Genomic DNA, 54,443 nt, shown 5'->3' on the forward strand with positions numbered 1-54,443 from the left:
GTGCGGACGAACCGCATGAACTTGGGTCGGGTGTCGTTATCGGTATTCATGCGGCTTTCACCAGACAGGAAGTTTGGGCGTGGCGCCCGGTCGAGGATCGCTCGTCCTTGAGCTCACCGTTGACGGTGATGCGGCACCCGATGGCGTCGCTGTTGCCTTGTGCGACCAAGCTGGCCATCACGGCGGGCACGGTTGTCGTGACGGTGAAGGTCCACGGCAGCGTGCTGAAGTCCACCTGTTCCGGCTGCGCGTTCTTGTCGAGGTAGCTCAGGCTTCCCGTTGTGCCGCTGGGTCCGTAGACCTCGTAGGTCACCCGCTTGATGTGCGAGGGTTCGAGTGGTTCGGCGCTGCTGCCCGTCGCGGTAAAGATGGCGTCGGAGCCGAAAACGCCGCGCAGCCGCTCGACGCCGATACCGCCCAGCACGACCGCCACGACGGCGACAAGCGGCACCCAAGCCCGTTTGAGGAACGTGGACACTGACGTTTCCTTTCCGCGTGACCTGGTCTTTCTAGTACGGAGTTTCAGTCGGGCGCGCCACGGCTGATAGGGCCGTTTGACCCGCACCTGAAGGCCGGTGGACACATATCTGACGACGTCGGGCGAACAGGTAGCCGCGGGCCGTGGCTTGAACCGCAACTCAACTAATACCATACCCCCAGGGGTATCACCAGTCCGTCCACACATACCCCGCGGGGTATGGTATGAAGGAGTCATGGTAAACGAAGTTCGCGCGGATGCACCGCTTGAGGCCGATGTCGCCGGGCACGACGCCCGCGCCATGGATGCCGTCCTGGCCCGGTTGCGCCGGGCGCACGGGCAGCTCGGGGGGGTCATCGCGATGATCGAGCAGGGACGCAGCTGCAAAGACGTCGTCACCCAGTTGGCTGCGGTGTCGAAGGCGCTGGATCGTGCCGGTTTCAAAATCATCGCGTCGGGCCTCCGCGAATGCATCGCACGGTCCGACGATCAGCCGGCGCTGTCGATCGATGAACTGGAGAAACTGTTCTTGAGCCTGGCCTGATGGCACGGTGGATGCGGAAGGGGAAGGGGAAATGTCCTCTGACACTGATCAGATCGAACCGAAGGTGACGCTGTGGCTAGACCCGGTGTGCCCCTTCTCGTGGAACACCGCACGTTGGTTGCGTACCGTCGCGGAGAAGACCGGACTGAGCGTCGAATGGCGGCTGATGAATCTGGCGGTTCTCAACGAGGGGCGGGAACTGCCGCCCGCCCAACAGGCCAGGATGCATGACTCACAACAGATCGGTCGGCTGATGGCCGCCATAGCCCGCGAACGAGGCGCCGCGGGATGGGTGGCCGCGTATTTCGCCTTCGGCGAGCGGTACTTCGACCGGTCGGAACCCGTTGACGCCCACCTCGTCGCGCAGGTCTTGATGACGATCGGTGCTCGCGGCGCCATCGCCGCAGCGGTCTCGGACGCATCCCTGGATGAGCTTGTCCGGCAGCAGCATCAGGCCGGGCAGGACGCGCTGGGTGAAACGGGGGGCAGCCCGATTCTGCGGATCGGCGAACACGCATTTTTCGGTCCGGTCCTGACCGGACTGCCGGATGCGCAGTCCGCCACCGCGGTGTTCGATGCGGTCGCCATTTTGGCCGCAACCCCGCAGTTCGTTCAGTTGCAACGGCCACGTGCTGTGGCCTAGCCGCGGTATGCGGCGAAACCCTGAGTAATTCAACGCTGAAAGAGGAGAAAACACATGACATCAGGATTGAGCACCACCTTGCACACCTCGTTCGAGGACGCGGTGGATCGGACCACAAAGGCGTTGGCCGATCAGGGTTTTGGCGTGCTGACGACGATCGACGTGAAAACCACGCTGAAGCAAAAGCTCGGGGAGGAGATGGAGAACTATCTCATCCTGGGCGCCTGCAACCCCACGTTGGCGCATCGCGCTCTGGGCGTCCACCGTCAGATCGGCCAGCTACTACCGTGCAACGTGGTGGTGCGTTCCGACCCCGCCGCCGAGGGCGACGCGGTCTTGGTCGAGGCGATGGATCCGCAGCTCATGGTCAAAGTGACCGGCGAGGCGGGGGCTTTGCAGGAGGTCGCGGACCAGGCCACCGCCAAGCTGCAAGCGGCGATCGACGCCCTCGGGTAACCGGCGCCACGGGCGAAGTCGCGGCATTACCGCGCGAAGCCAGCCTCGTTCGCTTCGCGTTTCCGCTCCGGTTTCGCCGGCAGAGCCCTCCAGGGTGAGGCCGTGCCAGGTCGAGAGGCTCGATCAGCGTGCGCAGATCTTCGATGAGGGGCTTGTCGTGGGTGATGACCCGATAGCCGGTGGGTTTCGTTCGCCCACCGGCTACTACCCGCGAGGGCACCGGGCTTACCGTGCGGCGGTGTCGGCCGGATGGCGATGGCACCGGGCCCCGGCGCTATTGTTAGCAGCCGAAACCAAGGAGAACACCCAATGCGCACCTTCGAATCAGTCGCCGACCTCACCGCCTCGGCGGGCGAGGCTCTGGGCCACAGTGACTGGGTCACGATCACTCAGGACGACGTCAACCTGTTCGCCGACGCGACCGGCGATCACCAGTGGATCCACGTCGACCCCGAGCGGGCCGCGTCCGGCCCGTTCGGCGGGACCATCGCCCACGGTTTCATGACCTTGGCGCTGTTGCCGCAGCTGCAGCACCAGATCTACACCGTCAACGGGATCAAGCTCGCAATCAACTACGGCCTCAACAAGGTTCGTTTCCCCGCGCCGGTTCCGGTCGGCTCGCGGGTACGCGCGCAAAGTTCGTTGGTCAGCGTCGACGACGTGGGTAACGGCGCCGTGCAGGCGACCGTGTCGACCACCGTCGAGATCGAGGGCTCGGCCAAGCCGGCGTGCGTGGCGGAAAGCGTGGTTCGCTTCGTCGCCTGAAACGCGCGTCGAACGTCGACCTGTGGGGGCGAAACACGGCTTTTCCGCCCAACAAGTCGATGTTCGGCCTGTCAGAACTCGGCGATCGCGTGTTCCAGGCGTTCGGCCAGCCGCGCCTGGGCTTCCGCCCGCCGGGTCGGGATATGAGCCGACGGGAAAGGCGTTGTCACGGGCTCATATTCGCGCAGGGTGCGGCGGGCCACCGTCATCTTGTGCAACTCGGTGGCCCCGTCTGCGATACCCAGCGACTCGGCGGCGACCATCATCTTGACGAAGGGCATCTCGTCGGAGACGCCGAGCGCCCCGTGCAGGTGCATGGCCCGCTGCGCGACATCGTGGAGCACCTGCGGCATGGCGACCTTCACGGCCGCGATGTCGCGCCGCACCTTCTGGTAGTCGTGGTGCTTGTCGATCAACCATGCGGTGCGCAGCACCAGCAATCGGAATTGCTCGATCTGGATCCAGCTGTCGGCGACCTTCTCCTGGGTCATCTGGAAATCGGCGAGTCGCCCCTGCCGGGTTTTGCGCGACACCGCCCGTTCGCACATCATGTCAAAGGCGCTGCGCGCCAACGCTATTGTGCGCATCGCGTGGTGAATCCGGCCGCCGCCGAGCCGGGTCTGCGCGATCATGAACGCCTGCCCCTCGCCGCCCAGCACATGGTCGGCGGGCACCCGCACATCGTTGTAGCGGACGTAGGCGTGGCTGGCGCGCTGTGCAGACTCAGCCCCCACGCCGACGTTGCGCACGATCTCGATGCCCGGCGCCTCGGCCGGAACGATGAACAGCGACATCTTGTCGTAGGTGCGGGCCTCGGCGTTCGTGACCGCCATGACGATGAAGAAGGACGCGTGTTTGGCGTTGGTGGAGAACCACTTCTCGCCGTTGATGACCCAGTAGTCGCCGTCGCGGGTGGCCGCGGTGACGAATTGCCCTGGGTCGGAACCGCCCTGCGGCTCGGTCATCGAATAGCAGGACGTGATCTCGCCGTCCAGCAGCGGCTGCAGGTAGCGGGCCTTCTGCTCGTCGGTGCCGAACAGCGCGAGAATCTCGGCGTTGCCGGAGTCCGGGGCCTGACAACCGAATACCGACGGGGCCCAGCGGGATCGGCCCAGGATTTCGTTGAGCAGCGCCAGTTTGACCTGACCGAAGCCCTGGCCGCCCAAGTCCGGGCGCAGGTGGGCCGCCCACAGTCCCTGTTCCTTGACCTGCTGCTGCAAGGGCCGCAGGACGGCCATCATCTCGGCGTTCTTTTTGTCATAGGGGTCGAGGGCGACCAGGTCGAGCGGTTCCAGCTCCTCGGCCATGAATTTTTCGACCCAGTCCAGCTTCGCCTGGTATTCGGGGTCAGTTTCGAAGTTCCACACCGTGGCCGCCGTTCCCCGGCGCCGCGCCGCGCCGGACTCGTTGATGAAGCCACCCCATCCTAGAGCGGGGCAGTCAACGATCAGTCGTCGCCGCGGGCGTCGATCACGCGCCGGGCGATGTCGATGAGCCCCTCGAGGTCGGGTCCGAGGACTCCGGGGACCGAAGTGTCCACAGCGCGCCCCCCCGCGTCACCCGGCCGGCCTTGGCATGGGGATTCATTCAGCGTAACTCGGGCAAGACGTTGGCGCGGTAGAAGTCGATGGCGGCGACCGGGTCGTCCTGGGGAAAGTGCAGGAAGGGGACGGCCCCGGCGTCGAGCACCCGCTGCACGGCGCCGATATGGGGGGCCGGGTCGGTGCCGACGGTCCAGCCGGCCAACACCTTGTCGATGGGGTTGGACTCGGCCGCGCGCTGGATCTCGACGGGATTGGGCTGGTCGACCGCACCGGCCGTGAAGCGCCACAGCGTGGCGGCGCGGGCCGCGTGGGCGTTATCGCCGACGACCGCGAACAGTTCGGCGCGTTTGCCCAAGGTGCCCACATCACGCCCGGCGGCCCGCGCGCCCGCACCGAAGGCCGCCAACAGTTTTGGGTCGGTCACATCGTGGGCCTGGGTGATCCAGCCGTCGCCGTACTGCCCGGCCAGTTTCGCGCTTTTCGGGCCGGCGGCGGCCACGAAGATCGGTGGCGGTGTGGCCGGGACGTCGTAGAGCTTCAACGAGTTCGTCTGAAAGTATCGTCCGGAGAAGGAAATTCGCGATCCACTCCATAACCGGCGGATCAGGTCGATCGCTTCGGCGAGCCGGTCGTGGCGCTCGGCGTAGTTGCCGTAGGCGTTGGTGGTGGCTTGTTCGTTGAGCCGCTCGCCGGTGCCGACTCCCAGAAACACCCTGCCCGGGTTGAGGATTGCCAGGGAGGCGAAGGCCTGAGCGACCGTGGCGGGGTGGTAGCGGTAGGTCGGACAGGTCACCCCGGTGCCGAACGAGACACGGTTGGTGGCGCCGCCGACCAGCGCCAGCGTGAGCCAGGGAAACATCGAATGGCCTTGGTTGTCCTGCCACGGTTGAATGTGGTCGCTGGCCCACACGTATTGGAAGCCGGCCTGTTCGGCCGCCTGAGCCTGTGCCACCAGCCGATCGGTGCGGAACTGCTCGTGGGAGAGCACGAAGCCGACGCCTTTTCCCGCCGGCGGGGGCGGGCCGCTGGACCCGCCGTGGTCGGCGCCCGGTTTCGCGCAGCCGTCGGACGCTCCGACGGACCCGAGCATGCCCGCGCCGGCGGCAACCCGCCCGAACGCTCGCCGCGAGATGCCGGTCACCCGGGTCGGCATACCCGCCGGAGTTCCCTCACACACCCGCTAGCCTGATGCGGATGACCCCACAGGTCCGCCCGGCACTCAAGGCCGACGTCCGCGAGCTGTCGCGCACCCTGGCCCGCGCGTTCTACGACGACCCGGTGATGATCTGGCTGTTTCCCGACCAGGGCAAGCGCACCGCGCACCTGTCCCGGTTGTTCGCCACGATGACCCGCCACCACCATCTTGCTCGCGGCGGCGTCGAGGTGTCCTGCCAGGACGCGGGTATCGGTGCCGCGGCGCTGTGGGATCCGCCCGACCAGTGGCAAGAGTCGCCCGCTGGGCAACTGGCGATGACGCCGACGTTCCTGCGGGTGTTCGGCCTGCGCTCGATGCGCGGCCGCGCGGTGCAGGAATTGATGAAGAGCGTGCACCCAGCGGAACCGCATTGGTATCTGGCGGTCATCGGCAGCGATCCGGCGGTCCGCGGTAAAGGCTTCGGTCAAGCATTGATGAGCTCGCGGCTGGACCGCTGCGACGCCGAGTACTGTCCGGCCTATCTTGAGTCGAGCAAGCCCGAAAATGTGCCGTATTACGAGCGTTTCGGCTTCACCGTCACCCGTGAGATCGTGCTGCCGGACGGCGGTCCGAGCCTGTGGGCCATGTGGCGGGCGCCGCGCTAGCGGGCCGACGGTTCGGCGGGATGAGCCGCGTTTAGCCACCCGATCCGGCGGGCAACCGTTTTGGCATGAGCGAGAACCCCCAAGCCGATGAACTGGTCGATCCCGCGGACTTTCCCGAAGAGGGCGGCCCGGGGGACACCCTGAACGCGAGCGAAGGTACCGACTCGGATGAACTGCGCAACGACGACGGCGACATCGTCGTCGATCCCCCCGAGGGTTGGAGCGAGGCCGATCGGTTCGGCGTGACCGCGAGGGAAGAACGGGAGGGCGAATCCCTCGACGATCGACTGGCCGCCGAGGAGCCCGATGTGCCCGATGCCATCGAGCCGGACGACGGCGGTCCGCGGCGCGCGCATCGGGGCCAGATCGACGGAACCCCGGAAGACGGCGATTCGCTGTACGACGTTGTCGATGAGTAAGTCAGTGCTCGCCTGTTTACTGCAGCCGACGTGATCAGGGGGTGCTTCGCCAGCCGGCGATGCCGGTCGCGATCATCCTCAACTGCTTGACGGCGAGACGCCGGATGTCCTCGGTCGCCTCGATGCTCTGCGAATCTTCGATGGCCTCCGCGATGACGATCATGGCGTTGACGAACAGGGTCGCCAGCACGTTGAGATCCTCGGTGGTCCACTTGTTCAGCCCCGGGAAACGCGCCAGGTCGGTGGCCAGCTCGGACGTGATCAGCCGGATCTCGGTGCGAATGGCGTACCGCAGGACGGACAGCCCGCTGTTGCGCTCGCGGCCGATCAGTCGCCAGTGCTCGCGCCTGTCGGCCACGCTGGCGACCAGGATCTCGACGGACGATTCAATCACCCGGTTCGGGTCGAGCTTGCCGGCGCGTGCGTCACGCAGGGTGTCACGCAGACTGCGGAACGACTCGTCGATCAGTACCAGGCCGAGAGCCTCCATCGACTCGAAGTGGCGGTAAAACGCCGCCGGCACGATCCCGACCTCGCGGGTCACCTCGCGCAGGCTCAGGCTAGAGAAGCTGCGGTCCTGGAGGAGCTTGAGCGCCGCGGCGATGATGGCGCGACGCGTCGCCTCCTTGCGTTCCTCGCGCGACTGGCTTTCCCGCGCGCGCTGGCGTCCGGAGCCGCGCACCCGTGAGGTAGGAGTACGGCTGTTCACTGTGTGAACCCTACCACATAAGGTCAGTAAACCCTTGACTACCCGGCTGTTGCAGTCGCACGGTGTACATATGTTCACTCAAACCGCTCAAGCTTCTGGCCGGGTCCTCGCTCGGACGCTCCGGCAACGCGTGCTGGGTTCAGAGCTACTAGACCTGCTGACCGGTCCGCACGGCGTCGATCGTTACACCGAATTGGTGGCACCGACGTGGACGCTGGGCGAAGCCCGCGCCAAAGTGACCGATGTGCGCCGGACCACGCCCCGCAGCATCACGCTCACCCTGACTCCCAACGACAACTTCCTGTCCGCCCACACCGTCAAGGCCGGGCAGTACATCAACCTGACCGTCGAGATCGACGGGCGCCGGCACACCCGCTGCTATTCCCCGGCCAATGCCGAAGGGGCGGCCACGCTCGAGTTGACCATCGGCCGGCACGGGGGCGGCCTGGTCTCGAACTATCTGTATGAACACGCCCGCCGCGGCATGGTGGTGGGTCTGGCCGGCGCCGGCGGCGACTTCACCTTGCCGGCGCGCGGACCCCAACGGCCGTGGCGGATCCTCTTCGTCTCCGGGGGAAGCGGGATCACCCCGGTGATGGCGATGTTGCGCACCCTGGTCGCCCAGGGGCATCCGGGCGAGATCGCCTTCGTGCACTACGCCCGCACACCCGCCGAGGCCTGCTACCGCGATGAGCTGGCCGCGATGCCGTCGGTGCGCGTGCTGCGCGGTTACACCCGCTCGGAGGGCGGCGACCTGGCCGGACGTTTCGGCCCGGAACACCTGGCCACCGCGATGCCGTCACCGGACGCGGTATTTGTCTGCGGGCCAACGGCTTTGGTCGAGGCAGTCAAAGCGCAATGCGACAACGTGCACACCGAAAGCTTCGCCCCGCCGGCCTTAGCGGTGCCAGCGGGTCCGTCGGGCGGGCGGGTCACGTTCTCCGACAGTGGCGTTGACATCGTCGACGACGGACGCCCGCTGCTGGAACAGGCCGAATCGGCGGGCCTCACTCCGGATAACGGATGCCGGATGGGCATCTGCCACACCTGCACGCGGCGCAAGACCGCCGGCACCGTGCGCAACCTGGTCACCGGTGCGGTCTCGACCGCTCCCGATGAGGACGTGCAGATCTGCGTGTCCGTTCCGGTCGGTGACGTGGACTTGTCCCTCTAACGCTTGGAAGGAAATACCATGATACAGAACAAAATAACCCTGACCCCCGAGCAGGCCGACGCATTCGGCCGTGAGCTCGACGCCATCAAGGAACGCGTGATGGCAGACCTCGGCGAAAAGGACGCCGACTACATTCGCCGCGTCATCAAGGCCCAGCGTGCGCTAGAGGTCGGCGGGCGCGTGCTGTTGTTCCTGCCCCCGGCCTGGCTGCTGGGCACCGGCATGCTCGGGGTCGCGAAAATCCTGGACAACATGGAGATCGGCCACAACATCATGCACGGTCAGTACGACTGGATGCGCGATCCGGCGATCTCCGGTCGCACCTTCGAGTGGGACACGGCCTGCCCGGCCGACCAGTGGCGGCACTCGCACAACTACATGCACCACACCCACACCAACATCGTGGGAATGGATCGCGACATCGGCTACGGGATCCTGCGGATGAGCGAAGACCAGCCGTGGCAGCCGTACTTCCTCGGCAACCCGATCTACGCCTTCCTGCTGATGGTGTTGTTCCAGTACGGCGTCGCGCTCCACGAACTGGAAACCGAACGCATCCGTTCCGGCGAGATCCGCCTCGAGGACAAGCGCGAGGTGCTCCGGGCCATCTGGAAGAAGACCCGTCGGCAGACACTCAAGGATTACGTCGCCTTCCCGCTGCTGGCCGGCCCCTTCGCGCCGTTCGTCTTCACCGGCAATCTGACGGCCAACCTGATGCGCAACGTGTGGTCGTACATGATCATCTTCTGCGGCCACTTCCCGGACGGCACACAGGAATTCACCGTCGAGGAAACCAAGGACGAGTCGCGCGGCATGTGGTACTTCCGCCAGGTCCTCGGCTCGGCAAACCTCACCGGCGGCAGGCTCTTTCATCTGATGTCCGGCAATCTGTCCCATCAGATCGAACACCACCTGTTCCCGGACATGCCGGCCCGCCGCTATGCCGAGGTCGCGCCCGAGGTGCAACGGATCTGCGAACGCTACGGCATCCCCTACAACCGCGGTCCGCTGCTGCGGCAGTTCGGCACCGTCGTCCGCAAGATTGTCAGGCTGACGGTCCCGGACTCGTGGGTGCACAAAGCCGGTGCCGACGAGGCCACCGAGCCCGAGCCGGTCGCAGCGTAACTCCACGCGGTCCGGGCATTGCCCCGCGCCGGGGCAGGGGGACAATGGGCTCCGTGGAATGGACCGGCGCGCGCTATGCGGATACCCCGACAGTGGAAGCCTCGACGTGGATCGACGCCGACCCGGCCCGGGTCTGGAGCCTGGTCTCCGATATCGCGCTCATGCCGGCGTTCAGCGACGAGCTGAAGGCCGTGGAATGGGCCGAGGGATCGGACGGCCCCCGGGTCGGCGCTCGCTTCGTCGGACACAACGAGCATGACGCGTTTGGGCAGTGGAGCAGCACCTCGCAGATCGTCGCCTGCGATCAGCCGCACGAATTCGCCTGGGCCGTCGGCGAACCCGACGATCCCGCGGCGAAGTGGCGATTCCGGCTGGCGCCCCGCGACGGTGGCACCGTCCTGAACTACTGGATGCAGATGGGGCCGGGACGCTCGGGGTTATCGGTGGCCCTCGAGTCGATGCCCGACAAGGAACAGAAAATCGTGTTCGTGCGGCTGCGCGAGTTCGAGGGCGCGATCGAAAAGACCCTGGCGGCGATCAAACGGCTGGCCGAGCACGGGGTGCATTGATGCGGACCGCCACGACGGTCGAGCTGTCCGGTGCCGGGAGCGAGGCCGCTGAGGTCGTGACGTTGGTCGTCGAGGCGGAGAAGCTGGGCCTCGACGTCTGCTGGGTGGCCGAGGCGTGGGGCGCCGATGCGCCGTCGGCGCTGGGCTACCTGGCAGCGCGGACCGAGCGGATACTGCTGGGTTCCGGCGTTTTTCAGGTCGGCACCCGGTCGCCGGTCATGGTCGCCCAGACCGCGATCACGCTGTCCAATCTGTCGAACGGGCGATTTCTGCTCGGTCTGGGTGCCTCGGGCCCGCAGGTGATCGAGGGCCTGCACGGTGTCTCGTTCAGCCGACCGCTGGCGCGCATCTCCGAAACGGTCGACATCGTGCGGCAGGTGTTCGCTGGCGGGAAAATCTCCTATGCGGGAAAGGAATTCGAAATTCCCCGGCCCGGTGGCGGGGCGGTGCCGATGCGTTTGTCGACCCGCGCCGAGCACGCCATTCCGGTGTACCTGGCCGCCCTGTCGCCGGCGATGCTGCGGTTGACCGGACGAGTCGCCGACGGCTGGCTGGGCACCAGCTTTGTCCCGGAAGGCGCCGGCGACGCCTACTTCGCCCACATCGACGACGGGCTGGCGGCGGCGAACCGTACGCGCGCCGATATCGACGTCTGCCAGGGCGCCGAAGTCGCTTTCGCCGCCGGCGAAGACGAGTTGCGGGGGATGGTCGCGGGTCGCAAAAAGGAGCTGGCCTTCAGCCTTGGCGGCATGGGATCGTCGAGCACCAATTTCTACAACCAGGCCTACAGTCGGCAGGGCTGGGCGGACGTCGCCGCCGAGGTCCGCGAGCGCTGGCAGCGCGGCGACCGGGACGGAGCGGCCGGCTTGGTGACCGACGAGATGGTGTTGGCCACCACGCTCATCGGGACCGAGGAGATGGTTTCCGCGCGCCTTGGGGTGTGGCGCGACGCCGGCGTGAACACCGTGCGGCTGTATCCCGCGGGCGACACGCTGGACGCCAAGCTGGCGACGTTGGGCCGGGCGATCGAGCTGGTCCAGCGGACCTAGGTCACCGCGGTGGGGGCGTCGGCCGTCTTGACGAGTTTCACCTCCGGGCGCTCCGGCACCCCGGCGGCGAGGAACCACCGGAAGGCCAGGTTGCCCTGCGGATAGCCCAGCGTGGTGAGGGAATTCGGGTGCGCCGTCTTTGCGCCGGACAGGACGATCGTCACCGAGCCGTCACTGTTGGCGACGGCGCTGTGGCCGTTGATTGAGCAGCGGGCGTCGGGGCCCTCCGAGGGGCCATAGGTGGCCATGAACTGGTTCCACACCACCATGTTCCAGAACCTGCACGCGGGCGGCCGATGGGTGATCACCAGCGCCTCGTCCTCGTCGAGCACGAAACTGCCGTAGGAGTAGCAGGCGTCGCGCGCCGACCAGCCGAAGTTGGCATCCGGTACCTGGTAGGGGTCGGCGAATGCGTTTGCCGCGTGGGCGGTTTCATGTCCGAGGGCGTGACTGTCGTCCAGCCGGTTCCCCACGGCCAGCGGCACGATGGCGAACATGGTGCGCAGCCAGGTCGCGACCGCCCGCAGGCGCGCGGCGGTCTCCGCGTCACCGTGCCGGATGGGCGCCGGCTCGTCGAGCGCCTCGATCCGCCAGACGACCAGGCGCCCGGTCGCAGGATCGGCCTGGTAGTCGCGGGTCATCAGCACGGCCGCGCCGGCCGTCGGGGGGAATTCGAAGGAGAAGTTGCCGTCGGCGTCGACGTCGAGGTCGCTGTCGCGCACGATCGCGACGACCCGGTCCGACCACGCCCCGAGTGACGGCTCGTTGTAGGCGGTGACCGAAAAGTACACGCTGTCACCCTTGTTCCCGCTGATGCGGTATCGACGCTCGGGATCAACCGGACAAATGAAGTAGTAGGCGTCGGTGTTGTCCCCGCCCCAGCGGCGGTCGCGGCGGAACGGAGTGTTGACCGCGACGAATTGCGGCCGACCGGGTTCGGGGAACAGGTAGGTGTCCAACGCCACGCCCAGGGTCGTGGCGAGCGTGCGGTAGCCGTCGGCGATGTGCCGGTCGTCGGTGACGGCGCGGTCGCCGGCCAAAAACGAGCGGTCCAGCTCGCCAAGGGTTTTCAGCAATTCCCGCCACGCGGTCGTCGATTCGTGCGTCATGCGCTGATTCCTTTCAGGAGCAACCGGGTGGTGCGATCGACCCACCCGTCATCGAGTTCGGTGACGCGGGTGAGCAGTGCCACCAGCGTGACGCCGGCGATGGTCTCGGCCAGTTCGGCCGCGGTCACGTCCGGCCGCACCTCACCACGGGCAGCGGCCGCCCCGAGCCAGTCGGCGAGGCCGCCGCCGATGACACCGGCGAAGCGCTCCAGCAGTGCCGAGTGCAGGCTCGGATCCGCGGCCATTTCGCCGATGAGGCCCGGCAGGGCGGCCTTGGCGGACGGCGTGGTGAGGAAATCCGTTGTGCGGCGCACCATCTCGCGCAGCCCGTCGGGTGTCGAGCCGGTTTCGGGGAGAGCGGTGCCGGCACCGATCGGGAACACCGCCTCGTGCACCAGATGTGCCTTGCTGGGCCAGCGGCGGTAGATGGCGGGCTTGCTGGTACCCGCCCGCTGGGCAATGGCGGAGACCAATAGCCCGGGATAGCCCGTCTCGGCGAGCAGTTCGACCGTCGCGCGTAACACCGCAGCGTCGATACGCGGGTCGCGGGGCCGGCCAAAATCAACAACCATTACGAAACTGAGAGTAACATAAGTCGCCGTGACCGATGCCGTTCGCTCCGTTTCCCTCGATGACCTGGCCGCACCCCGATTCAGTGCCGAGGGTCAGCAGATCCTCGACATGATGACCGCGATGGCCCCCGAGTGCCCCTTGGAGGCCGATGCCCTGCACGCCAAGGCCAGTGCGGACACCGGGCTGCGCGATTTCGGGCCCGACGACTACCGGGAACGCCTCGAGGTCTACCTCGCCGCCTTGCGCGAGATCGACGGTCTGCACGACGCCGGCGCGGTGAACTTCTACGGGCAACTCCTGCAGATCCTCAAAAACCGCTTGCTGCTGGCCGACCTGCTGAGGCGGCATCCCGAGATCAACGACATCGAATTGCGCTCGCCCGTGGTGATCGCCGGGTTGCCCCGCACCGGCACCACCCACCTGCACAACCTGCTGGCGGCGCCGCCCACCTTCCGCACCATGCCGTACTGGGAAAGCGTGGAGCCGTTCCCGTTGCCGAATGAGGTTGGCGCCCAACCGGATCCGCGGCGGATTCGGATGGACGTCGCGGTCGGGGTGATCAACATGGTGATGCCGCACTTCGCGCTCATGCACGAGATGACGACCGACCACGTCCACGAGGAGATCCAGCTGCTGGCCAACGACGTTTCCACGATGCTGCTGGAGACGCTCGCCGAAGTGCCCCGCTGGCGTGACTACTACCAGGCCCACGACCAGACGCCGCACTACGAATACCTGGCCACGCAGCTGCGGGCGATGCAGTTCCTGCGCGGGGGCCGGCGCTGGCTGCTCAAGTCGCCCCAGCATCTCGAACAGGTGCCGGTCCTGGATCGGGTCTTCTCCGACAGCATTGTCGTGTTCACCCACCGTGACCCCGTGCCGGTGGCACTGTCGATGATCGCGATGATCACCTATTCGGCGCGTATGCACCGCTCGCCCGTGCCGGTCGAGCAGATAGCCAACTCCTGGATCGACCGCCTCGAGACGATGCTCAGCGCGCTGGTCCGCGACCGCGACACCATCGGCCCGGACCGCTCCATCGACATCCGGTTCGACGACTTCATGGCCGACGAAGTTGGCGTTGCCGAACGGGTCTACACCCTGGCCGGCGAGCCCTTCACCGACGCGGCGCGCAACGCCATCGCCGATTACCTGGCCGGTCATCGCCGCGGCCGATTGGGCAACGCCGAAACGTCATACGAGATGTTCGGGCTGAACGAGGACGACCTGCGCGAGCGCTTCGCGCCCTATGTCGAGCGGTTTCTGGCCTAACCGTTTCCGAGCCGCTACCTTCTCAACACATGGTCACTATGCCCGAGCTGGACGGTGTCGAACACCGATACGTCGATCTGGGAAATGGCGTGACGATCCATGTCGCGGATGCGGGTCCGGCGAACGGGCCGGTGGTGATGCTGGTGCACGGCTTCCCCCAGAACTGGTGGGAATGGCGCGAGCTGATCGGACCGTTGGCGGCCGACGGCTACCGGGTGTTGTGCCCGGACCTGCGCGGGGCGGGCTGGAGTTCGGCGCCCCGCTCCAGTTACCGCAAGGACGAGATGGCCGACGATCTGGCCGGCGTGCTGGATCGGTTGGGCGTCGCGTCGGTCAATCTGGTGGCCCACGACTGGGGTGGGCCGGTCGCATTCATCATGATGCTGCGCCACCCGGAAAAGGTGACCGGATTTTTCGGCGTGAACACCTCGGCGCCGTTCGTGAAGCGCTCGTTGTCGATGCTGCGCAATGTCTGGCGATTCTGGTACCAGATCCCGATCTCGTTGCCGATCATCGGCCCCCGGGTGATCAGCTCACCGAACTCCCGGTTCGTCCACCTGCTCGGGTCATGGGTCGGTGGTGGCTACACGCTGCCCGAGGAGGACATGCGGCTGTACCTCGAATGCATGCGCCAGCCCGGCCACGCCGAGGCGGGCTCGCGGTGGTATCGATCGTTCCAGACCAAAGAGATGCTGGGCTGGATGCGCGGCGAGTATGACGACGCTCGCGTCGGTGTTCCCGTCCGATGGCTTTCCGGCACCGAAGATCCGGTGCTCACCCCGGATCTGCTGCAGGGATACGCCGAGCGCATCAGCGATTTCCAGCTCGAACTGGTCGACGGTGTCGGTCATTGGATCGTCGACCAGCGGCCCGAACTGGTCCTGGACCGGGTCCGCGCCTTCCTCAACGCCCAAACTTAGTTCGCGGTAAGGCCTTTCGGCGTGTCCTAGTCGACGCCGATGGTGACTTCCGTCGATTTGATGAACACGGACGCCGGCTGCCCCACCTTGAGCCCGAGGTCGGTCGCGGCGTCCTTGGTGACCGACGACGTCACGACCTGGTCGCCACCGTCGAGCGTCACCTTCACCACGGCCATCACGGCACCGATTTCGACGTCGGTGATCTTTCCCCTGAGCTGGTTTCGAGTCGAGAGCCGCATCGCAGAATCCTCCATGTCAGAACGGGCGTGTCTGCGATGAGCGTAGCCCCACCAAGCCCGGCCCGGAATGGCTTGTGACACTCCCGTTTACGGGAGCGGCCGCATCTAGTGTCGCGGACCGAGCAGGGCTACGGACGCATCCACGGCCGGTTCAACGATTCCTCGGACCGGCTTTCCGTCTTCGACCGCAAGTGCGGTCAGCTCCCGCAGCCCGCCCAACAGGATCACCGCCAGCGGCGCGGTCAACGGGGGCAGCTCCGCGCGCCGGAAACCCGGGCTGGCGCTGAGGTCGATCAACAGGTTGGACAACAACTGCAGCCCGCGGCGCTGCACCGGGCGGGCGGCGGCGCCGAGCGACGGCAGCTCCCGAATCCAGCTCAACGTGATGGCCGGCCGGGATTCGATGTGTCCGACGTAGGCCTCGACCGCCTGGCGGATCTGCGCGTGCCATTCGGCCTCGGGATCGACCGAGGCTCCGATGCGCTCGCCGAGCTTCTCGATATCGGTGCGCAGCAACTCCAGGAAGCACTCTTCCCGGCCGGCGAACTGGCCGTAGAAGGTGCGCTTGGAGGTGCGGGCGTAACGGACGATGTCGGCCACCGTGCTGGCGCGGTACCCGCGCTCGCCGATCGAGGCGGCCAGGCCGTCGAGCAACCGCAGCCGAAACGGGTCGACCTCCGCCAGATCCGGGGCGCCATCCGTTGCTGTCATCGCTGATGTCACGTCCGGCGCCTCCGTTCCGTTCGATACGCGTCTTGTCAGGGTTGGTACTTCAGAGTACCGTACTGGGAAAGGTTGCGGTACACCGTCGTACCACCCCGGTTCCCGGGGCCTGATATTGGGGAGCGTCACCGCCATGAGTGAACTGGTCACCGCCGCGCCGGCGTCCACCACGGTCAAGTTGCCCCCCGCCCCCCGCATCCCAAAAGCACTGCAGGGGCTGGGGTTTGCACTGTCGCGCCGAGGGATGATGGCGCGCCTGGCACGCCGTTACGGTGACGCGTTCACGTTGAATCTGCCGATGTACGGCCGCGTGGTGGTGGTCGGCGATGCGCAGCTGGCCAAGCAGATCTTCACCACCGGCCCCGAAGATCTCGGCAACATCCAGCCCAACCTGAGCCGGCTGTTCGGCTCCGGTTCCGTTTTCGCGCTCGACGGCGAGCCCCACCGCCGCCGGCGGCGGTTGCTGGCGCCGCCGTTTCATGGCAAGAGCATCAAAAACTACGAGACCATCATCGAAGAAGAGACGTTGCGGGAGATCGCCGGCTGGCCGGACGGCACGCCGTTCGCGACGCTGCCGTCCACGATGCACATCACGCTGAACGCCATCCTGCGCGCTGTCTTCGGGGCCGAAGGCACCGAGCTCGATGAGCTGCGCCGGCTCATCCCGCCGTGGGTCACGTTGGGCTCGCGCATGGCGACGGTTCCCAAACCCCAACGCACATATGGCCGCTACACCCCGTGGGGACGGCTCGAAGACTGGCGCCGCCGATACGACGCCGTGATTGACAAGCTGATCGACGCCGAGCGCGCGGATCCGGATTTCGATGATCGCGCCGACGTGCTCGCGCTGATGCTGCGCAGCACCTACGAGGACGGTTCGACCATGTCGCGCAAGGATATTGGCGACGAACTGCTCACGCTGCTGGCGGCCGGGCACGAAACGACGGCGGCGACGCTGGCCTGGGCGTTCGAGAGGCTGACGCGGGATCCCGATGTGCTCGCGGCCCTCGCCCGGGAGGCGGACGAGGGCGGCAACGAGTTGCGGCAGGCGACCATCCTGGAGGTCCAGCGGGTAAGGACCGTCATCGATTTCGCGCCGCGCCGTGTCTACGCGCCGAGGTTCCAACTCGGCGAGTGGGTCATTCCGCGGGGATGCTCGATCATCGTGGGAATCGCCCAGATCCACGAGGATCCCGCCGTCTTCGCCGACCCGGAGCGTTTCGATCCGCAGCGTTACCTCGGAACCAAGCCGTCATCGTTCGCGTGGATCCCCTTCGGCGGCGGGACCCGCCGCTGCGTGGGGGCGACGTTCGCCAACATGGAAATGGATGTCGTGCTGCGAACGGTGTTGCGCCACTTCACAATCGAGACGACGAGCGCGCCGGGGGAACGCCGGCACTGCCGGGGAGTCGCCTACACACCGAAAGACGGTGGGCGGATCGTGGTGCGCCGCCGCTGAACCCGGCTGGCTCGCTACTGGTTCGAGGCGGCCCGGTGCGGCAGTTTCCAGCCGGGGCGGATGTAGTGGCAGGTGTATCCGCTCGGATAGTGCTGCAGATAGTCCTGGTGCTCGGGCTCGGCTTCCCAGAAGTCGCCCGCGGGGCTGATCTCGGTCACCACCTTGCCGGGCCACAGGCCGGACGCCTCGACGTCGGCGACGGTGTCCAGCGCGATCCGCTTCTGGTCCTCGTCCAGATAGAAGATGGCCGACCGGTAACTGGTCCCGCGGTCATTGCCCTGGCGGTCTTTCGTTGTCGGATCGTGGATCTGGAAGAAGAACTCCAGCATCGCGCGGTAGTCGGTGACCGCAGGGTCATAGCCGATCTCGATCGCCTCGGCGTGCGTGCCGTGATTGCGGTAGGTCGCATTGGGGACGTCACCGCCGGTGTAACCGACCCGGGTCGAAACCACACCCGGCTGCTTGCGGATCAATTCCTGCATCCCCCAAAAGCAGCCGCCGGCGAGAATCGCTTTCTCGTTGGTCATCGTTCGTCCTCCATCACCGGCCAGCAATGACGCCAGGTTACACTCCGCCGATGAGCTGCAATGGTGCCGCGAAATCATGAGCACGCCGAAGTTCTCCCGTAGCGAACTGGCCGCCGCCTTCGAAAAATTCGAAGCGACCGTCGATACGGCGGCGCAGTCGCAGGACTGGGACGCATGGGTCCAGCACTACACACCCGATGTCTTGTACATCGAACACGCGGCGGGCACCATGCATGGCCGCGACGAGGTCCGCGAGTGGATCAGCCGGACGATGGGCAGCTTTCCCGGCAGCCACATGGTCGCGTTCCCGTCGCTGTGGTCGGTGATCGACGAGCCCACCGGACGCGTCATCATGGAACTCGACAACCCGATGCGCGATCCCGGCGACGGCACCGTCATCGGCGCGACGAACATCTCGATCATCACCTATGCCGGCGACGGCCTGTGGCGTCAGCAGGAAGACATCTACAACCCGCTGCGCTTCGTGCAGGCCACGTTGAAGTGGTGCCGCAAGGCGCAGGAGCTCGGCACCCTCGACGAGGCCGGCGCGCAATTCATGCGGCAGTACGGAGGCGCCGAGTGAGCACCAAGCCCAAGCTGGTGATCGGTGCCAATGGCTTTCTCGGTTCACACGTCACCCGCCAGCTCGTTGCCAAGGGCGCATCGGAGAATTTCGAAGTGCGGGCGATGGTGCGTGCCGGCGCCAACACCCGCGCCATCGATGACCTCGCGGTGACCCGGTTTCACGGCGACGTGTTCGACACCGCCGTGCTGCAGGAGGCGATGGACGGCGTCGACGACGTCTACTACTGCGTCGTCGACACCCGCGCCTGGCTGCGCGACCCGTCACCGTTGTTCCGCACCAACGTCGAAGGCCTGGGCAACGTTCTCGATGTTGCCGTCGGAGAACCCGCCCTGCGCCGGTTCATCTTCACCAGCACCTATGCGACGGTGGGCCGCCGCCACGGGCACGTGGCGACCGAAGACGACCTGATCGACGCGCGCGGGCTGACGCCCTATGTGCGGTCCCGGGTTCAGGCCGAAAACCTGGTGATGCGGTTCGTGGACGAAGCGGGGTTGCCCGCCGTGGCGATGTGTGTGTCAACGACTTACGGCAGCGGGGACTGGGGCCGCACCCCACACGGTGCGTTCATCGCCGGCGCCGTCTTCGGCAAGCTGCCCTTCACGATGGACGGGATCCAGCTCGAGGTCGTCGGCGTCACCGACGCCGCCCGGGCCATGATCGCCGCCGCCGACCGCGGGCGCATCGGCGAGCGGTACCTGATTTCCGAGCGGATGATCGCCTTGACGGAGGTGGTGCGGATCGCGGCCGACGAAGCCGGTGTGCCGCCACCGCGACGTTCGATCTCCGTTCCGGTGCTGTACGCCCTCGGCGCGCTGGGCAGTCTGCGAGCCCGGCTCACCGGCAAGGACGCCGAGCTCAGCCTCGCGTCGGTGCGCATGATGCGTGCCGAAGCGCCCGTCGATCACAGCAAGGCCGTCCGCGAATTGGGTTGGCAGCCGCGCCCGGTCGAGGAATCCATCCGGGAGGCGGCTCGGTTCTGGTCGGCGATGCGAAATGCCAAGGGTAGGAGCATGACTCCCGGCTGAACACCACGCCGACCGTTGTTCAGGGCGCAGCGCGGCGCCTGGTGCGGGACTAGCCTCGGGCGGTGTGAATACCGCACGAGTGTCCGTCGATCTCACCGGGGCGCCCCAGACCATGCTCGCGACGTTGTACGCCAAGGCGCTGGACGCCGACTTCCCGAAGCCGGTCCTGGGCGATCGGTACGCGAAGGAGATCGTCGAGCGCATCGACTACGACTGGAAGAAGACGACCATCACCGCCCGGCGGGCGCCGTCGGTGACCACCCGTTCCGCGCATTTCGATGAGTGGACGCGCGAATTCCTTGCAGCGCACCCGTGTTCGACCGTGCTGCACCTGGGCTGCGGGCTGGACAGCCGGTTTTTCCGCTTACAGCCGGGTCCGGACGTCCAGTGGTACGACGTCGACTACCCCGAGGTCGCCGCGCTGCGCGCCCAGCTTTACCCGAGCCGCGATCACTACCGCGTCATCGCCGCCTCGGTCACCGACCCGGCATGGCTGGCCGAAATCCCCGCCGACCGTCCCACACTGATGATCGGGGAGGGGCTGACCATGTACCTGACCGAGCAGGACGGCACCGCGCTGCTGCGTCGGGTCGTCGACCGGTTCGGTTCGGGTGAGTTGCAGTTCGACGCTTTCAATTGGCTCGGGATCAAGTCGCAATGGCTCAACACAGTGGTGCGACGGTCGGGGTCCACACTGCGGTGGGCGATCAACGGGCCAGACGACATCATCGAAGCCGTACCATCGGTGCGGCTGCTGGCCTGGGAGCGATGGTTTGAGTCGTACACCTTCGCGCAGCTGCCACGCTCAGCCCGGGTGCTGGCCAGGTTCATGGCGCAGGTCCAGGCCGTGGCGAACATGTCGCAATATCACCGCTACGCATTCGGTCCGGCCTGACGGGAAGTCTTGACCTCCGCCCTGTGTTGCACCCCTTACCCGTATCTGAGGAGGAGACCATGAGCCACCCGGAAATCAAAGAACCCAACGCCGGGCACCCGATCACCATCGAGCCCACGAAGGGGCGGGTTCAGGTTCGTGTCAATGGCGAGCTCGTCGCGGACACCACCGCCGCGCTGGAACTGCGCGAAGCCACAATCCCTGGGGTGCAATACATTCCGATCGCCGATGTGGTAGAGGATCGGCTCACCCGCACCGACACCAGCACGTACTGCCCGTTCAAGGGTGTCGCCAGCTATTACAGCGTGACCACCGCGGCCGGCGAGACCGTCGACGATGTGATTTGGACCTACGAGCAGCCCTACCCGGCGGTCGCGGCGATCGCCGGGCATGTCGCGTTCTACCCCAACAAGGCCGAGATCAGCGTCTCGGCTCAGTAGGGGTCCCACCCGGGAAGCGCGGTCGCCGTCGCCCGGGTGTCGCTGTAGAGGCGCATCGAGACGATGAGCCCGTCGCGGGTGTCGAAGATGCACACGAACGGGCTGTCGTAGGCGATGCCGCCGGAGGTGGTGCCGGTCGCATGCGCCTCCACCACGACGGTCTCTCCCTCGTTGACACAGCGCACCAAGTCGATGACCAGCTCGAGGTCTTGTTTACGCCGCTCGATCGCGCGCCGGAATGCGCCCTTGTCGCAAGTGCTGCGCGTGTACAGCGTCCAGTAGGTGAAGTCGTCGCGCAGCAGCGCGAAGCCCTCGTCCAGATCGCCGCCCTCGCTGGTGCTCTGCAGGAACATCCAGGCCAGTTCGCCCTGCGGGTCATCGAACGGCGTCATCACACCGCAATATTGACTGGGGACAGAGTTCACGGTCAATCAGAGCTTTCGGAGAGTCATCAGGTGAAGAGCACGCGCACGGTGGTGTTCCCCGGGGCCGCCAGCTTCGGGCACACGCTGGCGCCGCTTCGCCGCGGCCCCGGGGATCCCTGCTTCAGGGCTCCCGGCGACGGCTCGATCTGGCGGACCAGCCTGCTGCCCACCGGTCCCGTCACGGCACGGATCAGTCGCGCGGCCCCCAACGCCGCGCACTGTGTGGCGTGGGGCGGCGGCGCGCACGAGTTCGTCGAAACGCTGCCCGCGATGCTGGGTCTCGAGGACGACGCCTCGGACTTCGCGCCGCGGCATCCAACGGTCGCCGCCGCGCACCAACGGGTTCCGCACCTGCGGCTGGGCCGCACCGGTCTGGTGCTGGAAGCGCTGATCCCGGCGATCATCGAGCAGCGGGTGCCCGGCGCCGACGCGTTTCGCTCCTGGCGCGTGCTGGTGACGAAGTACGGGAGTCCGGCGCCGGGACCGGCCCCGGACGGGATGCGGGTGCTGCCGCCGGCGCAGGTGTGGAGAAGCATCCCGTCGTGGGAGTTTCATCGCGCCAACGTCGACTCCAGGCGGGCGCAGACGGTGGTGACCTGCGCGCGCCGCGCCGCCTCGCTGGAGCGGTTGACGTCACGGCCGGCGGCACAGGCGCGCCGAGCGTTGACGTCCTTGCCGGGGGTGGGGGAGTGGACCGCCGCCGAGACGGCGCAACGGGCCTTCGGCGACGCCGACGCCGTGTCGGTGGGCGACTACCACATCCCGAAGATGATCGGCTGGACGTTGCTGGGCCGCCCGGTCGACGATGCGGGCATGCTCGAATTGTTGGAGCCGATGCGGCCGCACCGCCAGCGCGTGGTCCGGCTGCTCGAAGCCAGCGGATTGGCATACGAACCGCGCCGGGGGCCGCGGCTGCCGGTGCAGCAAATCCACTCGCTGTGATTCGCCGCGTTTTTCGCATCCGCCATCGGGTACCCAATGGGGCAAGTAACTGTGTGCGACCCGATGAAAGGAAGCCAGGAAACAAACGATGACTCAGTTCACAATCCCGGGATTGACCGACAAGCAGGCGGCGCGGCTCACCGAACTGCTGCAAAGGCAACTGAGCACCTACAACGATCTTCACCTGACGCTCAAGCACATTCACTGGAACGTGGTGGGCGCGAACTTCATCGGTGTGCACGAGATGATCGACCCGCAGGTGGAAGCGGTGCGCAGTTTCGCCGACGACGTCGCCGAACGCATTGCCGCCCTGGGCTCTTCACCGCAAGGCACACCGGGCGCCATCATCAAGGACCGCTCTTGGGACGACTATTCGGTCGGCCGTGACACCGTCCAGGCCCACCTGGCCGCCCTGGACCTTGTCTACAACGGCGTCATCGAAGACATCCGCCGATACATCGACGAGACTGACGAACTCGACCAGGTGACCCAGGACCTGCTGATCGGCCAGGCGGGACAGCTGGAGAAGTTCCAGTGGTTCGTCCGGGCGCACCTGGAAAGCGCCGGCGGCCAGCTGGCTCACGCGGGCAAGAGCACCGAAAAGGCCGCCGCCAAGAGCGCGCGCAGCAAATCCTGACGAGCCCGTTCGCGTACTTTGCGCAGTCGCCCCGGCAAATCGCTGCCGGGGCGACTGCGCGTGACCGCGCTGCCGCCGCGGGGCCGACCGTCTGGACCGGAATAAGTGGACCCTAGTCCGGTTATATAGGTAGTTCACTTTTGAGGAGGTCAGATGCCTGCAGTTACGGCCAACACGCTGACATTGCCGCGAGTCCACGGCCCCAGGCCCGCCGACACCGAGCGGCCGGTGCGATCGATCACCACCGGTCCGCGCGGGTATGAGGGCGAGGGCTTCCCGGTCGTCCGGGCTTTCGCCGGGGTCAGCACCGCCGCCCTGGATCCCTTCGTCCACATGGACCAGATGGGCGAGGTCGACTACCAGCCGGGCGAGCCCAGGGGCACCGACTGGCATCCACACCGCGGCTTCGAAACCGTGACCTACATGCTCGACGGGAGATTCGCGCACCAGGACTCCCACGGGGGCGGCGGTCTGATCAGCGACGGAGCGACACAGTGGATGACCGCCGGTTCCGGCATCCTGCACATCGAGACCCCGCCGGCCGAGCTCGTCGACGGCGGAGGCCTCTTTCACGGCGTCCAGCTCTGGGTGAACCTGCCGAAGAAAGACAAGTTCGCGCCGCCGCGATACCAGGCCATCGAGGGCGGCGACGCCACGTTGCTCGCGTCCGACGACGGCGGCGCGCTGATCCGCATCATCGCCGGCGAGATCGACGGCCACCGGGGCCCTGGTCTCACGCACACGCCGATTACCCTCGCGCACGCGACGGTCGAGAACGGCGCCCGGCTCAACATTCCATGGCAGCGCGACTTCAATGCGCTGGTGTACGTGTTGTCGGGCAGCGGGTACGTCGGCCCGGTCGCCCACCCGATCCACCAGGGGCAGCTGGGGGTCCTGGGGCCCGGCGATCGGATCACCGTGGGAGCCCAGCGGATCCAAGATTCGAACCGGACGGCGGCCATTGACGTGCTGCTTCTGGGGGGCCGTCCCATCCGCGAGCCCGTATTCCACTACGGGCCTTTCGTGATGAACACCCGCGCGGAATTGATCGAGGCGATGCAGGACTACCGGGCCGGAAAGTTTGGCAGCATTCCGCCAAACGCGCTGATGCCGCACCATGGCGGTGGCACACTTTAGCAATGCTTCCACGGGGGACTCGCCGGCCGGGGCGTCCGCCTGCGGCAAAGGCCGACGAGACTCGGCAACGGATCATCCAAGCCGCCCGTTTGGTGTTCAGCGAACGCGGCTACGACGGCGGGACGTTCCAGGCCATCGCGGCGCGCGCCGACCTCACCCGACCGGCGATCAACCACTACTTTTCGAGCAAACGAGCGTTGTATCGCGAAGTTCTGGCCGAGACCAATGAATTCGTCATCGGGGCTGGCATAAGACAAGCCGAAGGCGAGACCACGCTGGTGGCGCGGTTGACGGCATTCATCTCCGCGGCCGTCAGGGCCAATTCGGACAACCCCGCGGGATCGGCGTTTTTAATCAGCAGCGCTCTCGAGTCCCAGCGTCACCCGGAGCTGACGGGAACCGAAAACGATTCCCTGCGGCTGAGCAGAGAATTCCTGACGCGCGTCGTCAATGACGCGATCGAGCATGGCGAGATCGTCACCGACTTTGACGCGTCGGCATTGGTCGAGGCACTGCTCGTGGTGATCTGCGGGGTGGGTCTGTACGCGGGCTACATCCAGAGCCCTGAAGCGATGCTGGCCATCACCGGAGTGATGCGCCGGTTGCTGGAAGGTGCGCTCCGGGGACCTGAGGCTTAGCCCATCGGGCACAGTGAAGTTTCACACAAAGAGTATAGGCTAACTAACTTATCCCGGTACCATGGTCCGGATATGACTGATCTGGATGCCTTGACACCGCCTTCCGTGCGGTCCGCCGGCGACAGCTGGTCCATCACCGAACTTGTCGGCGCCACCGCGTTGGGCGTCGCCGCGTCGCGCGCCGCGGAGACAGCCGGGGCCGATCCGCTGATTCGTGACGAGTTCGCGCGCCTGCTGGTGTCGTCGGCCGGCCCGGCGTGGGCCCGGCTCGCCGACCCGGAGTTGTCCTGGCTCGACGACGATCAGCACGGACGGCGCGCGCATCGAACCGGCATCGACTACCAGGCCGTGCGCACGCATTTCTTCGACGAGTACTTCGGCGGCGCGGTCCGTTCCGGGATCCGGCAGGCGGTGATCCTGGCCGCCGGGCTGGACGCCAGGGCCTACCGGCTGAACTGGCCGGCCGGCACCACGGTCTACGAGATCGACCAGCCCAAGGTGCTGGAGTACAAGACCGGAATTCTGCAGCGGCACGGCGCCGTACCGACCGCCATCCGCCATCCGGTCCCGGTGGATCTGCGCGAGGATTGGCCCGCCGCACTGACCACCGCCGGATTCGACCGCCGGCAACCGACCGCCTGGCTGGCCGAGGGCCTGCTGCCGTATCTGCCCAGCGACGCGCAGGACCGGCTGTTCGAGATGTTCACCGCGCTCAGCGCGCCCGGCAGCCAGGTCGCGATCGAGGTGTTCGGCGTGAACTCGCGGAGCAACTCGCAGCGCTGGTTGCGGATGCGGGAGCGGCTCGGCCTGGATGTCAACGTCTTGGCGCTGACCTACCATGAGCCGGACCGCTCGGATGCAGCTGCGTGGTTGGCCGACCACGGCTGGCACGTGCACACCGTGAACAACCGCGACGAGATGGCCCGACTGGGCCGTCCGGTACCCGACGACCTCTCCGACGAGGCGGTGCGCAGCACGTTGCTGCGGGCGCGTCTCGGCGGGACCATCGCCTGATTTTCACCTGTCAAGAATCCAAGGAGTCAATGCCATGAGCTCACTGCGCACCCACGACGACACCTGGGACATCAAGAGCAGCGTCGGTACTACCGCCGTGATGGTGGCCGCCGCCCGCGCCGTCGAGACCGAACAGCCCGAGGCGCTCATCCGCGACCCGTACGCCAAGCTGCTGGTCACCAATTCCGGTGCCGGCGTGCTCTGGGAGGCCATGCTCGACCCGGACATCGCGGCCAAGGTGGAAGCCCTCGACGAAGATTCCGCGGCGCACCTGCACCACATGCGCGGCTACCAAGCGGTGCGGACGCACTTCTTCGACACCTTCTTCACCGATGCCGTCGCCGACGGGATCCGCCAGGTCGTCATCCTGGCGTCGGGACTGGACTCCCGCGCCTACCGGCTGGACTGGCCGGCCGGTACCACCGTCTACGAGCTCGACCAGCCGCAGGTGCTGGCCTACAAATCCACGACCCTGGCGGAGAACGGGGTAACGCCGTCGGCCGACCGCCGCGAGGTGGCCATCGACCTGCGTCAGGACTGGCCGGCCGCGCTGCGCGCCGCCGGCTTCGACCCCACCCAGCGCACCGCCTGGCTGGCCGAGGGGCTGCTGATGTACCTGCCCGCCGAGGCCCAGGACCGGCTGTTCACCCTGATCGGCGAGCTGAGTCCGGCCGGGAGCCGGGTCTCGGCCGAAACCGCGCCCAACCACGCCGACGAGCGGCGCCAGCAGATGCGGGAACGGTTCAAGAAGGTGGCCGACGAGATCGGCTTTGAGGAGACCCTCGACGTCGGTGAGCTGATGTATCGCGACGACCACCGCGCCGACGTCACCGACTGGCTCAACGAACACGGCTGGCGCGCCACCGCCGAGCACTCGACGGCGGCGATGCGCCGCCTGGGCCGCTGGATCGAGAACGTCCCGCTGGCCGACGACAAGGACGCATTCTCCGACTTCGTGATCGCCGAGCGGCTGTAATGGCGCGCACCGCGGACGACTCCTGGGACATCGCCACCAGCGTCGGGGCGACCGCGGTGATGGTCGCGCTGGCCCGGGCTGCCGAGACGGCCGGCGCCGATCCGCTCATCCGAGATCAATTCGCCGAGCCGCTGGTTTCCACGCCGGAGCTCGAGGGAGTCCGTGAGCAGGTCGCCGCCTGGTGGGCGGGCGATCCGGATGACGACCCCGAGGATGGCGCCCCGAACGCCGGTTACATGATCAACTACCAGGCCGTGCGCACCCACTTCTTCGACGCGTACTTCACCGAGGCCACCCAAGCCTGTCGCGCCGGTATCCGGCAGGTCGTGATTTTGGCCGCCGGCCTGGATTCGCGCGCCTACCGCCTGGCCTGGCCGGCCGGCACCGTCGTGTACGAGATCGATCTGCCGAGGGTGCTCGAGTACAAGAGCGATACGCTCGCCAGCCACGGCGCCACACCCACCGCCGACCGCCGGCCGGTACCCGTGGACCTGCGCCACGACTGGCCGCAGGCATTGCGCGACAACGGCTTTGACGCCGGACAGCCCACCGCGTGGCTGGCCGAAGGGCTGCTGCCCTTCCTCCCTGCGTCGGCACAGGAGGCCCTGTTCGCCTCGATCGACGCGCTGAGCGGATCGGGCAGCCGGGTGGCCGTTGAGAACTTCGGGGTCGATGCGGACAAGCGCCGCGAGGCCGAACAGCGGTGGCACGAACTGCGGTCCAAGCGCGAAGCGCGCGGCCTGGACACCTCCTTCAACCCGTTTGACCTCTGGTTCTCTGACGAAGGCCGCCCCGACTGCGCCGAGTGGTTCACCGCGCGCGGCTGGACCACGAGCACGGTGAGTGCGCGCGACGAGGGGCTGCGACTGGGCCGGGCCCCACAGCCCGAAGATCGCCCGTTCGCGAACAGCTTCGTGACGGCAGCCAAGCCCTGAGCGATCACGCCCGACTGCACTCGATGCCGCAGACCCGTAGCGTGTTCACCGTCGGCTCGCGGCCGCGGCTACCGGGATTTCGCCAGGTCATCGAGGACAATGGTGACTCATTATGGGCGGCGGCGCGGCTGAGCGATCACACCGCTGGGTGCTGTTAAAGGGCCGGCTCGTCGCCGGCCTCGCTTCGGCCTTCGTCATGGCCGTCACCGGCGTCGGCTGGACGGGCTACCACACCGCCCTGGGCAGAATCATCATTTCCCACGCGCTGCCGAATGGGGCGACGTCGCTCGGCGACAACCAGAACATCCTGCTGATGGGCTTGGACAGCCGGTTGGACCAGAATGGTCAGCCGCTATCGCAGGAGATCTACGAGGCGCTGCACGCGGGCGACGAAACCTCGGGTGGCTACAACGCCAATGTCCTTATCGTCGTGCACATTTCGGACCGTGACGGGCCGGTCACCGCGGTATCGATTCCCCGCGACGACTACGCCGAGTTGCCGGGCTGCCCGGGCTCGGTCTGCGCGGGCAAGATCAAGCAGGCGTACGGGCTGGCCTATCAGCAGTCGTTGAACGCGCAGGCCGCCGGGAACTCGGGCGGCGCGGGAGCGACCGATCTGGTGGCTCGCGAGCAGACCGCCCGCGAGGCCGGCCGCAAGGCCGAAATCGCCGCCGTCAACGATTTCCTGGGTATCTCGGTCGACCACTTCGTCGAGGTCACGTTGGGCGCCTTCTACCAAATCGCCAAGGCCGTGGAGCCCATCACGGTCTGCCTCAGCGGCGATACGCGTGACAGCTATTCGGGTGCGGACTTCCACCAAGGGGTTCAGCGCATCGATGCCGCGGAGGCGATGGCCTTCGTTCGGCAACGGCGCGACGAAACCGACGGCTCTTTCACCGATTTCGACCGGACACGACGCCAGCAGGCGTTCCTGGTGTCGTTGGTCAATGCGGCGCGCAGCGGCGGTGTGCTGTCCAGCGTGAGCGGGCTGCGCAAGATGCTCCAGGTCGCCCGCGACAACGTCGCCGTCGACGCCGGGCTGGACCTCGTGCAGTTCGCCTCACGCGCCTCCCGACTGACCGAGCGGCCCCTGTCGCTCTACACCCTGCCGATCTCGGGCTTCGGCAAGGACCCGAACGGATCCGACATCAACCTCGTCGACCTTTCGGTCATCCGGCGCATCGTCAACGAGCGCTTCATGTCGGACGCGCCGGCCGCGCTCGACGCCGCGTCACCGACCGCCCAGCCACCGCCCACCCCGGCCGAACCCGTCATTCTCGACGTCGTCAACGCCACCTCGCATGACGGGCTCGCGGCCGCCCTCGAGGAGGCCTTCGCCGGCCGAGGCTTCACCCGGGGCAGCGCCACGACCGCCCCCACCCCGGCCGACGACAGCATGATCGAGTACGGCCCCGAGGCCGGCCAGGGCGCGCGGATCCTGGCCGACCAACTGCACGTGCCGGTGAGCGAAGATCCCACTGTGGCCTCCGGAACCGTCCGGCTGACCGTGGGAACCCGGTTTCCCGCGGCGGACTACCTCGCCCACCCCGGCGCCCACCCCGCCGGCGGGGGCGACGCGTCGGCGTCCGGGCAGGTGAGTGCCGTCGCCGCCACCGGCACCGGCGACCGCGCCCCGGCACCGACCGACCTCAGCCAGATGACGGCGTCGAGCGTCCCCTGCGTCAAGTAGCCCCGCGCGCCCGGTCCTTTCTACTGCCCTCCCAACCGGATGGTTAGTATCGCGGTTATCACCGATGAGCGGCCGCCACGCGGCGGGACTCTGCTCGGGAAGGACAATGATGACCACCGAATCGGTTGCATCGAAGACATCGCTGGCCAAGGACTCCAAGAACGGGACCGGAGCGGCCGACATCGCCGGCACGGTTGCCCGGCTTCGTCAGACCTTCGCCACCGGACGCACCCGCGACATCGAATGGCGCAAGCGGCAGTTGCTGCAACTGCAGAAGTTGATGGAGGAGAACGAGGGCGCGCTGGCCGCGGCGCTCGCCGAAGACCTGGATCGCAGCCCCTTTGAGGCCTACATCGCGGACATCGCCACCACCGCGGGTGAGGCCAAGTACGCGGCCAAACGGGTGCGCAAGTGGACGCGGCGCAAGTATCAACTGCTCGAGCTGCCGCAGCTGCCCGGCCGCGGCTGGGTGGAATACGAGCCCTACGGCACGGTGCTGATCATCGGCGCCTGGAACTACCCCTTCTACCTGACGCTGGGGCCCGCCGTCGGAGCGATCGCCGCCGGGAACACCGTGATCCTCAAGCCGTCGGAAATCGCGGCCGCGTCCTCGCGTGTGATTGCCGAGCTGGTGCCCAAGTATCTCGACAACGACGCCATCGCGGTGATCGAGGGCGACGGTGCCACGAGCCAGGAGCTCATCGCGCAGGGCCTGGACCGGGTGATGTTCACGGGCGGCACCGAGATCGGCCGCAAGGTCTACGAGGGTGCGGCACCGCACCTGACCCCCTGCACCCTCGAACTCGGCGGAAAGAGCCCGGTCATCGTCGCAGCGGACGCCGACGTGGACGTGGCCGCCAAGCGGATCGCCTGGATGAAGCTGCTCAACGCCGGACAAACCTGCGTCGCACCGGATTACGTGTTGGCGGACGCGTCGATTCGCGACGAACTGGTGAACAAGATCGGTGCCGCCATCACGAAGTTCACCTCGGACAAGCCGGACGGCATGCGGGTGATCAACCAGCGGCAGTTCGATCGGATCAGTGGCTACCTGTCCGGAGCGGACGGCAAGGTCACCGTCGGCGGGGCCTGCGATGCGTCGACGCTGCGCATCCAGCCCGCCGTGGTGGTGGACCCCGCCCCGGACGGGCCGCTGATGCAGAACGAGATCTTCGGTCCGGTCCTGCCGGTGATCACCGTCCAAAACCTGGATGAGGCGATACGTTTCGTGAACTCACGACCCAAGCCGCTGTCGGCGTACCTGTTCACCAAACGGCGCGAGACGCGCGAGCGGGTGATCAAGGAGGTGCCGGCGGGCGGCATGCTGGTCAACCACGTCGCCTTCCAGGTGTCGACGGCCAAGCTGCCCTTCGGCGGGGTCGGCCCATCGGGCATGGGCGCCTACCACGGCAAGTGGGGTTTCGAAGAGTTCAGCCACCGCAAGTCGGTCTTGACCAAACCCACTCGGCCCGACCTGTCGAGCTTCATCTACCCTCCATACACCGAGCGGGCCTTCAAGATGGCCCGCCGGATGTTCTGACCCGGTTTCGCCAAACCAGTTGCTAGACAGAGATTTTCATAGCGGAGAGGAACCTTATGCCCGGAGTGCAGGATCGCGTCGTCATCGTCACCGGAGCCGGTGGGGGGCTGGGCCGTGAGTACGCCCTGACCCTCGCCAAGGAGGGTGCCAGCGTCGTCGTCAACGACCTCGGCGGTGCCCGCGACGGCACCGGCGCCGGCCACAACATGGCCGACGAGGTGGTCAACGAGATCAAGGACGCGGGCGGCCGGGCGGTCGCCAACTATGACAGCGTCGCCGAACCCGAGGGCGCCGAGAACATGGTCAAGACCGCGCTCGACGAATTCGGTGCCGTGCACGGCGTGGTCAGCAACGCCGGGATCCTGCGCGACGGCACCTTCCACAAGATGTCCTTCGAGAACTGGGACGCCGTCCTCAAGGTGCACCTCTACGGTGGCTACAACGTCATCCGCGCCGCATGGCCGCACTTCCGTGAGCAGAGCTACGGCCGGGTCGTCGTCGCCACCTCCACCAGTGGTCTGTTCGGCAACTTCGGCCAAACCAACTACGGGGCGGCCAAACTCGGCCTCGTGGGCCTGATCAACAGCCTGGCGCTGGAGGGGGCGAAGTACAACATCCGCGCCAACGCGGTCGCCCCGATCGCCGCGACGCGGATGACCGAAGACATCCTGCCCCCCGAAGTGCTCGAGAAGCTGACGCCGGAGTACGTCGCGCCGGTGGTGGCCTACCTGTGCACCGAGGAAAACCCCAACAGCGCTTCGGTTTTCGTGGTCGGCGGTGGCAAGGTGCAGCGGGTCGCGCTGTTCCAGAACGCCGGCGTCAACTACGACAAGCCGCCGACGGTGCAGGACATCGCCGCGCAGTGGGGCGAGATCACCGATCTGTCCGCGGCCAAGCCGGCCGACTTCAAGCTGGGCTGAGCCCGCGGGCGGCGGAGTGTCGGCGGGTCAGACGAGCAGCGCTTCGCGCAGGCGCTCCGCGTCCGACTCGCTGACACCCGCGGCGCGCAGGTAGGCGTTCAGCGACCCGAATTCCTCGTCGATCACCCGGCGCGACGCGGCCAGGTATTCGGGGCGGACGCCCAGGACCCTTTCCGAGAGCCGCGCGTCGCTCCAGGTCATGACCTCGGGGGTGAGTTCGGTGTTCGCGCGTTCCTTGACCATCTCCAAGACCGCCGTCCGGAGCTCGCCGACGGCGTCGTTGCTGCGCAGGTAGTCGGCGACGATGATGTCGCGATCGATTCCGATCGCCTCCAGCACGAGCGCGACGATGAAGCCGGTGCGGTCCTTGCCGGCGAAGCAGTGGGTGAGCACCGCGCGTCCCGCGGACAGCAGCGTGACGACCTGCCGCAGCGCTTGCCGCGACCCGTTACGGGTTGGAAATTCCCGATATTCGTTGACCATGTATCGGGCGGCAGTCACGTCGACGGATTCATCCGACTCGCCGTTGGCCCACAGGTGTCGAAAGGCGCGCTCGTGCGGGGCCTCACCGTCGGGCTGCTCCTCAGCGCCGAGGTCGGGCATCGGCAACAGGTGCACCTCGATGCCGTCGGGAACGCGTCCAGGCCCGCGCCGGGCGACCTCCTTGGCCGCGCGCAGGTCGGCGACGTCGGTGATGCCCACTTGACGCAGCGTCGTCCGGCCCTCGTCGTCCAGGCGGCTCAGCTCACCGGACCGAAACAACCGGCCCGGCCGCAAGCCGTTGGCGCCGTCGGCGACGTCGCGAAAGTTCCACCCGCCGGACAGTTCTCGCAGGGATTCAGTCATGTGAGGTCACCGCCGCGGCGAGCGCGGACTTTTCCTTGCCGAGCTCGGTGCGCGCGATGGTCCGCATGTGCACCTCGTCCGGGCCGTCGAAGATCCGCATGGCGCGGTGCCAGCCGTAGAGGCGGGCCAGCACCGTGTCGTCGCTGACACCGGCGGCCCCGTGCACCTGGATGGCGCGGTCGATGACGTCGCAGGCCACCCGCGGCGCGACCGCCTTGATCTGGGAGACCAGCAGATGCGCGGCCTTGTTTCCGTGCTGGTCGATGGTCCACGCCGCCTTCTCGCACAGCAGCCGGGCCTGATCGATTTCGTTGCGGGACTTGGCAATTGATTCCCGCACCACACCCTGCTCGGCCAGCGGGCGACCGAAGGCGATCCGTTTCTGGGCCCGGTCGGACATCAGTGCCAGCGCACGCTCGGCGCCGCCGAGGGCGCGCATGCAGTGGTGGATGCGGCCCGGTCCGAGCCGGGCCTGGGCGATCGCGAAGCCGCCGCCCTCTTCGCCGAGCAGGTTGGTCGCCGGCACGCGCACGTTGTCGTAAATGACCTCGCAGTGGCCGTGCTGGTCCTGCCAGCCGAAGACCGGCGTGGAGCGCACGACCGTCACGCCCGGCGTGTCCATCGGCACCAGCACCATCGACTGCTGCTGGTGGCTGGCCGCGTCGGGGTTGGTGCGGCCCATGACGATGAGTACCTTGCAGCGCGGGTCGGCGGCACCCGAGGTCCACCACTTGCGCCCGTTGATCACGTAGTCGCCGCCGTCGCGCACGATCGAGGTCTCGATGTTGCGGGCGTCGCTGCTGGCAACGGCCGGCTCGGTCATGGAGAAGGCGCTGCGGATCTCGCCGGCGAGCAACGGCTCCAGCCACTGCTTGCGCTGTTCGTCGGTGGCGAACAGGTGCAGCGTCTCCATGTTGCCGGTGTCGGGTGCCGCGCAGTTGAGCGCCTCGGGAGCGATCTCCAGGCTCCAGCCGGTGATCTCGGCCAGCGGCGCATATTCCAAGTTGGTCAGGCCCGACTCGGCCGGCAGGAACAGGTTCCACAGGCCCTGCTGCCTGGCCTTGACCTTCAGCTCCTCGACGACGGGCGGAACCGTATGGTCGCGCGGGCCGGCTTCGTGACGGTATTTGTCGTAGTCGGCCTCGGCTCCGAACACGTGCTCGGTCATGAAATCGGAGAGCCGCTTGTGGTAGTCGCTGGCCTTGGCCGACATCGCGAAGTCCATGCCCGTCACGATAGGACACGTGCTATTGGACGTCGCGAGCAGACGCTAAATCGCATGCTGCAGTGCGGATTGGTGCGATTCCGTGTCTGCTCGCGCAGGATAAGGGGCGTGACCGAATCCCGCCCCCCGTTCCCGCCGTTCACGCGGCAAACCGCGATCCACAAGGTGCAGGCGGCAGAGGATGCCTGGAACACCCGGGATCCCCGGCGCGTCAGCCTGGCGTACACGGTCGACTCGCAGTGGCGAAACCGCAGCGAACACGTCGTGGGCCGCGACGAGATCGTGGCGTTTTTGACCCGCAAGTGGCAGCGCGAGCTCGATTACGCGCTGCGCAAGGCTCTTTGGGACTTCCACGACAACCGCATCGCCGTGCGGTTCCAATACGAGTGCCACGATCAATCCGGACAGTGGTATCGCAGCTACGGCAACGAGCTGTGGGAGTTCACCGAGTCCGGACTGATGGCGCGCCGCGAAGCCAGCATCAACGACGTGCCGATCGACGAGTCGCAGCGACGCTATTTCGGGCCCCGTCCGTCGTCCGAACACGGCCACGACATCCCGCTCTGGTAGCTCCTTTGATGGGCGGGCGCAACAATGCGCTCTTGTGACGTCACAACGCGGCGGCCGCTACTGCATCGCGTTGCGGCGGCGAAGCATCGACCGGGAGTCGATCGCCGACGGCCGGGGCATCCCGCCGTGGGCGATCACCCGTCCATGGTGAAACCTGGTTATGGTAGCGAAGCGCGCGGCCGAGCCGGCGCCACGCCCATCAGCAGGGACAGTACGGAAAAGTACGGAAAGTAGATGCACGCGCCATGACAAATGCGCAGACCAACGCGGTCAAGGTAGGGGTGGTCTCCGAGTCCGGTGCCGACGAGCGGCGGGTTGCGCTGGTGCCGAAGGCGGTGGCGTCGCTGGTGGGCACCGGCGTGGCGGTCGTGGTCGAGTCGGGAGCCGGTGAGCGGGCCCTGCTGCCCGACGCGCTCTACACCGAGGCCGGGGCGAGCGTCGGTGACGCGTGGGCCGCCGATGTCGTGGTCAAGGTCGCGCCGCCGACCCAGGCCGAGGTCGCCAAGTTGCGCAGCGGTCAGACGCTGATCGGATTTTTGGCGCCGCGCAACGCCGACAACTCGATCGGCGCGCTGAAACAGGCGGGTGTGCAGGCGTTCGCGCTGGAGGCGATCCCGCGGATCTCGCGGGCCCAGGCGATGGATGCGTTGTCGTCGCAGGGCAACGTGGCCGGGTACAAGGCCGTGTTGCTGGCGGCCTCGGAATCGACCCGGTTCTTCCCCATGCTGACGACCGCGGCCGGAACGGTGAAGCCGGCCACGGTGCTGGTGCTCGGAGTCGGGGTGGCCGGGCTGCAGGCGCTGGCGACGGCCAAACGGCTGGGTGCGCGCACCACCGGTTACGACGTGCGGCCCGAAGTCGCCGACCAGGTGCGCTCGGTGGGCGCGCAGTGGCTCGACCTGGGCATCACAGCGGCCGGCGAGGGCGGATACGCCCGTGAGCTGACCGACGAGGAACGCGCGCAGCAGCAGCAGGCGTTGGAGAAGGCGATCAGCGGTTTCGACGTCGTCATCACCACGGCGCTGGTTCCGGGCCGGCCGGCGCCGCGTCTGGTGACCGCCGCGGCCGTGGAGGCGATGAAGTCCGGCAGCGTGGTGGTGGACCTGGCCGGTGAGACTGGCGGCAACTGCGAGCTCACCGAACCCGGGAAGACGGTCGTCAAGCACGACGTCACGATCGCCTCGCCGTTGAACCTGCCGGCGACCATGCCCGAGCACGCCAGCGAGCTCTACAGCAAGAACATCACCGCGCTACTGGACTTGTTGGTCACCGACGGAAAACTGGCCCCGGACTTCGATGACGAAGTCATCGCGGAGTCCTGCGTGACGCGGGCCGGCGCCGGCGACGATGCAGAGCGCAGCGATGCCGCGACGCGGCGCCCGACAGGCTGAGAGGACTACATGTACGACGAGCTATTGGCCAACCTGGCGATCCTGGTGCTCTCCGGATTCGTCGGGTTCGCGGTCATTTCCAAGGTGCCCAACACCCTGCACACGCCGCTGATGTCGGGCACCAACGCCATTCACGGCATCGTGGTGCTGGGCGCACTGGTGGTGTTCGGCTCCGTCGAGCATCCCTCGTTGGCGCTGCAGATCATCCTGTTCGTCGCGGTGGTGTTCGGCACCCTGAACGTCATCGGCGGGTTCATCGTCACCGACCGGATGCTGGGCATGTTCAAGGGCAAGAAGAAACCGGTCACTGCCAACAGCGAGGAGCCGGCGGCCAAATGAACTACTTGGTGATCGGCCTCTACATCATTTCTTTCGGCCTCTTCATCTACGGCTTGATGGGCCTGACCGGGCCCAAAACGGCGGTGCGGGGCAACCTGATCGCGGCGGTGGGTATGGCGCTGGCGGTGGTTGCGACGCTGATCAAGATCCGCCACACCGACCAATGGGTGCTGATCATCGCCGGTCTGGTGGTGGGGGTGGTGCTCGGTGTCCCGCCGGCGCGCTACACCAAGATGACGGCGATGCCGCAGCTGGTGGCGTTCTTCAACGGCGTCGGCGGTGGCACGGTCGCGCTGATCGCGCTGTCGGAATTCATTGAGACGAAGGGCTTTTCGGCGTTCCAGCACGGCGAGTCACCGACCGTGCACATCGTGGTGGCGTCGCTGTTCGCCGCGATCATCGGGTCGATCTCGTTCTGGGGGTCGATCATCGCGTTCGGCAAGCTGCAGGAGATCATCTCCGGCCGGCCGATCGGCTTCGGCAGGGCCCAGCAGCCGGTCAACCTGCTGCTGCTGGGGGCCGCGGTGGCCGCGGCGGTGGTGATCGGCGTGCACGCCCATCCCGGCACCGGCGGAACGTCGCTGTGGTGGATGATCGGGCTGCTCGCCGCGGCGGGCGTGCTGGGCCTGATGGTGGTGCTGCCCATCGGCGGCGCGGACATGCCGGTCGTCATCTCGCTGCTCAACGCGATGACCGGGTTGTCGGCCGCGGCCGCCGGTTTGGCGCTGAACAACACCGCGATGATCGTGGCGGGCATGATCGTCGGCGCGTCCGGCTCGATCCTGACCAACCTGATGGCCAAGGCGATGAACCGCTCGATCCCGGCGATCGTGGCCGGCGGCTTCGGCGGCGGAGGGGTCGCCCCCAGCGGCGGCGGCGGTGGCGACAAGCACGTCAAGGCCACCTCGGCGGCCGACGCGGCGATCCAGATGGCCTACGCCAACCAGGTGATCGTGGTGCCCGGCTACGGCCTGGCCGTCGCGCAGGCGCAGCACGCCGTCAAGGACATGGCCGCGCTGCTCGAGGACAAGGGCGTGACGGTGAAGTACGCGATCCACCCGGTCGCCGGCCGCATGCCCGGGCACATGAACGTGTTGCTGGCCGAGGCCGAGGTCGACTACGACGCCATGAAGGACATGGACGACATCAACGACGAGTTCGCGCGCACCGACGTCGCGATCGTCATCGGCGCCAACGACGTCACCAACCCGGCGGCCCGCAACGACGCGTCCAGCCCGATTTACGGCATGCCGATCCTCAACGTGGACAAGGCGCGCTCGGTGATCGTGCTGAAGCGGTCGATGAACTCCGGGTTCGCGGGCATCGACAACCCGCTGTTCTACGGCGAGGGCACCAGCATGCTGTTCGGCGACGCGAAGAAATCGGTGACCGAGGTCGCCGAGGAACTCAAAGCGCTATAGCTCGGTAGGCCGGCGGCGCCTGCGCGCCGGGTGCCTAAACGGGGGGGTAGGCCGGCGGCGGGTATCCGTTGCCGTCGGTGACGCCGCGCAAACCCCAGGTGAAGTACCGCATGAAGAACTCGATCTCGTCGCTTGCGTCGTAGCTCGGACTCGGATCCATCGGCCCCACCTCTCGAATCTCGTTCGATCAGCAGTCTAGTCGCACGGCCGTCGACGTGACACCCGGCGTTTTTGCATAAACTGTCCAACCAGTTGATTGATAGTTATTCTTGGCCGAACCGGGCCTGGCCTGCCCATACCGACGATAGTGAGAACAGATGCCCACCGACAGCGTCACACCCAATGGGCAAACGCGGCGCGAAGAGTTGCTGGCCGTTGCCACCAAGCTCTTCGCGGCGCGCGGCTATCACGGCACGCGGATGGACGATGTGGCCGACGTGATCGGCCTCAACAAGGCGACGGTCTATCACTACTACGCCAGCAAGGCGCTGATTCTGTACGACATCTACCGCCAGGCCGCCGAGGGCACGCTGGCCGCCGTCCACGACGACCCGTCCTGGACGGCGCGCGAGGCGCTCTACCAGTACACGGTCCGGCTGCTCACCGGCATCGCCAGCGATCCCGAGCGGGCCGCCGTGTACTTCCAGGAGGCGCCCTACATCACCGAGTGGTTCACCAGCGAGCAGGTCGCCGAGGTCCGCGAGAAGGAAGTCCAGGTTTACCACCACGTGCACGGCCTCATCGACCGCGGGATCGCCAGCGGCGAGTTCTACCCGTGCGACTCGCATGTGCTGGCGCTGGGCTACATCGGCATGACGCTGGGCAGCTACCGCTGGCTGCGGCCCAGCGGACGACGCTCGGCCAAGGAGATCGCGGCCGAGTTCAGCACCGCGCTGCTGCGCGGACTGATCCGCGACGAGGCGATCCGCACGACGTCGCCGCTGGGACCCTAGGCGCGCGCACCCTTGAGGTGCTTGTCGAGGAATGCGAGCTGGTCGGTGACCGCACGCTCGAATGCGTCGTCGACGTAGATCGCGAAATGGCCCTCGGGGTACAGCTTGACCTCACCGCGGGGCGCTTTTGCCGCGTAGTGCAGCGTCGCCGCCGCGGGAGCCACCGAGTCGGCTTCGCACACGCAGAACAGGATCGGGCAGGTGATCCTCGGCGTCAGGCGTCCCGGGCGATAGGTGAAGACGTGCAACGCGATTCGGGCGGCGACCTCATTGCGCAGTTCGACGCCATCGGGCACCAGCCGCAGGTAGCCCGAATACGCGTCGGGTGTGTTCATCAACGCGACCTCGCCGGGCCGGCCCGCCGTTGCGACCATCACCGGTGGCTTGCCCAGCCGACTTGCGAGCACGTCGCGCACCGCCCGCGCGGCGATGCGCGCGGTGATCAACGGGTTGGTGACGGTGCGCGCCGACGCGATGCCGTCGGTGAAGGGGCACTGGGCGACGGCCGCGGCGATACCCGGTAACCGCGCCGCGGTGGCGATCACGTGACCGCCACCAAAAGAGGTGCCCCACAACCCGATCCGGTCGGGGTCGATCCCCGGGAGGGTGCGGGCGTAGGAGACGGCGGCAGCCCAGTCGGCAAGCTGCATGCCGATGTCGAGGACCTGACGCGGCCGGCCCGCGCTGTCGCCGAAATTGCGGTAGTCGAACACCAGGCAGGCATAGCCGGCGGCACTGAAGCGTTCGGCGTAGGCGTCCAGCCGCATGCTGCGCACCGCGCCCAGGCCGTGCGCCATCACCAGCAGCGGCGAGGGCCCGCCGCCCGGCGGGCGGTAGAGCCAGGCGCTGATCAGGTCGTCGCCGGACGGGAACCGAAGGTCTTCGCGTTGTGTCATCAGCGGTTGATTCTGCCCCCGCGGATCACCACGAGTCCGGCAGGTATGCGCGCCCAAATTAATGGACTAGTGTCTAGAAAAGTTTTGAGCGCTCAACGGACGGAGATTCTCATGGCGATCCGCGTCGCGCACGTCGGTACCGGAAATGTCGGTGGGCTTGCCCTCGCCGAACTCATCACCAACCCGCAGTTCGAGCTGACCGGGGTGTGTGTCTCAACCCCGGAAAAGGTGGGTAAGGACGCCGGGGAACTGTGCGGCGTCGGCCTGGACGCCGCAGTGAACGACGGAAGAGCCACCGGCGTCACGGCCGTCGACGACCTGGACGCCATCATCGCCGCCAAGCCCGAGTGCGTCGTCTACTGCGCGATGGGCGACACCCGGCTGCCCGACGCGATGGCCGACGTCATGCGCATCCTGGCCGCCGGCATCAACGTCGTCGGCTCGTCGCCGGGGCTGCTGCAGTACCCGTGGGGCGTGATGCCCGACAAATACATCGCCCGCGTGGAAGAAGCTGCCAAGCAAGGTAATTCGAGCATCTTCATCAGCGGTGTCGACCCGGGGTTCGCGAACGACCTGATTCCGTTCGCGCTCGCCGGGACGTGTCAGCGCATCGAGCAGGTGCGCTGCATGGAGATTCACGATTACGCGTCGTACAACGGGACCGAGGTCATGGACTACATGGGATTCGCCAAGCCCATGGACGAGATCCCGATGCTGCTGCAGCCGGGCATCCTCGGCATCGCCTGGGGAACCGCCATCCGTCAGCTGGCGGCCGGCCTGGGCATCGAGGTCGACGAGATCACCGAGTCCTACCAGCGCGAGCCGGCGCCGGAGGACTTCGATATCGCGGTCGGCCGCGTCGCCAAGGGGACCGTGGCCGTGCTGCAGTTCGAGATTCGCGGCATGGTCAAGGGCCACCCCGCCATCGTCATCGAGCATGTCACCCGGTTGCGGCCCGACCTGCGGCCCGACCTGCCCCAGCCCGCCGGGGGCGACGGTTCGTACCGCGTCGAGATCACCGGCGAGCCGTCGTACGCGGTCGACATCATCCCGAGCAGCCGCAAGGGCGACCACAACCACGCCGCGATCGCGGGCGCCGCGGGTCGCGTCGTCAACGCCATCCCGGCGGTGATCGCGGCGCCGCCCGGCATCCGGACCACGCTCGATCTCCCGCTGGTCACCGGCAAAGGCCTTTACGCACCAAGCACTTTGGTGACCACTTAAATCGAAAGGAGCCCCTACGTGGGACGGGTAGACGGCAAGGTTGCACTCATCAGTGGCGGCGCTCGGGGGATGGGCGCCGAGCATGCGCGGCTGCTGGCGGCCGAGGGTGCCAAGGTGGTGATCGGCGACATCCTCGACGACGAGGGAGAAGCCGTGGCCGCTGAAATCAATGCGATCGGTGACGCGGTGCGCTACGTCCACCTCGACGTCACCCAACCCGACCAGTGGGACGCCGCCGTCGAGACGGCGGTCGGCGAATTCGGCAAGCTCAACGTGTTGGTCAACAACGCGGGAACCGTCGCGCTGGGCCCGCTGAAGAGCTTCGATCTGGCCAAGTGGCAGAAGGTGATTGACGTCAACCTGACCGGGACGTTCCTGGGCATGCGGGTGGCCGTCGAGCCGATGATCGCGGCCGGGGGCGGCTCGATCATCAACGTGTCCTCCATCGAGGGCCTGCGCGGCGCGCCGATGGTGCACCCGTACGTCGCCTCCAAGTGGGGGGTGCGCGGGCTGGCCAAGTCCGCGGCGTTGGAGCTGGCGCCGCACAACATCCGGGTCAACTCCGTGCACCCCGGCTTCATCCGCACCCCGATGACCCAGCACCTGCCCGAGGACATGGTGACCATTCCGCTCGGCCGCCCGGCCGAGTCGCGGGAGGTGTCGACCTTCATCCTGTTCCTGGCCAGCGACGAATCGTCGTATGCCACCGGCAGCGAGTTCGTCATGGACGGCGGCCTGGTCACCGACGTGCCGCACAAACAGTTCTAGAGCCGGTGCTATAACCGCGAATATGCCAGGCAGTCTTGGCGACCTGAAAAGGATCGTCGGATCCAACCACGTCGTCACCGACCCCGACGTGCTGGCGGCGCGCAGCGTCGACCACACCGGCCGTTATCGCGGGCGGGCCAGCGCGCTGGTGCGACCCGGCTCGGCCGAGCAGGTCGCCCAGGTGCTGCGGGTGTGCCGCGATGCCGGCGCGCACGTGACGGTGCAGGGCGGCCGGACCTCGCTGGTGGCCGGCACCGTCCCCGAACACGACGACGTGCTGTTGTCCACCGAACGGCTGCACTCCATCGGGGGCGTCGACACCGTCGAGAGCCGCATCGAGGTCGGTGCCGGAGCCACCCTGGCCGCGGTGCAACAGACCGCAGCCGCGGCCGGCCTGGTGTTCGGCGTGGATCTGGCCGCCCGCGACACCGCGACCGTCGGCGGCATGGCGTCGACCAACGCCGGCGGCCTGCGCACCGTCCGCTACGGCAACATGGGCGAGCAGGTCATCGGCGTGCAGGTCGCGCTGCCCGACGGCTCGCTGCTGCGTCGGCACAGCCGGGTGCGCAGGGACAACACCGGCTACGACCTTCCGGCGCTGTTCGTGGGCGCCGAAGGGACGCTGGGCGTCATCACCGGGCTGGACCTGCGGCTGCACGCCATCCCCCCGCACCGGGTGACGGCGATCTGCGGGTTCGCCGATCTGGACGCGCTGGTGGCCGCCGGCCGGGTCTTTCGCGACGTGGACGGCATCGCGGCCCTGGAATTGATCGACGGCCGGGCCGCCGCGCTGACCCGCGAGCATCGCGGGGTGGGGGCCCCGGTCACCGGCGACTGGCTGTTGCTGGTGGAGTTGGCCGCCGATCATGACCAGACCGAGCGCCTCGCCGGTCTGCTCGAGGACGTGCCGATGTGCGGCGAGCCGGCGGTGGGTGTGGATCTTGCCGCGCAGCAACGGCTTTGGCAGGTCCGCGAATCACTCGCCGAGGTGCTCGGTGTGTACGGGCCACCGCTGAAGTTCGACGTCTCGCTGCCGTTGTCGACGATCGGCGAATTCGAAAGACACGCAGTCGATTTGGTCGGCACCCACGCCCCCGAGGCGCTGCCGGTGCTGTTCGGACATGTCGGTGAGGGCAACCTGCATCTGAACGTGTTGCGTTGCCCTGCCGACCGGGAGCGCGACCTCTACGAGCCGATGATGGAACTCATCGCGCGATCGGGCGGCAATGTCAGCTCCGAGCACGGCGTCGGCAGCCGCAAGCGGCCCTACCTCGGCATGTCACGCGAGCCCGCCGACATCGCCGCGATGCGGACGCTCAAGGCCGCGCTGGATCCGACGGGCTATCTCAACGCCGCGGTGTTGTTCGACTGATCACGCATTCGCCGCGAGAGTGCAAGTACCGACGCTGCTACTCGGGAAATGCGTCGCCCGTTGCACTCTCGCGGGAGATCCGCTCAACTGCCCTTGATGCCGACCGCGTGCCTCAGCTGCGCCAGGAACTGTTCGGCGTCGTCGCTGCGCACGATGTAGTGCGAGATCGCGATCCGGATCACCGTCGCCGCTTTCACCGCGGCGTTGGGTCCGGGGAGGTGCCGTTGCAGGCCTTCGCGCATCTGCGGGATGACCCAGGAGAACTGGGCGATGGTGTGCTCGGGCTCGACGTCGACCATGCGCACCCCGGAGTACGAATGCTGGTAATCGACGATGAAGCGCAGCACGGCGTCCAGCTTGTCCACGCCCTTGAGGCCCGCGGTGGCCTTGATCAGGCCGCTTTCGAAGATCTGTCGCTCGTAGCTCGAAAACGCCGACAGCAACTCCTCTTTGGAGGCGAACCAGCGGTACAGCGTCGGGCGGGAGACGCCCGCCTGGGTGGCCACGTCGGACAGGCTGAGCTTGGTCTTGCCGTTTCGGCCGAGCACCTCGGCGGTGGCCGCCAGGATGCGCTGACGGGTCGAGGTGTCGGTGTCGGCGATCGTCGCCGCCCGGGCCGGCTGGCTCATGATGCACGCTTTACGAGGTGTGTCATGGTTTTCGCCTCCACGTTAGGCCCGAGGGGGGCGCCGGCGCACCAGCACCGACTGCTGGATGGCGCCGACCGCGCCCTGCTCGTCGAACAATGTTCCGATCGTCGTCCCGATCCCGTCCGGCCCGTAGCTGGTCTCCGCCCGGATCCCGATCCATTCTCCGTCGGGGACACGAAATACGTGCACGGCCAGATCGGTGTTGAGAAACGTCCACTTGGTGATGTCGAGCTTGCTGCCGATGCCGTTGGCGCAGTCGGCCACCGCGAACAGCCGTTCCAGCTGGGTCATGGACTCGCCGTTGACCAGATCGACCGTCGGGCTGATCCACGATTCGCCGGGGCCTTCGCTGAGCGGCTCGGTCAGCCACAGCCACTGGAGACTGTGCACGTAATTGCGGTCCCAGTCCCTCGCCTTGAGGTTGCGGTCGTAGGCCTCGGTTCGGGGACGGGGCAGGGGGGCCGACGCGTGCGCCAGCACCCGCGTGTCCTGGTGCTGCAACCGCCAGCCGCTGGCGCGCGCCACCGGCCGGGCGCCGCCGTCGGGGCCCGGGGCCAGCATCTCGGCGCTGACGAGTTCGATCTGCTTGCCGGGGCGCTGCACGTGGGAGCGCACCCAGAGGTCACCCTCGGCCGGCACCCCGCCCAGCAGGTCGATGACGACCCTCGACAGGCGCGTGTCGTCGCGCTGTTCGCACCGCTGAAGCGCCCGCACCAGCAACGCCGACACCGGACCGCCGTGCTGGATCGCCGCCGACCAGGTGCCGCGCGCCAGATCGGTCGCCCGGAACTTCTCACCCGGCGCGTCGGCCGGGTCGATCAGCTCGTAGTAGGCGTCGGTCATCGTCAACCTCTTCGGAGTGTCAGGGCAGGCCGGCGCCGGGAGTGGTCACCGTGACGGCGTCCAGCCGGGAAAGCCGGGTGCCGACCAGGCGCTGGGGATACGCTTCGGTGCTCGACAACAGAAACAGCGTGCGGCGCTGCGGGCCGCCGAGGGCGCACGCGATGGCGATGCGGTCGCCCATGTCGATGCGGTCCGTCACGTCGCCGCCGGCCACGATCCGCTCGAACTGATGGGCCAGGGTCATCGCCACCCATACGCCCCCTTCGGCGTCCAGCGCGATGCCGTCGGGCGGCCCGTCCAGTCCCTCGGCAAAGATCCGCCGGTCGGTCAGTCCACCGTCATCGCCGATGGAAAACGCGCTCAGCCGCCGGCCCGTCGATTCGGCGACGATCAGCGTCCCGCGGTCCGGGGTGATCGCCATTCCGTTGGGGAAGTCGAGGTCATCGGCCACGATAGTGGCCCCGGTGGCGTTGTCGTCGGGGTCGAGGCGGATGATGACGCCGCCGCGCAGCGCCTGGCATCCGATGTAGGCCCGGCCCACGTGGTCGATGACCATGTCACCGAGGTTGGCCGGCGCCACGTCGGCGAGATCGGCGATGGTGACGACGGTTTCGCCGTCATAGCGCAGCACCTGCCGGTCCTCCGTGGAAGCGATCAGCAGCGACCCGTCGGGACGGAAGCCCAGACCCGACGGCGAGTGCCCGGGCAGCGGCAGCGTGGTCAGCGCGCCGCCCATGGTCGAGGTGTGGACCGCTTCGCCCAGCATGTCGGAGAACCACAGCAGGCCCTCGAACCAGCGCGGCCCCTCGCCGAAGCAGAACCCGTTGGCCAGCGGCTCGGGAATCATCCGCTCATGCCTCTGGCCAACCTTCCGCTTTACAAAACACCGAAAAAGTGTCATGCACCGCGGGTGCCGGTGTCAATCTGCCGATCGGGCGAGTTCGGTCGCGACGGCCTCGTGGTACGCGTCGATCCTCGCCGGGTTGGCCTGGATGAATAGCTGATCGGGCAGGGGCGCATGCCGGTACGCCTCGATCGTCATGGTCCGGGAGAACAGCGTGACGTCCTGGCCCGGCCTGGTGAAGTGGTAGGACACGGTGATCCGGCCCTCCATCCCGCCGTTCCCGTCGCGATCATGGCCCAGGCGGCCGATCGAGGTGAACACGAACAGGGTCGGGCGCACGGCGGCGGCCAGCTGCCAGCTGAAGATCCGGTTGCCGTCGGGTCCCGCTTCCTCCCAGGTGTCACCGACCTTGAGGGGCAGCTCCGGCAAGCCGCCGATGTGCGCGCTGCCGGGGTAGGTCTTGGCCCAGTTGGCCGGGTTGGTGACGAAGTCGTACACGGTCTCGGCGGACTGCGTGAACGCGGTCTCTGAAGTGGTGGTCACGATACCCAAAGGTGTTGTCTCCCTGTGTGTTCCGTTGGCGGGTTCATCGGCTGGGCCGCGGTCTTGTTAGCCAAGCTTTACAAATCCTACTCAAAGTGTCACGCTGAGCCGAGTGCTGTCAGTGCGAGAGGTGGAGCGGATTTGACGAAAGCTTCCGAGGAATCCGAGCAGACCGAGTGGACGGTGCAGGGCCTGCTGGACCTGTTCGACGTGCGGGCCGACGGGCAAGACCGGTTCACCGGTGACACCGGGATCGCCGCCGGCGACGAACGCCAGGTGGTGGAGGGCACCCAGGTGCTCGCCCAGGCGATTGTCGCGGCGGCCAAACGATTTCCGGACAAGTCGGTGCGCTCGGCGCACGCGGTGTTCTCCCGTGCCGTGACCGTCGGGCCGTCGATCGAGCTGGTGCTCGACGTCGTGGCCGAGGGCCGGTCCACCGCGACCGCCGTCGTCGCCGTGCATCAGAACGGCCGGCGCTGCCTGAGCATCACGGTGCTGGCCGATGTCCCGACCGCCGATGTCATCCGTCACCACTTGCCGCGGCCCGACGTCGCCGCGCCGGCCGACGCGCACCACTCCCCGATGCCGATGGTCGGACGCGAGCTGCGCCTGGTGGACGTCGTCGACGTGAACAGCCCCGAGGAGGTCGGCCCGCCGGAGCTCTACGCGTGGCTGCACTACGACCCGATCCCGACCCGCGACGACCTGGCCAAGGCGCTGCTGGCGTACTTCACCGGCCACCTGGGCATCTCCACCACCATGCGCGCGCACCCGGGCATCGGCACCGCCCAGGCGCACCTGACCGTGTCCACCGCACCGATGAGCATCTCGGTCGCCTTCCACGAGCCGGTGCGCTGGGACGGGTGGCTGCTCTACACGCACGAGAGCACTCAGGTCGGCGCTGGAATGTCCTACGTGCGTGGGGCTGTGCACTCCGAGGAGGGTGAGCTGCTGGCGTCCTTCGCGCAGGAGGCGCTGATCCGCCCGCTGCGGACCAGCGATACCGCGATCGATTCCCGCGCACGCTTCTGACGGCCATGTACTTCACCATCACCCACCCCATGCACAGCTATCCCTACAATCCGGAGCTGGTGAGTGGGGACGGCATCGGAAAGGTGGCCGCCGCCGCCGAGGCGGCCGGCATCCACGGCTTCGGCTTCACCGACCATCCCGCACCGTCGCAGCGCTGGCTGGAGGCCGGCGGCCACGACGCGGTGGATCCCTTTGTCGCTTTGAGCTTCGCGGCGGCCGCGACGACCACGCTGCGGCTGATCCCTAACATCGTGGTGCTGCCGTACCGAAACCCGTTCGTGGTGGCCAAATCCGGCGCCACCCTGGATCTGCTCTCCGGGGGCCGTTTCACGCTCGCGGTCGGTTTGGGCTACCTCAAGCGCGAGTTCGCGGCGCTGGGGGTCAGCTACGACGAGCGCGCCGAGCTCTTCGAGGAATCCCTGCAGGTAATCCGGGCGATCTGGACCGGCGACGACATCACCTTCGAGGGAAAGCATTTCAGCGCGCGCGGCATCACCGCGCATCCCCGGCCCGTCAGCCGCCCGCATCCGCCGATCTGGATCGGCGGCAACACCACGACCGCCCGGCAACGGGTCGCGCAATACGGCGACGGCTGGTGCCCGTTCCCCGCCCCGCCACAACTGGCCCAGACGGCGGGTACCGCGGCCATCACTTCCACCGAGGAGCTCTCGGTGGCCATCGACGATCTGCGGCGCCGCTGTGAGGGAATCGGAAAAGACTGGTCCGCATTGGATATAACCTTCACCAGCTTCGAGGGCGGCAGTCCCGCCGATGACGCGTTCAACGCCGACGCCTACCTGGACGGCCTGGACAAGCTGGCCAAGCTGGGCGTCACCTGGGTCAGTGTCCACCTACCCGGCGACAGCATGACGCATGCACTCGAGACTCTCGACCGTTTCCGCACCCTCGTGATCGACGCGGCCTGAATGGACTTCTCCCGTGTGGCGCTCTCACCCGAGGACCAGGATTTCCACGATCAGTTCCGGGAGTTCATCACCGAACATGTCACCGACGAGGTGCGGCGGCGCGATCGTGAGACCGGTGAAAACTTCAGTGAGCAAGTGCATTTGGCATTGGGCGAAGCGGGTTATCTGGCGTCGGACTGGAGGCTGGAGTCCGAAGGCGGCTTCGATCCGGTGCGGCGCCGGATCTTCCACCTCGAGATCGGTCGCGCCCATGCCCCGTGGTTCCACTGGGGCACCACGGCGGTCGTCGCGCGGTTGGTGCAGCGGTTCGGGGCAGCCGAACTCGTCGACGCGGTGCTGCCGGGCGTGCTGTCCGGTGAGATCCGGCTATGCCTGGGCTACACCGAGCCCGAGGGCGGCTCCGACGTCGCCACCTGCAAGACGCGTGCCGTGCGCGACGGTGACGGATGGATCATTAACGGCTCCAAGATGTTCACCTCGAACGCGCAGAACGCCAAGTATGTCTTCCTGCTCACCAACACCGATCCGCAGGGACGCAAGCACAAAAACCTGACCATGTTTCTGGTGCCGCTGGATTCGGCGGGCATCGAGATCCAGGGCATCCGCACGCTGGATGGTGACCGCACCAACATCGTGTATTACAGCGACGTGCGGGTCGATGACCGCTACCGGATCGGTGAGGTCAACGGTGGCTGGACGGTGATGCGGTTCGCCCTCGACGCCGAACATGGCATCACCGATATCGAAGACCATGGCCTGCAGAATATTTCGATGCTATCAGAGCACGGCCACCTGCTGGCCGAGGCGGCCGACGGAGTCGCGGCGATCCTGTCCACGCCCGACGCGAACGGGTGGCGCCCGATCGACGACGAGTCGACGAAATATCGGCTGGGCCGCGGCATGGCCCGCATCGAGGCGGCGCTGTCGACTCCCGGAACGTACGGACGCGTGGCGCTCATCCAGACAATGCGTGAAGTCTCGCCGGAATTGATGGACATGCTAGGGGTGGCATCGGCATTGCCCACCGACACAACGGGTTCCGCGGACGACGGTGCCATCGAGTTCATCTTCCGCCACGGCGTGCCCGCCGGGATCTACGGCGGCACCATGGAGGTGTTCCGCAACATGATCGCCCAGCACGAGCTGGGGCTCGGGCGTCCGAGCTACGGCCGCTGACCGGGCAGCTCGGCCAGCACGTCGACGCGGGCGTCGTCGAAACTCAGAAATCCCTTGATGGGCAGGCTTTCCGGTGGTGGATCGGGGTAACACCAGGCGACGTCCTGCACCACGCGGTCACCCGAGGCGAACGACCAATACGTCGCAAAGCCTTTGTAGTTGCAGTAGCTCGACGTCTCGGATTGCCGCAGCAGATCGGTGCGCACGTGTGCCGGGTCGACATACAGCCTCGGCCCCAGCGCGGTCTCGAAAAGAATCATCGTGTCGTCCGTGTCGACCAGCGTGGTGCCGGCGACGCGGACGCGCAGGCGGCGTTGTGTCGGACGGCAGTCGACGCGGTGATAGGGATTGGGTGGGTAGTGGACGAGTTTGCGGCCCTCCTCGAACCAGGTGTCGACGGCGTCCCACGGGACGTGAACGAAACCCGGTGCCTCCGGCTCCGGCTCACTCGGCAGGTCGCCGACGTCGTCGGCGGCGAAGACGTAGCACAGCGGTCGGCCCCGTCGGTGCACCATCAGCGCCCGCTCGGTGTCGATCACCCGCCGCCCGTCCCTGACCGCCTGCACGCGCCGGGGATGCGGCTCGACGTAGACCCCGATGTCCAGGCCGCCGGGTATCGCGGGCGAGAAGCGCCCCGCCGGATCGCTGCTGAGCGGACCACTTCCTGCTACCAGACTCATGAAGCCAAGCCTAGAAGGCCGTCCGGCGTGGGGCCTATGCACCAAATTGGGGCAGTTCCGGTGCATAGCGCCCACACTCGGCGCCTAGGGTAAACCCATGGCGGGACCGGTGGAAGGCGTCAAAGTCGTCGAGCTCGGGGTGTGGGTGGCCGGACCGGCCGCCGGCGGCATCCTGGCGGACTGGGGCGCCGACGTGATCAAGATCGAGCCGCCGACCGGTGATCCGGCGCGCATGTTCGGCCGGATGCTGGGATGCGACCTCGGTCTCAACCCGCCGTTCGAAATGGACAACCGGTCCAAGCGCAGCGTGGTGCTGGACCTGGGCACCGACGCGGGTCGCGGCACCGCGTTCGAATTGCTCGCCGGCGCAGATGTTTTCCTGACCAATGTGCGTCCCGGCGCGCTGCAACGACTCGGGCTGGACTTCGAATCGGTGTCGGTGGCCAACCCCCGCCTGGTCTACGGGCTGATCACCGGCTACGGCGAAAGCGGGCCGGACGCCGATCGCGCCGCCTACGACGTGGCCGCGTTCTGGTCCCGGGCCGGCGTGGCCCACCTGCTCACCCGGCCCGGCGAGACGCCGCCGTTTCAGCGCGGCGGCATGGGCGACCACTCGGCCGGGATGACGATGGCCGCGGCGGTCTGCGCGGCACTGCTCGCGCGCCAGCGCACCGGAACGGGCCAACTGGTGACGACCTCGCTGTACCGGCAGGGCGCCTACACCGTCAGCTTCGACCTGAACACCTATCTGATGAGCGGCCAGCCGATCGCGATCGGGCAACGCGATTCCATGGGCAACCCGTGCATGAACAACTACACCGCCCAAGACGGGCGGCGGTTCTGGATCGTGGGCCTGGAGCCCGAGCGGCACTGGCCGGCGCTGTGCCGCGCGGTGGGCCGCCCCGAGTGGCGCGACGATCCCCGGTTCGCCGATGCCCGCTCCCGCGCGGTCAACTCGGCGGTGCTGATCGCTGCGCTCGATGAGATCTTCGCGACACGCCCGCTCGACGAGTGGGCGCAGGTATTCGCCGGCGAACCGGATTTCTTCTGGTCACCGGTCAATACGCTCGAGGACGTCGTGGCCGACGAGCAGTTCCACGCCGCGGGCGGCATTGTCGACGTACCCGACGGGGACGCCGCGGTACCGATGGTGGCCACCCCGGCGGATTTTCACGGCACCCCCTGGGCACCGCGTTCTGCGGCACCAGAACTCGGGCAGCACACCGAGGAGGTCCTGGCCGACCTCGAGGCGCGCCGCGGTTCGTGACGGCCCGCCGGGACCTTTACAAATTTCGCCAGAAGTGTCACGCTGTGCGGTGAGTCGCTTCACCCGACGCGTGCAGCGGCTACACGCCCTTGGGAAAGCCCATGACAAGCGCTTGAGGCCCGCCAGCGGAGTCGTTGCGGGCAGTGGTGAGGAATGGATCGATGGTCGCTCCAACGTTCGACATCAGCAAGAGCAGCGCCGCCCGAGCAACCCAGGCCAACGGCGAGGGCCTGCGGTATCGACTGGACGTCGTCGCGGCCAGCGCCGTCGATGTCGTGCAATCGGCCGGCGGTTGGCTCTACGACCGTGCGATGGCCGGCTGGGAGGTGACCGTGTTGCTCCCGCAGGGCTGCGACACCCGGTCGCTGCGGATCCTGGGCGTGCGGGCATCGGACCTCGAGTCATCCCTCGCCGCGCTGGCGGCGGGCTCGACAAGCCTGGCCGTCAGCGCCGAGGCATTCACCACCTACGCGCGGGTGCGTGCCGCCGTGCTCGAATCGCTGGACAACCGGCTCACGGAGGTCGCGTTGTGGGGTGACGGGTGGCCGCTGGAAGTGAACCGTACGACCACCCGCGCCCAACACCTGCTCAGCGGCGCCGCGCGCACGTTCAAGGGTTATGCGCTTGCGGCAGAGGGTATTTCGGATACCGCCGTCGCTCCCGCCGAGAAGCTGCTGTGCGACGTGGGTTCGGGGGCCGACTCAGAGCTGATCCGGCTCGACTAGGCCTATGAAGAAGTACCACAAACACGCGCTGCTTTACCTACACGAGACGATCTCGTTGGGATCCGGACGACGCGACCCCTTCACCGAGATCTTCGCCGACACCTATCAGCCGATGATGGAACAACTGGGCGCCCGGCTGTTCGCGATCTGGGAATCCACCCCGTACAACGGTCACTGGCCGCAGGTGACGGTGATCTGGGAGATCGACGGGTTCGCCGACTACGCCCGGATCGGCGCCGCTCAGGCTCGCGGTGGCAGCCACGAGGCCGCGGCCGGTAACTGGGCGGCGTTTCTGGCCGACGTCGGCGCGTCGGGCGAGGGGCGAATCATGTACGCCGGACCCAGCAACAGGACGCTCGCCCAGCTGCGCGAGGCCAATTTCACTGCGCCGCTGGTGATCCAGGAGATCATGCAGACCAAGCCGGGCCGCCAGGACGACTACATCCGGGAGCTGGAGCGGCTCTACGTGCCGTGGTCGGAACGTACCGGGAAGCGCTGGCTCGGTTCGTTCACCACCACTTTCCGCTACAACGAAGTCATCCACTACTGGGCGTTGGACGGGGGATGGGACTGCTTCGCCGAGCACTACCCCTCGTGGAAAGAGAGCCCGCCCGCCGAGATCATCACCTGGATGAGCGTGGCACCCGCGCTGCGTGACGGCTGGGAAGATTCCATCCTGGCCGCCCTACCGCCATCGCCGCTGCAGTGACCGAGCGCCAAAGACCCATGAACCACACCGACTTCAGCTACGACCCCTTCGACGACGCGGTGATGGCAAACCCCTTGCCCTACTACCGAATCCTGCGCGACCACCACCCGGTCTACTACATGCCGCAGTGGGACACCTTCGCGCTGTCCCGTTTCGAGGACATCTGGAAAGTGCTGGAAGTCAACAACGGCACCTTCGTCGCCTCGGAGGGCACGTTGCCGGCGGCATCGGTTCTGGCCCAACACAACACCGGGCCGGTCGACGACCCGCCGCTGCAGCCGCTGCCGTTCCACGCCGTGTTCGACGCGGACCTCTACGGTGAGATCCGGCGCACCCACTCGCGGCCGTTTCGGCCACGTTCGGTCACCGACCTCGAGGGCAGGATCAGGGCGCTGGCCAACGAACGCCTCGACCTGCTGCTGCCGCGCGGCTCATTCGACCTGACCCAGGACTACGGCGGCGTCGTGGTAGCCGCCATCGTCTGCGAACTCCTGGGCATACCAACCGATCTCGCGCCGCAAGTCCTCGCCGCGGTCAATGCCGGCAGCCTCGCCCAGCCCGGCGTCGGCGTGGACACCGGGCAGGCGCGCCCCAACTACTTCGAGTTTCTGCTGCCGGCGGTCGCCCGCCGCCGCGCCGGAGAGTCCGGGGCACCACTGGACGTGGTCGACGGCCTCCTCGGCTATCACCTGCCCGACGGCCGCGCCCTCGACGACATGGAAGTCGCCACCCAGATGCTGTGCATCTTCATCGGGGGCACCGAAACGGTGCCCAAAATCGTCGCCCACGGGCTGTGGGAGCTCAGTCAGCGACCCGACCAGCTGGCCGCCGTCCGCGCCGATCCCGAGAGCAACGTGCCCGTCGCCCGGGATGAGATAGTCAGATACTGCGCGCCTGCGCAGTGGTTCGCGCGAACGGCGCGCAAGCCCTTCGACCTTCACGGTCAAACCATCAACCCCGGCCAGCGCGTCATCACCCTGCTCGCGTCGGCCAGCCGCGACGAGCGGGAATACCCCGAGCCCGACGAATTCGTCTGGGACCGGCCCATCCGCCGCTCGCTGGCGTTCGGCCGCGGCCAGCACTTCTGCATCGGATACCACCTGGCGAGGCTGGAAATGGATGTGCTGCTTGCCGAATGGCTGCGCCGGGTGCCCGACTACGCGATCCAGGCCGAAACCGCCACCCGGCTGCCGTCCAGCTTCCAATGGGGTTGGAACAACATCCCGGTGGAGGTTTGACGTGTGGTCCTACCGGATCATCGCCCCGTACCTGTTCGAGCGGACCACGATCGCCGACAAGACACCCGAATGCCTGACCGACGGGCAGGTGCTGCTGCGGTTTTCGGCCGCCGGCGTCTGTGGCAGCGACCTGCCCGCGTTTCGCGGGGCCAAGGGCCGACTCCCGGGTGACGACGGCCGCAGCGGTCCCGAGAAAGACGGCTTCCCCATCCATGAGGTCGCCGGCGAGGTGATCGCCAGCCGGCATCCCGCACACCGCCCCGGAGACCTCGTGGTCGGCTGGGCGTCCGAGTTCGACGGCATGATGGAACGCGTGGTCAGCAACGGTGACGGGTTGGCGCCATACGATCCGGCGCTGACCCCGGCGCAGGCTATCGGGCTGCAACCGCTGGCCTGTGTGCTCTACGCCTGCGAGCAGCTGGGTGACTTGGCCGGCCGGCACGTCGCGATCATCGGCCAAGGATCGATCGGCCTGCTGTTCTCCTATGTCGCCAAGGCGGCCGGTGCGCGGCGCGTCACCGGGATCGACCCGATCGATCGTCGTGATCTGGCAAGGGCATTCGGCGTCGACGATCCGGTGCGGGCCACCAGTGACCGCTGGGCGAGTCAGCTCGAGCCCGGGGATCGCGCCGACGTCGTCATCGAGGCGGTCGGTCACCAGGTCGCCACCTTGGCGCACGCCATCGACGCCACCGCCCCCGGCGGCACCGTCTTCTACTTCGGCGTGGCCGACGACGAGATGTATCCGATCAGCATGCGGGCCATGCTGCGCAACAATCTGACACTGAAATCCGGTGTGACGCTTGACCGGCGGCGGATGCTGGAGCTCGCGAGCAAGTTCACCGCCGAGCATCCCTACCTGCTCGGTGCCTACCTCACCCACACGTTCGGTGTCGAGGCGGTGCAGG

General features: G+C 67.3%; 63 protein-coding genes (2 of these 63 cut by a window edge). 43 read left to right on the forward strand and 20 right to left on the reverse strand.

The window, feature by feature from the left end:
- Together EPN51_RS10670 and EPN51_RS10675 are read right to left on the reverse strand one after the other, a co-directional pair.
- Positions 1-50 carry the start of an RND family transporter gene (locus EPN51_RS10670; protein ID WP_293041777.1) on the reverse strand. 2,893 nt of this gene lie to the left of the window's left edge, so 50 of the gene's 2,943 nt are visible here — the first part of the coding sequence; its start codon is at positions 48-50; its stop codon lies off the left edge, out of view.
- Entirely contained in the window at positions 47-478 is a 432-nt protein-coding gene (locus tag EPN51_RS10675) for an MmpS family transport accessory protein (protein ID WP_293041780.1), read from the reverse strand. The genes EPN51_RS10670 and EPN51_RS10675 overlap by 4 nt, the downstream gene beginning before the upstream one ends.
- Before the next feature lie 301 nt (positions 479-779).
- Here EPN51_RS10675 and EPN51_RS10680 point away from each other — a divergent pair, with 301 nt between their 5' ends.
- The 4 genes from EPN51_RS10680 to EPN51_RS10695 all read left to right on the forward strand — a co-directional run bounded on the left by EPN51_RS10680 (position 780) and on the right by EPN51_RS10695 (position 2,886).
- Positions 780-1,022 carry a metal-sensitive transcriptional regulator gene (locus EPN51_RS10680; RefSeq protein ID WP_293042285.1) on the forward strand — a complete coding sequence of 81 codons (243 nt, stop codon included), beginning with the start codon at positions 780-782 and terminating at the stop codon, positions 1,020-1,022.
- 31 nt (positions 1,023-1,053) lie between these two features.
- Positions 1,054-1,665, forward strand: coding sequence for a DsbA family protein (locus EPN51_RS10685; protein ID WP_293041783.1), 612 nt, complete (start codon positions 1,054-1,056; stop codon positions 1,663-1,665).
- Positions 1,666-1,719: 54 nt separating this feature from the next.
- On the forward strand, positions 1,720-2,121 hold the full coding sequence (locus tag EPN51_RS10690) for a DUF302 domain-containing protein (protein ID WP_293041786.1): 402 nt from the start codon (positions 1,720-1,722) through the stop codon (positions 2,119-2,121).
- Positions 2,122-2,430: 309 nt separating this feature from the next.
- Positions 2,431-2,886 (forward strand): MaoC family dehydratase, encoded by a 456-nt coding sequence (locus EPN51_RS10695; protein ID WP_293041788.1) that lies wholly within the window; start codon positions 2,431-2,433, stop codon positions 2,884-2,886.
- 71 nt (positions 2,887-2,957) lie between these two features.
- Here EPN51_RS10695 and EPN51_RS10700 read toward each other — a convergent pair whose 3' ends face one another.
- Positions 2,958-4,253: an acyl-CoA dehydrogenase family protein gene (locus EPN51_RS10700; RefSeq protein ID WP_293041790.1), complete on the reverse strand. Its 1,296-nt coding sequence runs from the start codon at positions 4,251-4,253 to the stop codon at positions 2,958-2,960.
- A 220-nt stretch (positions 4,254-4,473) separates the two neighbouring features.
- A complete protein-coding gene (locus EPN51_RS10705; protein ID WP_293042288.1) occupies positions 4,474-5,571 on the reverse strand; it encodes a F420-dependent hydroxymycolic acid dehydrogenase in 1,098 nt (365 codons plus the stop codon).
- A 53-nt stretch (positions 5,572-5,624) separates the two neighbouring features.
- On the opposite strand from EPN51_RS10705, the gene EPN51_RS10710 reads away from it, so the two are divergent.
- Positions 5,625-6,230, forward strand: a complete 606-nt coding sequence (locus EPN51_RS10710) for a GNAT family N-acetyltransferase (RefSeq protein WP_293041792.1) — start codon at positions 5,625-5,627, stop codon at positions 6,228-6,230.
- 65 nt (positions 6,231-6,295) lie between these two features.
- Complete coding sequence (locus EPN51_RS10715; protein ID WP_293041794.1) at positions 6,296-6,649, forward strand: hypothetical protein; 354 nt, start codon at positions 6,296-6,298, stop codon at positions 6,647-6,649.
- A gap of 34 nt (positions 6,650-6,683) precedes the next feature.
- Here the strand turns inward: EPN51_RS10715 and EPN51_RS10720 are convergent, their stop codons facing one another.
- Entirely contained in the window at positions 6,684-7,331 is a 648-nt protein-coding gene (locus tag EPN51_RS10720) for a TetR family transcriptional regulator (RefSeq protein WP_293042291.1), read from the reverse strand.
- A 97-nt stretch (positions 7,332-7,428) separates the two neighbouring features.
- Between EPN51_RS10720 and EPN51_RS10725 the strand changes: the two genes are divergently transcribed.
- The 4 genes from EPN51_RS10725 to EPN51_RS10740 are packed head-to-tail and all read left to right on the forward strand — an operon-like array spanning position 7,429 to position 11,275.
- Positions 7,429-8,532 carry a ferredoxin reductase gene (locus EPN51_RS10725; RefSeq protein ID WP_293041796.1) on the forward strand — a complete coding sequence of 368 codons (1,104 nt, stop codon included), beginning with the start codon at positions 7,429-7,431 and terminating at the stop codon, positions 8,530-8,532.
- A gap of 18 nt (positions 8,533-8,550) precedes the next feature.
- The gene (locus EPN51_RS10730) at positions 8,551-9,657 is read left to right on the forward strand and encodes an acyl-CoA desaturase (protein ID WP_293041798.1); all 1,107 of its coding nucleotides are present in this window, start codon (positions 8,551-8,553) and stop codon (positions 9,655-9,657) included.
- Positions 9,658-9,701: 44 nt separating this feature from the next.
- A complete protein-coding gene (locus EPN51_RS10735; RefSeq protein ID WP_293041800.1) occupies positions 9,702-10,226 on the forward strand; it encodes an SRPBCC family protein in 525 nt (174 codons plus the stop codon).
- Positions 10,226-11,275, forward strand: coding sequence for an LLM class flavin-dependent oxidoreductase (locus tag EPN51_RS10740; protein WP_293041802.1), 1,050 nt, complete (start codon positions 10,226-10,228; stop codon positions 11,273-11,275). The genes EPN51_RS10735 and EPN51_RS10740 overlap by 1 nt, the downstream gene beginning before the upstream one ends.
- On the opposite strand, the gene EPN51_RS10745 is transcribed toward EPN51_RS10740, so the two are convergent.
- On the reverse strand, positions 11,272-12,384 hold the full coding sequence (locus EPN51_RS10745; RefSeq protein WP_293041805.1) for a DUF1214 domain-containing protein: 1,113 nt from the start codon (positions 12,382-12,384) through the stop codon (positions 11,272-11,274). The genes EPN51_RS10740 and EPN51_RS10745 overlap by 4 nt on opposite strands.
- Entirely contained in the window at positions 12,381-12,956 is a 576-nt protein-coding gene (locus EPN51_RS10750; RefSeq protein ID WP_293041808.1) for a TetR/AcrR family transcriptional regulator, read from the reverse strand. The genes EPN51_RS10745 and EPN51_RS10750 overlap by 4 nt, the downstream gene beginning before the upstream one ends.
- A 28-nt stretch (positions 12,957-12,984) precedes the next feature.
- Here EPN51_RS10750 and EPN51_RS10755 point away from each other — a divergent pair, with 28 nt between their 5' ends.
- Together EPN51_RS10755 and EPN51_RS10760 are read left to right on the forward strand one after the other, a co-directional pair.
- Entirely contained in the window at positions 12,985-14,229 is a 1,245-nt protein-coding gene (locus EPN51_RS10755) for a sulfotransferase (RefSeq protein WP_293041811.1), read from the forward strand.
- A 29-nt stretch (positions 14,230-14,258) separates the two neighbouring features.
- Positions 14,259-15,149, forward strand: coding sequence for an alpha/beta hydrolase (locus EPN51_RS10760; protein ID WP_293041815.1), 891 nt, complete (start codon positions 14,259-14,261; stop codon positions 15,147-15,149).
- 26 nt (positions 15,150-15,175) lie between these two features.
- Here the strand turns inward: EPN51_RS10760 and EPN51_RS10765 are convergent, their stop codons facing one another.
- Positions 15,176-15,388, reverse strand: a complete 213-nt coding sequence (locus tag EPN51_RS10765) for a TOBE domain-containing protein (RefSeq protein WP_293041818.1) — start codon at positions 15,386-15,388, stop codon at positions 15,176-15,178.
- A 105-nt stretch (positions 15,389-15,493) separates the two neighbouring features.
- Positions 15,494-16,099 carry a TetR/AcrR family transcriptional regulator gene (locus tag EPN51_RS10770; RefSeq protein ID WP_293041821.1) on the reverse strand — a complete coding sequence of 202 codons (606 nt, stop codon included), beginning with the start codon at positions 16,097-16,099 and terminating at the stop codon, positions 15,494-15,496.
- Between the two features lie 145 nt (positions 16,100-16,244).
- Between EPN51_RS10770 and EPN51_RS10775 the strand changes: the two genes are divergently transcribed.
- A complete protein-coding gene (locus tag EPN51_RS10775) occupies positions 16,245-17,570 on the forward strand; it encodes a cytochrome P450 (RefSeq protein WP_293041824.1) in 1,326 nt (441 codons plus the stop codon).
- Between the two features lie 14 nt (positions 17,571-17,584).
- On the opposite strand, the gene msrA is transcribed toward EPN51_RS10775, so the two are convergent.
- Entirely contained in the window at positions 17,585-18,097 is a 513-nt protein-coding gene (msrA, locus tag EPN51_RS10780) for a peptide-methionine (S)-S-oxide reductase MsrA (protein WP_293041828.1), read from the reverse strand.
- Between the two features lie 76 nt (positions 18,098-18,173).
- Here msrA and EPN51_RS10785 point away from each other — a divergent pair, with 76 nt between their 5' ends.
- From EPN51_RS10785 to EPN51_RS10800, 4 genes are all read left to right on the forward strand, one after another.
- Positions 18,174-18,680 carry a nuclear transport factor 2 family protein gene (locus tag EPN51_RS10785; RefSeq protein ID WP_293041831.1) on the forward strand — a complete coding sequence of 169 codons (507 nt, stop codon included), beginning with the start codon at positions 18,174-18,176 and terminating at the stop codon, positions 18,678-18,680.
- A complete protein-coding gene (locus tag EPN51_RS10790) occupies positions 18,677-19,708 on the forward strand; it encodes an NAD-dependent epimerase/dehydratase family protein (RefSeq protein WP_293041834.1) in 1,032 nt (343 codons plus the stop codon). The genes EPN51_RS10785 and EPN51_RS10790 overlap by 4 nt, the downstream gene beginning before the upstream one ends.
- 112 nt (positions 19,709-19,820) lie before the next feature.
- Positions 19,821-20,603 (forward strand): class I SAM-dependent methyltransferase, encoded by a 783-nt coding sequence (locus EPN51_RS10795; protein WP_293042294.1) that lies wholly within the window; start codon positions 19,821-19,823, stop codon positions 20,601-20,603.
- Between the two features lie 59 nt (positions 20,604-20,662).
- The gene (locus tag EPN51_RS10800; protein WP_293041837.1) at positions 20,663-21,043 is read left to right on the forward strand and encodes a DUF427 domain-containing protein; all 381 of its coding nucleotides are present in this window, start codon (positions 20,663-20,665) and stop codon (positions 21,041-21,043) included.
- On the opposite strand, the gene EPN51_RS10805 is transcribed toward EPN51_RS10800, so the two are convergent.
- Positions 21,037-21,438: a nuclear transport factor 2 family protein gene (locus tag EPN51_RS10805; RefSeq protein ID WP_293041840.1), complete on the reverse strand. Its 402-nt coding sequence runs from the start codon at positions 21,436-21,438 to the stop codon at positions 21,037-21,039. The two genes, EPN51_RS10800 and EPN51_RS10805, sit on opposite strands and share 7 nt — an antisense overlap.
- Before the next feature lie 60 nt (positions 21,439-21,498).
- Between EPN51_RS10805 and EPN51_RS10810 the strand changes: the two genes are divergently transcribed.
- The 10 genes from EPN51_RS10810 to EPN51_RS10855 all read left to right on the forward strand — a co-directional run bounded on the left by EPN51_RS10810 (position 21,499) and on the right by EPN51_RS10855 (position 31,897).
- Positions 21,499-22,410: a DNA-3-methyladenine glycosylase 2 family protein gene (locus tag EPN51_RS10810; protein WP_293041842.1), complete on the forward strand. Its 912-nt coding sequence runs from the start codon at positions 21,499-21,501 to the stop codon at positions 22,408-22,410.
- Between the two features lie 88 nt (positions 22,411-22,498).
- A complete protein-coding gene (locus EPN51_RS10815; protein ID WP_293041843.1) occupies positions 22,499-23,047 on the forward strand; it encodes a DNA starvation/stationary phase protection protein in 549 nt (182 codons plus the stop codon).
- 153 nt (positions 23,048-23,200) lie between these two features.
- Positions 23,201-24,184 (forward strand): pirin family protein, encoded by a 984-nt coding sequence (locus tag EPN51_RS10820; RefSeq protein WP_293041846.1) that lies wholly within the window; start codon positions 23,201-23,203, stop codon positions 24,182-24,184.
- 2 nt (positions 24,185-24,186) lie between these two features.
- Positions 24,187-24,822, forward strand: coding sequence for a TetR/AcrR family transcriptional regulator (locus EPN51_RS10825; RefSeq protein WP_293041850.1), 636 nt, complete (start codon positions 24,187-24,189; stop codon positions 24,820-24,822).
- Positions 24,823-24,894: 72 nt separating this feature from the next.
- A complete protein-coding gene (locus tag EPN51_RS10830; protein WP_293041853.1) occupies positions 24,895-25,836 on the forward strand; it encodes a class I SAM-dependent methyltransferase in 942 nt (313 codons plus the stop codon).
- 34 nt (positions 25,837-25,870) lie between these two features.
- Positions 25,871-26,812 carry a class I SAM-dependent methyltransferase gene (locus tag EPN51_RS10835; protein WP_293041856.1) on the forward strand — a complete coding sequence of 314 codons (942 nt, stop codon included), beginning with the start codon at positions 25,871-25,873 and terminating at the stop codon, positions 26,810-26,812.
- Positions 26,812-27,747 carry a class I SAM-dependent methyltransferase gene (locus EPN51_RS10840; RefSeq protein WP_293041859.1) on the forward strand — a complete coding sequence of 312 codons (936 nt, stop codon included), beginning with the start codon at positions 26,812-26,814 and terminating at the stop codon, positions 27,745-27,747. Before EPN51_RS10835 ends, EPN51_RS10840 begins: the two co-directional genes overlap by 1 nt.
- 112 nt (positions 27,748-27,859) lie before the next feature.
- Positions 27,860-29,437 (forward strand): LCP family protein, encoded by a 1,578-nt coding sequence (locus EPN51_RS10845; RefSeq protein WP_293041862.1) that lies wholly within the window; start codon positions 27,860-27,862, stop codon positions 29,435-29,437.
- Between the two features lie 106 nt (positions 29,438-29,543).
- Positions 29,544-30,977, forward strand: coding sequence for an aldehyde dehydrogenase family protein (locus tag EPN51_RS10850; protein WP_293041865.1), 1,434 nt, complete (start codon positions 29,544-29,546; stop codon positions 30,975-30,977).
- 56 nt (positions 30,978-31,033) lie between these two features.
- Positions 31,034-31,897: an SDR family oxidoreductase gene (locus EPN51_RS10855; protein ID WP_293041868.1), complete on the forward strand. Its 864-nt coding sequence runs from the start codon at positions 31,034-31,036 to the stop codon at positions 31,895-31,897.
- A gap of 27 nt (positions 31,898-31,924) precedes the next feature.
- On the opposite strand, the gene EPN51_RS10860 is transcribed toward EPN51_RS10855, so the two are convergent.
- Together EPN51_RS10860 and EPN51_RS10865 are read right to left on the reverse strand one after the other, a co-directional pair.
- Positions 31,925-32,743: a tyrosine-protein phosphatase gene (locus tag EPN51_RS10860; RefSeq protein ID WP_293041871.1), complete on the reverse strand. Its 819-nt coding sequence runs from the start codon at positions 32,741-32,743 to the stop codon at positions 31,925-31,927.
- Positions 32,736-33,956, reverse strand: coding sequence for an acyl-CoA dehydrogenase family protein (locus EPN51_RS10865; protein ID WP_293042297.1), 1,221 nt, complete (start codon positions 33,954-33,956; stop codon positions 32,736-32,738). Before EPN51_RS10865 ends, EPN51_RS10860 begins: the two co-directional genes overlap by 8 nt.
- 120 nt (positions 33,957-34,076) lie before the next feature.
- Here EPN51_RS10865 and EPN51_RS10870 point away from each other — a divergent pair, with 120 nt between their 5' ends.
- The 4 genes from EPN51_RS10870 (at position 34,077) to EPN51_RS10885 (ending at position 37,689) form a co-directional block, all read left to right on the forward strand.
- Entirely contained in the window at positions 34,077-34,538 is a 462-nt protein-coding gene (locus EPN51_RS10870) for a nuclear transport factor 2 family protein (RefSeq protein WP_293041874.1), read from the forward strand.
- A gap of 245 nt (positions 34,539-34,783) precedes the next feature.
- Complete coding sequence (locus EPN51_RS10875) at positions 34,784-35,929, forward strand: Re/Si-specific NAD(P)(+) transhydrogenase subunit alpha (RefSeq protein WP_293041877.1); 1,146 nt, start codon at positions 34,784-34,786, stop codon at positions 35,927-35,929.
- 9 nt (positions 35,930-35,938) lie between these two features.
- The gene (locus tag EPN51_RS10880) at positions 35,939-36,268 is read left to right on the forward strand and encodes an NAD(P) transhydrogenase subunit alpha (protein ID WP_293041880.1); all 330 of its coding nucleotides are present in this window, start codon (positions 35,939-35,941) and stop codon (positions 36,266-36,268) included.
- A complete protein-coding gene (locus EPN51_RS10885) occupies positions 36,265-37,689 on the forward strand; it encodes an NAD(P)(+) transhydrogenase (Re/Si-specific) subunit beta (RefSeq protein WP_293041883.1) in 1,425 nt (474 codons plus the stop codon). The genes EPN51_RS10880 and EPN51_RS10885 overlap by 4 nt, the downstream gene beginning before the upstream one ends.
- A 34-nt stretch (positions 37,690-37,723) precedes the next feature.
- On the opposite strand, the gene EPN51_RS10890 is transcribed toward EPN51_RS10885, so the two are convergent.
- Positions 37,724-37,849 (reverse strand): hypothetical protein, encoded by a 126-nt coding sequence (locus EPN51_RS10890; protein WP_293041886.1) that lies wholly within the window; start codon positions 37,847-37,849, stop codon positions 37,724-37,726.
- Between the two features lie 157 nt (positions 37,850-38,006).
- Between EPN51_RS10890 and EPN51_RS10895 the strand changes: the two genes are divergently transcribed.
- The gene (locus tag EPN51_RS10895) at positions 38,007-38,642 is read left to right on the forward strand and encodes a TetR/AcrR family transcriptional regulator (RefSeq protein WP_293041889.1); all 636 of its coding nucleotides are present in this window, start codon (positions 38,007-38,009) and stop codon (positions 38,640-38,642) included.
- Here EPN51_RS10895 and EPN51_RS10900 read toward each other — a convergent pair.
- Positions 38,639-39,538: an alpha/beta fold hydrolase gene (locus EPN51_RS10900; protein ID WP_293041892.1), complete on the reverse strand. Its 900-nt coding sequence runs from the start codon at positions 39,536-39,538 to the stop codon at positions 38,639-38,641. The genes EPN51_RS10895 and EPN51_RS10900 overlap by 4 nt on opposite strands.
- A gap of 111 nt (positions 39,539-39,649) precedes the next feature.
- Here EPN51_RS10900 and EPN51_RS10905 point away from each other — a divergent pair, with 111 nt between their 5' ends.
- The 3 genes from EPN51_RS10905 to EPN51_RS10915 are packed head-to-tail and all read left to right on the forward strand — an operon-like array spanning position 39,650 to position 42,902.
- The gene (locus EPN51_RS10905; RefSeq protein ID WP_293041895.1) at positions 39,650-40,762 is read left to right on the forward strand and encodes a diacylglycerol kinase; all 1,113 of its coding nucleotides are present in this window, start codon (positions 39,650-39,652) and stop codon (positions 40,760-40,762) included.
- A gap of 18 nt (positions 40,763-40,780) precedes the next feature.
- Positions 40,781-41,530: a glucose 1-dehydrogenase gene (locus EPN51_RS10910; RefSeq protein ID WP_293041898.1), complete on the forward strand. Its 750-nt coding sequence runs from the start codon at positions 40,781-40,783 to the stop codon at positions 41,528-41,530.
- A 22-nt stretch (positions 41,531-41,552) separates the two neighbouring features.
- Entirely contained in the window at positions 41,553-42,902 is a 1,350-nt protein-coding gene (locus tag EPN51_RS10915) for an FAD-binding oxidoreductase (protein WP_293041901.1), read from the forward strand.
- 83 nt (positions 42,903-42,985) lie between these two features.
- Here the strand turns inward: EPN51_RS10915 and EPN51_RS10920 are convergent, their stop codons facing one another.
- The 4 genes from EPN51_RS10920 to EPN51_RS10935 form a co-directional block, all read right to left on the reverse strand.
- On the reverse strand, positions 42,986-43,531 hold the full coding sequence (locus EPN51_RS10920) for a TetR/AcrR family transcriptional regulator (RefSeq protein WP_293041904.1): 546 nt from the start codon (positions 43,529-43,531) through the stop codon (positions 42,986-42,988).
- Between the two features lie 42 nt (positions 43,532-43,573).
- On the reverse strand, positions 43,574-44,395 hold the full coding sequence (locus EPN51_RS10925; RefSeq protein WP_293041907.1) for a thioesterase family protein: 822 nt from the start codon (positions 44,393-44,395) through the stop codon (positions 43,574-43,576).
- 19 nt (positions 44,396-44,414) lie between these two features.
- Positions 44,415-45,242 (reverse strand): SMP-30/gluconolactonase/LRE family protein, encoded by an 828-nt coding sequence (locus tag EPN51_RS10930; protein WP_293041910.1) that lies wholly within the window; start codon positions 45,240-45,242, stop codon positions 44,415-44,417.
- Between the two features lie 72 nt (positions 45,243-45,314).
- Positions 45,315-45,791: an SRPBCC family protein gene (locus EPN51_RS10935; RefSeq protein ID WP_293041913.1), complete on the reverse strand. Its 477-nt coding sequence runs from the start codon at positions 45,789-45,791 to the stop codon at positions 45,315-45,317.
- Positions 45,792-45,923: 132 nt separating this feature from the next.
- On the opposite strand from EPN51_RS10935, the gene EPN51_RS10940 reads away from it, so the two are divergent.
- The 3 genes from EPN51_RS10940 to EPN51_RS10950 are packed head-to-tail and all read left to right on the forward strand — an operon-like array spanning position 45,924 to position 48,916.
- Complete coding sequence (locus EPN51_RS10940; protein ID WP_293041916.1) at positions 45,924-46,814, forward strand: acyl-CoA thioesterase domain-containing protein; 891 nt, start codon at positions 45,924-45,926, stop codon at positions 46,812-46,814.
- Positions 46,815-46,819: 5 nt separating this feature from the next.
- Entirely contained in the window at positions 46,820-47,740 is a 921-nt protein-coding gene (locus tag EPN51_RS10945; protein WP_293041919.1) for an LLM class F420-dependent oxidoreductase, read from the forward strand.
- Positions 47,741-48,916 carry an acyl-CoA dehydrogenase family protein gene (locus EPN51_RS10950; protein ID WP_293041922.1) on the forward strand — a complete coding sequence of 392 codons (1,176 nt, stop codon included), beginning with the start codon at positions 47,741-47,743 and terminating at the stop codon, positions 48,914-48,916. It begins immediately after the preceding gene.
- On the opposite strand, the gene EPN51_RS10955 is transcribed toward EPN51_RS10950, so the two are convergent.
- Positions 48,904-49,596, reverse strand: a complete 693-nt coding sequence (locus tag EPN51_RS10955; protein ID WP_293041925.1) for a DUF427 domain-containing protein — start codon at positions 49,594-49,596, stop codon at positions 48,904-48,906. The two genes, EPN51_RS10950 and EPN51_RS10955, sit on opposite strands and share 13 nt — an antisense overlap.
- Positions 49,597-49,693: 97 nt before the next feature.
- On the opposite strand from EPN51_RS10955, the gene EPN51_RS10960 reads away from it, so the two are divergent.
- From EPN51_RS10960 to EPN51_RS10980, 5 genes are all read left to right on the forward strand, one after another.
- Positions 49,694-50,863 (forward strand): CoA transferase, encoded by a 1,170-nt coding sequence (locus EPN51_RS10960; protein ID WP_293041928.1) that lies wholly within the window; start codon positions 49,694-49,696, stop codon positions 50,861-50,863.
- 161 nt (positions 50,864-51,024) lie between these two features.
- Positions 51,025-51,588, forward strand: a complete 564-nt coding sequence (locus EPN51_RS10965) for a hypothetical protein (protein ID WP_293041930.1) — start codon at positions 51,025-51,027, stop codon at positions 51,586-51,588.
- Between the two features lie 4 nt (positions 51,589-51,592).
- Positions 51,593-52,297, forward strand: coding sequence for an NIPSNAP family protein (locus EPN51_RS10970; RefSeq protein WP_293041933.1), 705 nt, complete (start codon positions 51,593-51,595; stop codon positions 52,295-52,297).
- A gap of 17 nt (positions 52,298-52,314) precedes the next feature.
- Positions 52,315-53,535 (forward strand): cytochrome P450, encoded by a 1,221-nt coding sequence (locus tag EPN51_RS10975; RefSeq protein ID WP_293041936.1) that lies wholly within the window; start codon positions 52,315-52,317, stop codon positions 53,533-53,535.
- Between the two features lies 1 nt (position 53,536).
- A protein-coding gene (locus EPN51_RS10980; RefSeq protein WP_293041939.1) for a zinc-binding dehydrogenase crosses the window boundary here: on the forward strand, positions 53,537-54,443 show its 5' portion. Its footprint extends 62 nt past the window's final position; the window shows 907 of its 969 coding nt (coding positions 1-907); the start codon lies at positions 53,537-53,539; the stop codon falls past the right edge of the window.

The organism is Mycobacterium sp. (assembly GCF_004298145.1).
In the GTDB taxonomy this organism is placed as follows: domain Bacteria; phylum Actinomycetota; class Actinomycetes; order Mycobacteriales; family Mycobacteriaceae; genus Mycobacterium.

Bases quoted from the DNA above. Each gene is read 5' to 3' on its own strand.
- EPN51_RS10820 (WP_293041846.1), top strand. From the start codon at position 23,201: ATGCCTGCAGTTACGGCCAACACGCTGACATTGCCGCGAGTCCACGGC.
- EPN51_RS10840 (WP_293041859.1), top strand. From the start codon at position 26,812: ATGGCGCGCACCGCGGACGACTCCTGGGACATCGCCACCAGCGTCGGG.
- EPN51_RS10955 (WP_293041925.1), bottom strand. From the start codon at position 49,596: ATGAGTCTGGTAGCAGGAAGTGGTCCGCTCAGCAGCGATCCGGCGGGG.
- EPN51_RS10775 (WP_293041824.1), top strand. From the start codon at position 16,245: ATGAGTGAACTGGTCACCGCCGCGCCGGCGTCCACCACGGTCAAGTTG.
- EPN51_RS10735 (WP_293041800.1), top strand. From the start codon at position 9,702: ATGGGCTCCGTGGAATGGACCGGCGCGCGCTATGCGGATACCCCGACA.
- EPN51_RS10745 (WP_293041805.1), bottom strand. From the start codon at position 12,384: ATGACGCACGAATCGACGACCGCGTGGCGGGAATTGCTGAAAACCCTT.
- EPN51_RS10850 (WP_293041865.1), top strand. From the start codon at position 29,544: ATGATGACCACCGAATCGGTTGCATCGAAGACATCGCTGGCCAAGGAC.
- EPN51_RS10815 (WP_293041843.1), top strand. From the start codon at position 22,499: ATGACTCAGTTCACAATCCCGGGATTGACCGACAAGCAGGCGGCGCGG.
- EPN51_RS10770 (WP_293041821.1), bottom strand. From the start codon at position 16,099: ATGACAGCAACGGATGGCGCCCCGGATCTGGCGGAGGTCGACCCGTTT.
- EPN51_RS10860 (WP_293041871.1), bottom strand. From the start codon at position 32,743: ATGACTGAATCCCTGCGAGAACTGTCCGGCGGGTGGAACTTTCGCGAC.
- EPN51_RS10900 (WP_293041892.1), bottom strand. From the start codon at position 39,538: ATGACACAACGCGAAGACCTTCGGTTCCCGTCCGGCGACGACCTGATC.
- msrA (WP_293041828.1), bottom strand. From the start codon at position 18,097: ATGACCAACGAGAAAGCGATTCTCGCCGGCGGCTGCTTTTGGGGGATG.
- EPN51_RS10795 (WP_293042294.1), top strand. From the start codon at position 19,821: ATGCTCGCGACGTTGTACGCCAAGGCGCTGGACGCCGACTTCCCGAAG.
- EPN51_RS10865 (WP_293042297.1), bottom strand. From the start codon at position 33,956: ATGTCGGCCAAGGCCAGCGACTACCACAAGCGGCTCTCCGATTTCATG.
- EPN51_RS10925 (WP_293041907.1), bottom strand. From the start codon at position 44,395: ATGACCGACGCCTACTACGAGCTGATCGACCCGGCCGACGCGCCGGGT.
- EPN51_RS10965 (WP_293041930.1), top strand. From the start codon at position 51,025: ATGGTCGCTCCAACGTTCGACATCAGCAAGAGCAGCGCCGCCCGAGCA.
- EPN51_RS10730 (WP_293041798.1), top strand. From the start codon at position 8,551: ATGATACAGAACAAAATAACCCTGACCCCCGAGCAGGCCGACGCATTC.
- EPN51_RS10765 (WP_293041818.1), bottom strand. From the start codon at position 15,388: ATGCGGCTCTCGACTCGAAACCAGCTCAGGGGAAAGATCACCGACGTC.
- EPN51_RS10690 (WP_293041786.1), top strand. From the start codon at position 1,720: ATGACATCAGGATTGAGCACCACCTTGCACACCTCGTTCGAGGACGCG.
- EPN51_RS10960 (WP_293041928.1), top strand. From the start codon at position 49,694: ATGGCGGGACCGGTGGAAGGCGTCAAAGTCGTCGAGCTCGGGGTGTGG.
- EPN51_RS10830 (WP_293041853.1), top strand. From the start codon at position 24,895: ATGACTGATCTGGATGCCTTGACACCGCCTTCCGTGCGGTCCGCCGGC.
- EPN51_RS10885 (WP_293041883.1), top strand. From the start codon at position 36,265: ATGAACTACTTGGTGATCGGCCTCTACATCATTTCTTTCGGCCTCTTC.
- EPN51_RS10880 (WP_293041880.1), top strand. From the start codon at position 35,939: ATGTACGACGAGCTATTGGCCAACCTGGCGATCCTGGTGCTCTCCGGA.
- EPN51_RS10835 (WP_293041856.1), top strand. From the start codon at position 25,871: ATGAGCTCACTGCGCACCCACGACGACACCTGGGACATCAAGAGCAGC.
- EPN51_RS10890 (WP_293041886.1), bottom strand. From the start codon at position 37,849: ATGGATCCGAGTCCGAGCTACGACGCAAGCGACGAGATCGAGTTCTTC.
- EPN51_RS10715 (WP_293041794.1), top strand. From the start codon at position 6,296: ATGAGCGAGAACCCCCAAGCCGATGAACTGGTCGATCCCGCGGACTTT.
- EPN51_RS10725 (WP_293041796.1), top strand. From the start codon at position 7,429: ATGTTCACTCAAACCGCTCAAGCTTCTGGCCGGGTCCTCGCTCGGACG.
- EPN51_RS10950 (WP_293041922.1), top strand. From the start codon at position 47,741: ATGGACTTCTCCCGTGTGGCGCTCTCACCCGAGGACCAGGATTTCCAC.
- EPN51_RS10760 (WP_293041815.1), top strand. From the start codon at position 14,259: ATGGTCACTATGCCCGAGCTGGACGGTGTCGAACACCGATACGTCGAT.
- EPN51_RS10970 (WP_293041933.1), top strand. From the start codon at position 51,593: ATGAAGAAGTACCACAAACACGCGCTGCTTTACCTACACGAGACGATC.
- EPN51_RS10845 (WP_293041862.1), top strand. From the start codon at position 27,860: ATGGGCGGCGGCGCGGCTGAGCGATCACACCGCTGGGTGCTGTTAAAG.
- EPN51_RS10915 (WP_293041901.1), top strand. From the start codon at position 41,553: ATGCCAGGCAGTCTTGGCGACCTGAAAAGGATCGTCGGATCCAACCAC.
- EPN51_RS10800 (WP_293041837.1), top strand. From the start codon at position 20,663: ATGAGCCACCCGGAAATCAAAGAACCCAACGCCGGGCACCCGATCACC.
- EPN51_RS10695 (WP_293041788.1), top strand. From the start codon at position 2,431: ATGCGCACCTTCGAATCAGTCGCCGACCTCACCGCCTCGGCGGGCGAG.
- EPN51_RS10895 (WP_293041889.1), top strand. From the start codon at position 38,007: ATGCCCACCGACAGCGTCACACCCAATGGGCAAACGCGGCGCGAAGAG.
- EPN51_RS10945 (WP_293041919.1), top strand. From the start codon at position 46,820: ATGTACTTCACCATCACCCACCCCATGCACAGCTATCCCTACAATCCG.
- EPN51_RS10750 (WP_293041808.1), bottom strand. From the start codon at position 12,956: ATGGTTGTTGATTTTGGCCGGCCCCGCGACCCGCGTATCGACGCTGCG.
- EPN51_RS10740 (WP_293041802.1), top strand. From the start codon at position 10,226: ATGCGGACCGCCACGACGGTCGAGCTGTCCGGTGCCGGGAGCGAGGCC.
- EPN51_RS10785 (WP_293041831.1), top strand. From the start codon at position 18,174: ATGAGCACGCCGAAGTTCTCCCGTAGCGAACTGGCCGCCGCCTTCGAA.
- EPN51_RS10855 (WP_293041868.1), top strand. From the start codon at position 31,034: ATGCCCGGAGTGCAGGATCGCGTCGTCATCGTCACCGGAGCCGGTGGG.
- EPN51_RS10975 (WP_293041936.1), top strand. From the start codon at position 52,315: ATGAACCACACCGACTTCAGCTACGACCCCTTCGACGACGCGGTGATG.
- EPN51_RS10825 (WP_293041850.1), top strand. From the start codon at position 24,187: ATGCTTCCACGGGGGACTCGCCGGCCGGGGCGTCCGCCTGCGGCAAAG.
- EPN51_RS10710 (WP_293041792.1), top strand. From the start codon at position 5,625: ATGACCCCACAGGTCCGCCCGGCACTCAAGGCCGACGTCCGCGAGCTG.
- EPN51_RS10905 (WP_293041895.1), top strand. From the start codon at position 39,650: ATGGCGATCCGCGTCGCGCACGTCGGTACCGGAAATGTCGGTGGGCTT.
- EPN51_RS10875 (WP_293041877.1), top strand. From the start codon at position 34,784: ATGACAAATGCGCAGACCAACGCGGTCAAGGTAGGGGTGGTCTCCGAG.
- EPN51_RS10930 (WP_293041910.1), bottom strand. From the start codon at position 45,242: ATGATTCCCGAGCCGCTGGCCAACGGGTTCTGCTTCGGCGAGGGGCCG.
- EPN51_RS10685 (WP_293041783.1), top strand. From the start codon at position 1,054: ATGTCCTCTGACACTGATCAGATCGAACCGAAGGTGACGCTGTGGCTA.
- EPN51_RS10680 (WP_293042285.1), top strand. From the start codon at position 780: ATGGATGCCGTCCTGGCCCGGTTGCGCCGGGCGCACGGGCAGCTCGGG.
- EPN51_RS10920 (WP_293041904.1), bottom strand. From the start codon at position 43,531: ATGAGCCAGCCGGCCCGGGCGGCGACGATCGCCGACACCGACACCTCG.